This is a genomic window from Micromonospora sp. NPDC049171, from assembly GCF_040648275.1.
Lineage (GTDB): Bacteria > Actinomycetota > Actinomycetes > Mycobacteriales > Micromonosporaceae > Micromonospora.
In genome coordinates this window covers 1-57671 of sequence record NZ_JBEZDJ010000020.1, presented here as the reverse complement: position 1 = coordinate 57671, position 57671 = coordinate 1, and the positions used below count along the sequence as shown (strand labels likewise).

51 protein-coding genes (1 of these 51 running past the window's edge) are annotated in these 57671 nt (G+C 70.0%); 32 read left to right on the top strand and 19 right to left on the bottom strand.

Annotated features, from left to right (window positions below; all coding sequences use genetic code 11):
* Positions 1-1039, top strand: partial view of an NAD(+)/NADH kinase gene (locus AB0B14_RS24240; protein ID WP_357524299.1) — the 3' portion only. 23 nt of this gene lie to the left of the window's left edge; 1039 of the gene's 1062 nt are visible here — the last part of the coding sequence; its start codon lies off the left edge, out of view; its stop codon occupies positions 1037-1039.
* Between the two features lie 45 nt (positions 1040-1084).
* Here AB0B14_RS24240 and AB0B14_RS24235 read toward each other — a convergent pair whose 3' ends face one another.
* Together AB0B14_RS24235 and AB0B14_RS24230 are read right to left on the bottom strand one after the other, a co-directional pair.
* Entirely contained in the window at positions 1085-1615 is a 531-nt protein-coding gene (locus AB0B14_RS24235; RefSeq protein ID WP_357524297.1) for a hypothetical protein, read from the bottom strand.
* A gap of 209 nt (positions 1616-1824) precedes the next feature.
* Positions 1825-3261: an MFS transporter gene (locus AB0B14_RS24230; protein ID WP_357524295.1), complete on the bottom strand. Its 1437-nt coding sequence runs from the start codon at positions 3259-3261 to the stop codon at positions 1825-1827.
* Positions 3262-3497: 236 nt separating this feature from the next.
* Here AB0B14_RS24230 and AB0B14_RS24225 point away from each other — a divergent pair, with 236 nt between their 5' ends.
* On the top strand, positions 3498-4067 hold the full coding sequence (locus AB0B14_RS24225; protein ID WP_357080064.1) for a TetR family transcriptional regulator: 570 nt from the start codon (positions 3498-3500) through the stop codon (positions 4065-4067).
* Between the two features lie 42 nt (positions 4068-4109).
* Here AB0B14_RS24225 and AB0B14_RS24220 read toward each other — a convergent pair whose 3' ends face one another.
* From AB0B14_RS24220 to AB0B14_RS24185, 8 genes are all read right to left on the bottom strand, one after another.
* Positions 4110-4754 carry a hemerythrin domain-containing protein gene (locus tag AB0B14_RS24220; RefSeq protein WP_357080067.1) on the bottom strand — a complete coding sequence of 215 codons (645 nt, stop codon included), beginning with the start codon at positions 4752-4754 and terminating at the stop codon, positions 4110-4112.
* A 62-nt stretch (positions 4755-4816) separates the two neighbouring features.
* Positions 4817-6439, bottom strand: coding sequence for an AMP-binding protein (locus tag AB0B14_RS24215; RefSeq protein WP_357524293.1), 1623 nt, complete (start codon positions 6437-6439; stop codon positions 4817-4819).
* Positions 6440-6452: 13 nt separating this feature from the next.
* Complete coding sequence (locus tag AB0B14_RS24210) at positions 6453-7451, bottom strand: acyl-CoA desaturase (RefSeq protein ID WP_357524290.1); 999 nt, start codon at positions 7449-7451, stop codon at positions 6453-6455.
* Positions 7448-8383 carry an SDR family NAD(P)-dependent oxidoreductase gene (locus AB0B14_RS24205; protein WP_357524288.1) on the bottom strand — a complete coding sequence of 312 codons (936 nt, stop codon included), beginning with the start codon at positions 8381-8383 and terminating at the stop codon, positions 7448-7450. The genes AB0B14_RS24210 and AB0B14_RS24205 overlap by 4 nt, the downstream gene beginning before the upstream one ends.
* A gap of 11 nt (positions 8384-8394) precedes the next feature.
* Positions 8395-9387 (bottom strand): SDR family oxidoreductase, encoded by a 993-nt coding sequence (locus AB0B14_RS24200; RefSeq protein WP_357080079.1) that lies wholly within the window; start codon positions 9385-9387, stop codon positions 8395-8397.
* A complete protein-coding gene (locus AB0B14_RS24195; protein WP_357080082.1) occupies positions 9384-10715 on the bottom strand; it encodes an FAD-binding oxidoreductase in 1332 nt (443 codons plus the stop codon). Before AB0B14_RS24195 ends, AB0B14_RS24200 begins: the two co-directional genes overlap by 4 nt.
* Positions 10715-11584: a cyclopropane-fatty-acyl-phospholipid synthase family protein gene (locus AB0B14_RS24190; RefSeq protein WP_357080085.1), complete on the bottom strand. Its 870-nt coding sequence runs from the start codon at positions 11582-11584 to the stop codon at positions 10715-10717. The genes AB0B14_RS24195 and AB0B14_RS24190 overlap by 1 nt, the downstream gene beginning before the upstream one ends.
* A complete protein-coding gene (locus AB0B14_RS24185; RefSeq protein WP_357080088.1) occupies positions 11581-11808 on the bottom strand; it encodes an acyl carrier protein in 228 nt (75 codons plus the stop codon). The genes AB0B14_RS24190 and AB0B14_RS24185 overlap by 4 nt, the downstream gene beginning before the upstream one ends.
* A gap of 358 nt (positions 11809-12166) precedes the next feature.
* Between AB0B14_RS24185 and AB0B14_RS24180 the strand changes: the two genes are divergently transcribed.
* From AB0B14_RS24180 to AB0B14_RS24150, 7 genes are all read left to right on the top strand, one after another.
* On the top strand, positions 12167-12706 hold the full coding sequence (locus tag AB0B14_RS24180; RefSeq protein ID WP_357080091.1) for an SRPBCC family protein: 540 nt from the start codon (positions 12167-12169) through the stop codon (positions 12704-12706).
* Positions 12703-13728, top strand: coding sequence for a 3-oxoacyl-[acyl-carrier-protein] synthase III C-terminal domain-containing protein (locus tag AB0B14_RS24175; RefSeq protein ID WP_357524285.1), 1026 nt, complete (start codon positions 12703-12705; stop codon positions 13726-13728). Before AB0B14_RS24180 ends, AB0B14_RS24175 begins: the two co-directional genes overlap by 4 nt.
* Complete coding sequence (locus tag AB0B14_RS24170) at positions 13725-15476, top strand: thiamine pyrophosphate-binding protein (protein WP_357524283.1); 1752 nt, start codon at positions 13725-13727, stop codon at positions 15474-15476. Before AB0B14_RS24175 ends, AB0B14_RS24170 begins: the two co-directional genes overlap by 4 nt.
* Positions 15473-16858 carry an NAD(P)/FAD-dependent oxidoreductase gene (locus tag AB0B14_RS24165; RefSeq protein WP_357080100.1) on the top strand — a complete coding sequence of 462 codons (1386 nt, stop codon included), beginning with the start codon at positions 15473-15475 and terminating at the stop codon, positions 16856-16858. Before AB0B14_RS24170 ends, AB0B14_RS24165 begins: the two co-directional genes overlap by 4 nt.
* Before the next feature lie 337 nt (positions 16859-17195).
* Positions 17196-18245, top strand: a complete 1050-nt coding sequence (locus tag AB0B14_RS24160) for a transposase (RefSeq protein ID WP_357080103.1) — start codon at positions 17196-17198, stop codon at positions 18243-18245.
* A 1-nt stretch (position 18246) separates the two neighbouring features.
* Positions 18247-18909 (top strand): TylF/MycF/NovP-related O-methyltransferase, encoded by a 663-nt coding sequence (locus AB0B14_RS24155; RefSeq protein WP_357080106.1) that lies wholly within the window; start codon positions 18247-18249, stop codon positions 18907-18909.
* Positions 18910-18946: 37 nt separating this feature from the next.
* Positions 18947-20779 carry an acyl-CoA dehydrogenase gene (locus tag AB0B14_RS24150; RefSeq protein WP_357524281.1) on the top strand — a complete coding sequence of 611 codons (1833 nt, stop codon included), beginning with the start codon at positions 18947-18949 and terminating at the stop codon, positions 20777-20779.
* Positions 20780-20891: 112 nt separating this feature from the next.
* Here AB0B14_RS24150 and AB0B14_RS24145 read toward each other — a convergent pair whose 3' ends face one another.
* Positions 20892-22361: an NAD(P)/FAD-dependent oxidoreductase gene (locus AB0B14_RS24145; RefSeq protein WP_357080112.1), complete on the bottom strand. Its 1470-nt coding sequence runs from the start codon at positions 22359-22361 to the stop codon at positions 20892-20894.
* Between the two features lie 1012 nt (positions 22362-23373).
* Between AB0B14_RS24145 and AB0B14_RS24140 the strand changes: the two genes are divergently transcribed.
* A complete protein-coding gene (locus AB0B14_RS24140; RefSeq protein ID WP_357524279.1) occupies positions 23374-26463 on the top strand; it encodes an NACHT domain-containing protein in 3090 nt (1029 codons plus the stop codon).
* A 315-nt stretch (positions 26464-26778) separates the two neighbouring features.
* On the opposite strand, the gene AB0B14_RS24135 is transcribed toward AB0B14_RS24140, so the two are convergent.
* Together AB0B14_RS24135 and AB0B14_RS24130 are read right to left on the bottom strand one after the other, a co-directional pair.
* Entirely contained in the window at positions 26779-27261 is a 483-nt protein-coding gene (locus AB0B14_RS24135) for a helix-turn-helix domain-containing protein (protein ID WP_357524277.1), read from the bottom strand.
* Positions 27262-27379: 118 nt separating this feature from the next.
* Positions 27380-27757, bottom strand: coding sequence for a metalloregulator ArsR/SmtB family transcription factor (locus AB0B14_RS24130; RefSeq protein ID WP_357080120.1), 378 nt, complete (start codon positions 27755-27757; stop codon positions 27380-27382).
* Positions 27758-27841: 84 nt separating this feature from the next.
* Between AB0B14_RS24130 and AB0B14_RS24125 the strand changes: the two genes are divergently transcribed.
* The 13 genes from AB0B14_RS24125 to AB0B14_RS24065 all read left to right on the top strand — a co-directional run bounded on the left by AB0B14_RS24125 (position 27842) and on the right by AB0B14_RS24065 (position 40818).
* On the top strand, positions 27842-27991 hold the full coding sequence (locus AB0B14_RS24125) for a hypothetical protein (protein ID WP_357080123.1): 150 nt from the start codon (positions 27842-27844) through the stop codon (positions 27989-27991).
* Between the two features lie 23 nt (positions 27992-28014).
* A complete protein-coding gene (locus AB0B14_RS24120) occupies positions 28015-28275 on the top strand; it encodes a hypothetical protein (protein ID WP_357524275.1) in 261 nt (86 codons plus the stop codon).
* Positions 28272-29513: a M28 family peptidase gene (locus tag AB0B14_RS24115; RefSeq protein WP_357524274.1), complete on the top strand. Its 1242-nt coding sequence runs from the start codon at positions 28272-28274 to the stop codon at positions 29511-29513. The genes AB0B14_RS24120 and AB0B14_RS24115 overlap by 4 nt, the downstream gene beginning before the upstream one ends.
* Positions 29514-29588: 75 nt before the next feature.
* Complete coding sequence (locus AB0B14_RS24110) at positions 29589-31007, top strand: FAD-dependent oxidoreductase (RefSeq protein WP_357524272.1); 1419 nt, start codon at positions 29589-29591, stop codon at positions 31005-31007.
* Positions 31007-32260, top strand: coding sequence for an MFS transporter (locus AB0B14_RS24105; RefSeq protein ID WP_357524270.1), 1254 nt, complete (start codon positions 31007-31009; stop codon positions 32258-32260). The genes AB0B14_RS24110 and AB0B14_RS24105 overlap by 1 nt, the downstream gene beginning before the upstream one ends.
* Positions 32261-32356: 96 nt before the next feature.
* Entirely contained in the window at positions 32357-32689 is a 333-nt protein-coding gene (locus tag AB0B14_RS24100; RefSeq protein ID WP_357080138.1) for a hypothetical protein, read from the top strand.
* The gene (locus AB0B14_RS24095) at positions 32686-33129 is read left to right on the top strand and encodes a MerR family transcriptional regulator (protein ID WP_357524268.1); all 444 of its coding nucleotides are present in this window, start codon (positions 32686-32688) and stop codon (positions 33127-33129) included. The genes AB0B14_RS24100 and AB0B14_RS24095 overlap by 4 nt, the downstream gene beginning before the upstream one ends.
* A gap of 81 nt (positions 33130-33210) precedes the next feature.
* Entirely contained in the window at positions 33211-35337 is a 2127-nt protein-coding gene (locus AB0B14_RS24090; RefSeq protein ID WP_357080206.1) for a molybdopterin oxidoreductase family protein, read from the top strand.
* A gap of 16 nt (positions 35338-35353) precedes the next feature.
* Positions 35354-35701 carry a molybdopterin oxidoreductase gene (locus tag AB0B14_RS24085; RefSeq protein WP_357080144.1) on the top strand — a complete coding sequence of 116 codons (348 nt, stop codon included), beginning with the start codon at positions 35354-35356 and terminating at the stop codon, positions 35699-35701.
* Positions 35701-38358: a nitrite reductase large subunit NirB gene (gene nirB, locus AB0B14_RS24080; RefSeq protein WP_357524266.1), complete on the top strand. Its 2658-nt coding sequence runs from the start codon at positions 35701-35703 to the stop codon at positions 38356-38358. Before AB0B14_RS24085 ends, nirB begins: the two co-directional genes overlap by 1 nt.
* Positions 38358-38687 (top strand): Rieske (2Fe-2S) protein, encoded by a 330-nt coding sequence (locus AB0B14_RS24075; protein WP_357080150.1) that lies wholly within the window; start codon positions 38358-38360, stop codon positions 38685-38687. The genes nirB and AB0B14_RS24075 overlap by 1 nt, the downstream gene beginning before the upstream one ends.
* Before the next feature lie 53 nt (positions 38688-38740).
* Positions 38741-40132, top strand: a complete 1392-nt coding sequence (locus AB0B14_RS24070; protein WP_357524264.1) for a nitrate/nitrite transporter — start codon at positions 38741-38743, stop codon at positions 40130-40132.
* A gap of 206 nt (positions 40133-40338) precedes the next feature.
* The gene (locus tag AB0B14_RS24065) at positions 40339-40818 is read left to right on the top strand and encodes a nuclear transport factor 2 family protein (RefSeq protein WP_357080156.1); all 480 of its coding nucleotides are present in this window, start codon (positions 40339-40341) and stop codon (positions 40816-40818) included.
* Positions 40819-40962: 144 nt separating this feature from the next.
* On the opposite strand, the gene AB0B14_RS24060 is transcribed toward AB0B14_RS24065, so the two are convergent.
* Positions 40963-41394 (bottom strand): nuclear transport factor 2 family protein, encoded by a 432-nt coding sequence (locus tag AB0B14_RS24060; protein ID WP_357080160.1) that lies wholly within the window; start codon positions 41392-41394, stop codon positions 40963-40965.
* Positions 41395-41567: 173 nt separating this feature from the next.
* Here AB0B14_RS24060 and AB0B14_RS24055 point away from each other — a divergent pair, with 173 nt between their 5' ends.
* Together AB0B14_RS24055 and AB0B14_RS24050 are read left to right on the top strand one after the other, a co-directional pair.
* Complete coding sequence (locus tag AB0B14_RS24055; RefSeq protein WP_357080163.1) at positions 41568-42350, top strand: SDR family NAD(P)-dependent oxidoreductase; 783 nt, start codon at positions 41568-41570, stop codon at positions 42348-42350.
* A 78-nt stretch (positions 42351-42428) separates the two neighbouring features.
* Positions 42429-42965: an acetyl-CoA carboxylase biotin carboxyl carrier protein subunit gene (locus AB0B14_RS24050; RefSeq protein ID WP_357524261.1), complete on the top strand. Its 537-nt coding sequence runs from the start codon at positions 42429-42431 to the stop codon at positions 42963-42965.
* 54 nt (positions 42966-43019) lie between these two features.
* Here the strand turns inward: AB0B14_RS24050 and AB0B14_RS24045 are convergent, their stop codons facing one another.
* A complete protein-coding gene (locus tag AB0B14_RS24045) occupies positions 43020-43805 on the bottom strand; it encodes an AfsR/SARP family transcriptional regulator (RefSeq protein ID WP_357080170.1) in 786 nt (261 codons plus the stop codon).
* Positions 43806-44697: 892 nt separating this feature from the next.
* Between AB0B14_RS24045 and AB0B14_RS24040 the strand changes: the two genes are divergently transcribed.
* Entirely contained in the window at positions 44698-46260 is a 1563-nt protein-coding gene (locus tag AB0B14_RS24040) for an FAD-binding protein (RefSeq protein ID WP_357080173.1), read from the top strand.
* A gap of 47 nt (positions 46261-46307) precedes the next feature.
* Here the strand turns inward: AB0B14_RS24040 and AB0B14_RS24035 are convergent, their stop codons facing one another.
* The 4 genes from AB0B14_RS24035 to AB0B14_RS24020 form a co-directional block, all read right to left on the bottom strand.
* Positions 46308-47663, bottom strand: a complete 1356-nt coding sequence (locus AB0B14_RS24035) for an acetyl-CoA carboxylase biotin carboxylase subunit (RefSeq protein WP_357524259.1) — start codon at positions 47661-47663, stop codon at positions 46308-46310.
* A 1-nt stretch (position 47664) separates the two neighbouring features.
* Positions 47665-49368, bottom strand: a complete 1704-nt coding sequence (locus tag AB0B14_RS24030; protein ID WP_357080179.1) for an acetyl-CoA carboxylase carboxyltransferase subunit alpha — start codon at positions 49366-49368, stop codon at positions 47665-47667.
* 27 nt (positions 49369-49395) lie between these two features.
* Complete coding sequence (locus AB0B14_RS24025) at positions 49396-50538, bottom strand: hydrolase (RefSeq protein WP_357080182.1); 1143 nt, start codon at positions 50536-50538, stop codon at positions 49396-49398.
* Between the two features lie 166 nt (positions 50539-50704).
* Entirely contained in the window at positions 50705-51331 is a 627-nt protein-coding gene (locus tag AB0B14_RS24020; protein WP_357080185.1) for a TetR/AcrR family transcriptional regulator, read from the bottom strand.
* 217 nt (positions 51332-51548) lie between these two features.
* On the opposite strand from AB0B14_RS24020, the gene wrbA reads away from it, so the two are divergent.
* The 6 genes from wrbA to AB0B14_RS23990 all read left to right on the top strand — a co-directional run bounded on the left by wrbA (position 51549) and on the right by AB0B14_RS23990 (position 57629).
* Positions 51549-52160, top strand: coding sequence for an NAD(P)H:quinone oxidoreductase (gene wrbA / locus AB0B14_RS24015; protein WP_357080188.1), 612 nt, complete (start codon positions 51549-51551; stop codon positions 52158-52160).
* A 27-nt stretch (positions 52161-52187) separates the two neighbouring features.
* Entirely contained in the window at positions 52188-53180 is a 993-nt protein-coding gene (locus AB0B14_RS24010; protein ID WP_357524257.1) for a DUF6081 family protein, read from the top strand.
* Positions 53177-54541 carry a lipocalin-like domain-containing protein gene (locus AB0B14_RS24005; RefSeq protein ID WP_357080195.1) on the top strand — a complete coding sequence of 455 codons (1365 nt, stop codon included), beginning with the start codon at positions 53177-53179 and terminating at the stop codon, positions 54539-54541. The genes AB0B14_RS24010 and AB0B14_RS24005 overlap by 4 nt, the downstream gene beginning before the upstream one ends.
* A 41-nt stretch (positions 54542-54582) precedes the next feature.
* Positions 54583-55563: an alpha/beta hydrolase gene (locus AB0B14_RS24000; protein WP_357524255.1), complete on the top strand. Its 981-nt coding sequence runs from the start codon at positions 54583-54585 to the stop codon at positions 55561-55563.
* Positions 55564-55566: 3 nt separating this feature from the next.
* On the top strand, positions 55567-56535 hold the full coding sequence (locus AB0B14_RS23995; protein ID WP_357080201.1) for a DUF6081 family protein: 969 nt from the start codon (positions 55567-55569) through the stop codon (positions 56533-56535).
* Positions 56536-56648: 113 nt separating this feature from the next.
* Positions 56649-57629 (top strand): aldo/keto reductase, encoded by a 981-nt coding sequence (locus tag AB0B14_RS23990; RefSeq protein WP_357080203.1) that lies wholly within the window; start codon positions 56649-56651, stop codon positions 57627-57629.
* Positions 57630-57671 lie beyond the last annotated feature (42 nt).

Below are 57671 nucleotides of genomic sequence, written 5' to 3'. Positions count from 1 at the left end.
CCCGACCAGGCCGCAGGCCGCTGAGACGGCGGAGCTGGTGTCGCGGATCTGCGCCGAGCACGGTGCCGCGGCACAGGCCCTGGACGTCTGGCAGGACGAGCAGAGCCCCGCCGACGTGCTGGCCGAGATGACGCAGCGCCCGCAGCTCGTCGTCACCATCGGCGGCGACGGAACCCTCCTGCGCGGACTGGCCGTCGCCGTCGAGGCCGACGCACCCGTTCTCGGCGTGAAGGCCGGCCGAGTCGGCTTCCTCACCCCGTTCGCCGCGACGGACCTGCCGAGGGTGCTCGGCGCCGCCCTGACCGGCCGCGCACCCATCCAGCAACGCATGCTCCTCACCCTGCGGGCGTCGCGCCCGCTGCAGGTCCCGCCGGAGCTGCGAACCCTGCTGCGCTACGGCCGCGGTCCCGCACCCGCCCAGCCCATCCCCCGACCGGGCGCGTCCGACCAGGTGGGTTGGGGTGTCCCGCTGGGCCTCAGCGCCCTCAACGACGTCGTGTTCGAGAAGCTTGGCCGGGACCGGCAGACGAGCGTGGCGGTGTACCTGTCCGGGCGGCTGTTCGCCACCTACTCCGCCGACGGCGTCCTGGTGGCCTCGCCGACGGGCTCCACCGCGTACTCGTTCGCCGCCGGCGGACCGGTCCTGTCGCCGCGCCTCAACGCCCTCGTCTTCACCCCGGTCGCCCCGCACATGGCGTTCAACCGCAGCATGGTCACCGCTCCGGACGAACCCGTGGGTGTCCAGGTGCTTCCGCGATCGGGTCAGGTCGCCGTCGTCGTCGACGGGCGCGTACACGGAATCCTCGACCCCGGCGACTGGGTCGCCGTCTACCCCGCCCGACGCCGCGCGAAGCTCATCGTCGCCGACGTCGACGACTTCTTCGGCCGGCTCCGCGACCAGTTCTCGCTGGCCGATGCTCCCGCGGCCCGCGCCGACACCGACAGCCAGCCCCCGCTGCTGGTCTACCGGCCGGACCTACCGGTACCGGAGGACCTACAACACCTGCACCTGCCGGCAGAGGAGTCCGATCCGGCCTGAGCCGCACGCCTCCAGCGTCGCGTCGGGGGCTGCCCCGCAGGGTCATCAGTCTGTCGTCGTACCCGCGGCGTTCCACACGAGTACGGCCTCGCAGGAGCCGCGATCGGTGCGCCGCGCGGCGAGGGTCACGGCCTGGTCGCCCGGCAGCAGCCGGGCCTCGCCGAGGAACTGCTCGTCCACCAGCCGGACCCGCGTTCTGGCCCCGGCGATCGTCCGACCCTGTGCGGTGATCGTCCAATCGACCACCGGCGAGCAGCCGCCCCGCACCTCGAACGACCCGGTCACCCGGGTGTCCTCGGCATCGTCGAGCGCAAACCGAGTGGTGACCGAGCCGCCGCCCGGAACCGTCCACATCATCTGCCGGGGCGGGCACTGAGCCACGCCCTGCTGGACGCAGATGGGGCGGTTGTGTTCGCGGGGTCGGTCACCGGACTGGTAGGTCAGCCCCGGCGTGGGATCCGTGCTCTCGTCGTACCAGTACACCAAACCGCCCCACACCACGACGCACGGCGCGAACACTACGCACACCGCGAGCGCCTGGAGCATCTTTGCCCCGGCCGCCTTGCCAACGGACATATCCACCACCCCCGGGAGCCTGCACCACCGCATTCATTGAACCATCTCGATATCACCATCCGGCCCTCGCCGGCGCGCTCGCGATGGTCGAGGTGGCCGCACGGGAGCGCGCCGCCAGAAACGGGGGTTCTGGCGGCGCGCTCGTTCAGGGTGGCGGGTCAGCCGGAGGAGATGGGTGGCGGGGTGGCCACGGTCGGACCATGGGTCCGTCACACCATCGCTTCCAGATCAACCTCCTTGCGCAGCGCGGGCAGGGCGAACGCGAGCAGGGCGGCGGCCAGGGTGAGGCAGGCACCGACGGTGAAGGCGGTGTGGAAGCCGTCGAGCATCGCGGCCGGTGGTGTGGAACCGGCGAGACTCTTTTCGAACTGGTTGGTGGCGACGGCGGCCAGGACCGCCACTCCGATCGCGCCTCCGGCCTGCTGGGAGACGTTGATCAAGCCCGATCCGGCGCCGGTCTCGTCACGGCGCAGTCCGCTGACGGCGGCATTGATCACCGGCACCAGGGACAGCCCGAATCCGCAACCGGACAGCACCAGGGCAGGCAGCATCTGGCCGACGTAGCTGCCCTCCGTGGTCGTCCGCAGCAGCAGAAGTTGCCCTCCGGCGGCGGCGGTCAGGCCCAGCACCAGGAGCGCACGGGCGCCGATCCGGGGCATCAGCTGGATGGCCACGCCGCTGAGCACGGCGATGCTGACGCCGATCGGGATGAAGGCCAGGCCGGCCTGCAAGGGCTCCCAGCCCAGGACCAGTTGCAGGTACAGGGTCGTGAAGAAGAACATCCCGTACAGCCCGGCCGCGGCGAGCAGCATCAGCCCGTTGGCGACCGACACGGCGCGGTGCCGGAAGATGCCGAGCCGGAGCAGGGGATCGGCGGTGCGACGCTCATGGAGAACGAATGCGAGCAGAAGGAGGGCCGCTCCGACGAGCCCGCCGATGGTCAGCGAGTCGCCCCAGGAGCGATGTTCGGTGTTGATGACCGTGTACAGCAGCAGGACCAGACCGCCGCTGATGAGAACGCCGCCGAGCCAGTCGAGTTTCGTGCCGCTCGTACCGGATCCGCGGAGGCCGGGATCCCTGGGGAGCTGGGTCAGGGTGGCGGCGGCCAGGACGATGCCGATCGGCACGTTGACCCAGAAGACCCACCGCCAGCTCACCGACTCGGTGAGCAGGCCGCCGAGGACGACGCCGGAGACCCCGGCGATGCCGGACAGGCCGCCCCACAATCCGAGTGCCTGGCGGCGTCTGGCCGGGTCCGTCATGGTGGCGACCAGAAGGCTGAGTGCCGCGGGACTCATCAGTGCCGCACCCAGACCCTGGGCGGCCCGGGCGACGATGAGCTGGGTCGAGGTGTCCGCCAGACCCGCGCCGAGAGACGAGCCGACGAACAGCAGCAGCCCGGTGACGAACACGTTGCGGCGACCGAAGAGGTCCGCCCCGCGTCCGCCGAGCATGAGAAAACCACCGAACAGCACCATGTAGGCGCCGACAACCCAGGCCAACGCGGACGGGTTGGCGAAATGGAGGTCGCCGCTGATCGACGGCAACGCGACGTTGACCACCGTCTCGTCGACGATCACCAGGAACTGCGCGGTGCAGGTGATGCCGAGCACCAGTCCGGGGCGCAGGGTGCGGGTGGCTGACACCCTGGGCTTTGTCACCGACATGGAGGGCCTTCCTTGGCTGACGTGTCCCGTGCTGAGCGCACTCTCCCCGCTCTTCTCCAAATGGAGTATTACTCCAACTGGAGAAGAGATTAGGACGCACGGTATGAGCCGTCAACCCATCCGGGCACTCGTGCCACGTTTGTGGTGTTCCGGCGGTGTACCTTGATCCGCACTGGATGAATGGAGCCGGACTTGTGTCATCGACTCGCACCCGCATGCTCGACGCGGCGATCGAGATCATCGCGCGTGACGGCCTCCGTGCGCTGACCTTCCGCGCGATCGAAGAGGCAGCCTCGGCCTCGCACGGCTCGACGATCTACTACTTCAAGCATCAGGACGGGCTCATCGCCGCCGTCCTGCAACATCTCGCCGAGCGCGATCAGGCCGCGCTGGCGCAGTCCCCCATCCTGGAGCTGCTCCGCGAGGCGGCCACGGAGCAGGAGGTCGGCCGCCTCCTGGCCGGCCTGGTCGAGGAGTTCGTGGGCCGCAGCAGGGCCCTCTCCCTGGCGCGGTACGAGATCTTCCTCTACACCGCCCGGCGGCCGGAGCATGCCGGAGCTGCCGTGGCGCACTGGCGTGGAAACTTCATTCAGCTCCTGGAGCCGATGATGGCTCAGATGGGAGCCGTCGATCCCGTCGGCGCGGCCAGGTTCTTCATGTCCGCGTTCGACGGTGTCCTGCTGGGCCTGCTGATCAATCCGAGCGGTATGGACGGCGGTGAACTGGCCACATTCCTGACCCGCCTCCTGCGGGCGGTGACCGGAGATGCCTCGGCCACTCACTGATCGAACAGGTGAGTGGCCGAGGGGAGGTGACTCGCCGCCGGCTCACGCCGAGGCGCCAAACGCCGCCTCTCGCTGCCGCTGGAGCCAGCCGCGCATCAGCCAGGCGACCGGCGCGGCGGGCAGCGCCTTGCGCTCCACCGGAGTCGTGGCGGCCGATGCCATCCACGGCGGCATGAACCTCAGCGTCCACTTCGGCGCCGACTTGACCATCTGGCGCTCGAAGACGTCCCATTCCTTCTTGCCCAGAGCGGGCTTCAGCCGGCCGTTGAGCTCACGCTCCTCGTCGGCGGTGTGCACCACCAACAACTGCCGCAACGTCGCCGTCTTGTCGGCGATCTCGGCGAGCACCGCCGGGTCGTCACCCGCCGAGCCGATGGTCTTCTGTAGCTGATGGAGCAGTTCGGCCAGCTCGTGGTGCTCGGAGGTCATCAGCTCCAGTGCCTCGGCCGGGGCTCCGCGGTCGCGCAGCATCGGCCACAGGACGTCGTCCTCGCCCTCGTGATGGTGATCGATGAGTTGGAAGACCCGGTCCGCGTACTGGATGAGGGCCGCCGTCCGCCGATCGTCCGGTCTCTGCGACAACTCCCGCGCGGCGTCGCTGATCTGTTGCAGGTCGCGCGCCATCGCCCGGTGGACGACGACCATCACGAGATAGCCGTTTGCCACCGGTTCGGTTGTCGTGCCCAATGGTCTGCCTCCTTCGATTGGTTGGGGAAATTCTAACTGCGCTGGTGAGCTGCTCGGGGGCCCTAGAAGTCCACCGTGGCGGTGACCGGCAGGCGTTGCTGCTCCAGCAGCCACCGGGTCTGGAACCGCTGGATCTTCCCGCTCGGCGTCCGGGGCAGTCCGTTCCTGTTGACGAAGAGGCAACGAGTCAGGGCGATCCCGCACTTAACCCGAATGGCGGCCGCGGCCTCCGCGGCCACCAGTCCCGCGTCGCTCGACGTGCGCTTCAGCTCCGCCAGCAGGACCAGGCCCGGGCTGACACCCGGCTCGTCCAGCACCACGGAGCAACCCTCCCGCACCGTGCCGAGACTCTCCACCGTGGCCTCCAACTCCCTGGCGTACACCTTGCGACCGCCGACGGAGAGCATGTCGTCGGTCCGGCCCACCATGTACAGCTCGCCGTCGGCGAGGAACCCGAGATCTCCGGTACGGAGGCGACCGCCGGTGAACACTCTCGCGGTCCGCTCCGGATCGTTGTGGTAGCCCTCGGCCAGACTCGGTGACCTGACGATGATCTCCGCGAGCCGGCCAGGCGCCGCCGTTTCCACAGTCACCCCCGTACACGGCCGGCCCACGGACACCACGACTGTGGCGTGCTCGTGCTCCGCGGACGTCTCGACGATCCGCCCGTCGGCCAGCTCGACCGCGTCCAGGACAATCGTCCGCGGCTTCTCGCGGTGGTCGCAGGCGGTGACCGCCAACGTCGCCTCGGCGAGGCCGTATGCCGGCATGAAGTGTTCCATCCGCAGCCCGGACGATCCGAAGGTCGCCACCGCGGCGGCCAGCACCGCGTGGTCAACGCGTTCGGCACCGAGTACGCACACCCGCAGCGCCAGTTGCTTCGACAGCGGATGCCTGCCCTGTGCCCTGGTCGCCAGATGCAGCCCGGTGCTCGTGCCCGCGGTCATCGTGATGCCGTGCTCGGCGAGGTCGCGGAACCAGCTCCGGGGTGACGAGAACAGCCGTTCCGGCGAGGAGAGCCAGATGTCGCTGTCGAAGCCGAAGGTGTACAGCAGGCAGCCGAAGATGCCCATGTCGTGGGAGAGCGGAAGCCAGGACGCCACCCGTTCCGTGCGATGCTCCGCCCCCAGCATCGAGTGGATCATGGAAAGCTGGCGTGACACCGCGTCGGCCGTCAGCGCGCAACCCTTCGGCCGTCCGGTGCTTCCCGAGGAGAACTGGATGAAACAGATCTCGTTGCCGGCGGGCAGCGCCGGGTCGATGCGCTCGCCGGGGCCCGCGAGCGAGGCCCAGGACCGCGTGGTGACCGCGTCCGGTGGTTTGTCACCCAGTTTCGCGCGCACGTCGTCGTCGAGCAGCAACAGATCGGCGTCCAACTCGTCGATGATCCGGTTCACCAGCCCGGCGTACTCCTCCCCGCTCATCCCGCGGCTCGGCAGCGGCAGCGAGGCGACCACTCCCCCGGCCAGCCACACGGCGAGCAGTCCGGCGACGGCATCCGCCGTGTTGGTGAGTACGCAGGCAACCCGGCTACCCGGGCGTACACCCTGCTCGCGCAGGTGGGTCGCGGCCCGGTACGCACGGTCGATGACCTCGGCCCAGGGCAGCTCGGCCCACTGCCCGTCCACCCAGGTGCGCAGTGAACGGCGGGGCCGACCGCTGGTCAGCATGTCCCAGATCAGCACGATGACACCACTGTCACTCCACGTCCGTGACGGCCATGACGTGCGTCCGGTCACGATTGGCGAGCGGAATGTCCGGGGCGACCGGGAACGACACCCCGCGGTCCGCGGCGGCCGCGACGAGGCTGCCACCGGCCGCCTTGATCGCCATTCGTTCCGGGTCGATCCGGATCACCTTTGTCACGAGGTGCACCCGCTCCAGGGCCCAGACGACTGACGCGGTCAGGTCGATCTGCCACCAGAGCAGACCGTGCCGGGCGGAGCGGGGGAAGGCGTGGTGGTTGTTGTGCCAGGCCTCGCCGAACGAGGGCAGGGCGAGCCAGGCCACGTTGCGCGACTCGTCCTCTGTCGGGTACGCCCGCTTGCCGAAGTAGTGACCGACGGAGTTCACGGCGTACGTGATGTGATTGACCAGGAAGATCCGGACGAGCCCGCCCCACAGCATGCCGGTGAGGAACGCCGTCACGCTCTGCCCGATGGCCGCGCCGATGATTCCCGGCAGCACGATGCCGGCCAGCACGATGCCGACGAAGTGCTCGCTGATCCACCGCATCGGCTTCTCCCGCACCAGGTCGGGGCAGTACCGCATCGGACTGGATTCCAGGTTCTCGTTGAACAGCCAGCCCAGATGCGCGTGCCAGAGGCCGGCCATCATGCCGCGGAAGCCGGGCTCGAAATCGAGATGCGGACTGTGCGGGTCACCGGGCCGGTCGGCCACCCGGTGGTGGTGCCGGTGGTGCGACACCCAGATCAGGGGCGGTCCCTGCCCGGCCATCGAGCCGACCGTGGCCAGCGAGTACCGGATCACCTTGGTCGTCTCGAAGGCGCGGTGCGCGAAGAGCCGGTGATAGCCCATCGAGATACCGAGCCCGCAGAGGACGTACATGGTGGCGAGGGCGGCCACGTCCGACCAGCCGAACATGCGGTTCCACAGCAGCGCCATCGCGGCGGCGATGCCGAACAGCGGGATGACCGACGCGGCCAGGATGAACCAACGGTGTTCTCTGCCGTTCATGCGGCGTCTTCCTTTCTGGTTCGGGCGTCCGCGGCGGCGACCACCCGGTTGAGTCGATCCATGCGGGTGGCCAGGGACATCAGCCCTTCCAACCGGAACGCCGGAGGCTGCCGGCCGTCGACGTCCGTGAAGCCGTACTCCGCCGCCAGGTCACCGACCGCGAGGGTGCTGCCGGAGTGGCGGACCAGGTCCGGATCGGCCATCAGGGCGGCGACGGCGCGGCCGACGTACTGCGGCGTGTGCATCACCGCGGCGGGCCCCTCGCCCAGCGCCGACCAGGCGGCCTCCACGCGTTCGGTACGCACGAAGCCGGGCAGCAGGCTGACCGCTGCCACCCCGTGCCGGGCCAGTTCCCGTGCCATCCCGAAGGTCTGCCGGGTGGCCGCGAACTTGCACGTGTCGTAGGCGACCTGGCCGAGGTAGGTGTCGCCGTCCTGGTAGCTCATCGACACGATCAGGCCGCGCTTCGCGGCGACCATCAGCCGGGCGGCGTGCTGACTGGTGACGTACTGGCCGCGCAGCGAGGCCGCGAACAGGTCGTACCGCCAGGCCGGTTGCTTCCAGAACGGGGCGTCGAACTTCGCGTCGGTGGACCGTTCGTACCCGGCCCAGGCGTTGTTGACCAGCAGGTCGACCCGCCCGTGCCCGTCCTCGACCCGATCGAACAGTGCGGCGATCTCGCCCTCGTCGGTGTGGTCACAGCGCACCGCGACACCGGTTCCGCCGGCCTGGGACACGGCGGCGGCGGTGTCGTCGACCGTGCCGGGAAGGTCCTCGGTGGTCGGTTTGCCCTTGGTGCTGCGTCCGGTCACGTACACGGTCGCACCGGCCGATCCCAGCGCGATGGCCACGCCCTTGCCCACCCCGCGGCTGGCGCCGGTGACCACGGCCACCACGGACCGCAGATCGGGTGCTTGCCAAACGTCCTGCACATTCTCCTCCGTCAGTTGGCCGCGGCCAGCAGGCTGCGCCGGAACGCGTCCTTGTCGCCGATCTCGGGCAGTCCGTACTCCTCGACGAGCTCGCTCATGGAGCTCGGCAGGATGCCGCCGCTGGCCGCGGTCACCTCGCTGACATCGCCGAGGACCTGCACGAACCGCCGTGAGGACGGCGGCAGCGCGTTCAGTTCCGCGTCGTCGAGGTCGGCGGGATGAACGATGCGGGGGATCCGGATCCGGCGGCCCGTCGACCGGGCGTGCTCGATGAGGAGATCGACGGCCTCGTCGACGGTCATCGCCGCCTTGCCGTAGGTCAGCCAGAACTGGCGCCCCACGTCATCCCGGCGGATCGCCTCGGCCACCGCCTTGGCGCACAGATCCTGTGCGACGACGTCGATGAGGTTGCCCGGGTGCGCCGGGAAGACATCGGCGCGACCCCGGCCCACCCAGTCGGCGACCAGTTGGACGATCTGTGGCTTGCTGGTCCAGCCGGTCGTCGAGTGGCCGATCAGATTGGTCGGCCGGTACACGCTGTGCGGTACACCGGACTCCGCGAGCAGCAGCTCGGATGCCCGCTTCGACAGTACGTAGTTCGTGGTCACGTTGTCGGGGCGCAGCCGCACGGGCGACTCGCCGGCCAGCGCGGCGACGAACGCCGTACTGATGTAGTGGACGGAGGCCCCGGCGGCCCGCGCGAAGTCGATGACGTGCCTGGTGCCGGCGATGTTGACGCCCTCGTAGTCCTCGGCCGGCCGTCCCCACTCGGTGAGCGCGGCGGAGTGGATGACGGTGCCCACGCGGCGCGTCAGGGACTCGTACACCTCCGGTGGGAGGCCGAAGCTCGGACGGGAGATGTCACCGGTCACCACCTCCGGCCCGGCGGCGGGCAGCCTGCCGCGCCGCAGCAGGCAGATCACCGGTTGACCGGTCAGTTCGGCCAGCAGGGCCTGCCCGACCACCCCGGCGGCTCCCGTGAGCAGGATGGCTCGCGCGGTCATCTGTTCGCTTCCCTCCACTCGATCAGCCGGCTCATCGCCCGTACCCCGACGAAGGCGAGCGGCTCCGGCGGGAAGCGAGGCTCCCGGCCGTTGACGAAGAACAGGTTGGTGAAGTCGGAGTCCTTCTCCAGTACGAGGTCGCGCAGCACCTTGCCGCCGAGGTGACTGGCGGCGATGCCGTTACCGCAGTAGCCGTAGCCGTGGTAGAGGCCCGGCTGGCGGCTGCCGAAGTGCGGGACGAGGTCCCGGGTGATGTCGACACAGCCGCCGTACGTGTGGCTGAACCGCACGTCGGACCACATCGGGAAGTAGCGCGCGAAGGACGCCCGCAGATCGGCGAAGACCGCTGCGTCGCTTGCCCGCTGAGCACCCATGTCGCGGCGGAGGTGGTACCGGGCCGGGCCACCGGCCCACATGACGCGGTTGTCGGCGGTGAACCGACCACAGTTGAGGAAGGTCCGGGCCTCCACCAGGCCTTCGCGCCGGGGCCAGTGCACCCTGGCCCGTTGCTCGTCGGTCAACGGCTCGCTGACCATGGCGTAGCTCCACACCGGGAGGACCTGACGGCCGTACCCGGGGAGCCGGTGCTGTGCCGCGCTGGTGGCGAGCACGACCTTCGGGGCGTCGACCCGGCCGTGCGGTGTGCGGACCCGCCAGCCGCCGGCTGCGGGCTCGACCGCGTCGGCCGGCGTCTGTTCGTACACGGCGACGCCCATGGCGCGTACCGTCGCGTACAGACCACGGGCCAGTTTGAACGGGTTGACGATCGCGCCTCCGGTGAGCACGGCGGCCTGGATCGCCGGCGACCCGATGTGTTCCCGCGCCGCCGCGGCGTCGAGCACTGTCATCTCGAACCGGGGGCCGATCCGCGCGGCCAGGGCCTGGCCCTGCTTGAGCCGGTCGACCTGGGCCCGGTTCACGGCCACCATGAGGTAGTTGTTGGCCTCGTAGTCGGCGTTGACGCTGTGGCGGCGCAGGAACCGCCCGATGTCGAGGATCGACCGGCCGATGGCGTCGCACGCCGCGGCGGCCCGCTCCGTGCCGTGCAGGCGGACGATCTGTTCGAGGTCCTTGCCGATCGTCGGCGTGACGAAGCCGTCGGCCGTGCCCGATGCGGCACCGCCCACCAGGTCGCGTTCGACCACGCAGACGTTCAGTGCCGGAGCCTCCTGTTTGAGGAGGTAGGCCGTCCACAACCCGGTGAAGCCGCCGCCGACGATGCACACATCCGCGGTCGTCGTGCCCGCCAGCGGCGCGGCGGGGGCGTCCGTGGTGCCGTCCTGCCAGAAGATCGGGCTGCGGCGCGGCGTCGAAGTCCGCGTGGCCATCACACCGCCTCGTAGATCACTCGGGCCAGGCCCAGGTGCCGGCGCTGGAACTGTTCGGCGGCCGCGCTCAGGTAGCGCTCGTAGTCCGCCACCACCTCGGGCCCGACGATCGCGATCGCCTCGCTACGGTTGCGCTTCAGCCGGCGCAGCCATTCCTGAAGGGTCGACACGTAGTGATCCGGATCGTTGCGCACGGAGACCACCTCGAACAGGTTCTCGCTGGCCTCCACGAGTTCCGTCATGGTCGGCAGGACCGACTCCGGGAAGATCGTCTCGATGATGAACATCATGTCCCGGACCGTCTGCCGGTCCATCCGGTTGTTGTTGCCCTTGACGTTGGTTTGCAGGGCCAGCCGATTGCCGGGCTGGCGCATCGACTCGCGGCAGAACTCGAAGAACGAACGGTAGGCGCGCATCCGCTCGACCCGGGGCAGGTCGAACCGCGCGAAGTGCTCGAACGCGCCGATGGACACAATGGCGTCGTACGGCGCGTCCGGACGGTGATCGATCCAGTTCTCGACGCGGACATCGAGGCCCGGCGGCTGCGCCTGGTCGCGTACCCACTCGGCCTGGGAGGGACTCAACGTCAGGCCGATCGGCTGCCGCACGCCGTATCCGTACCCCGCCCGGCGTAGCGCACTGCCCCAGCCGCAGCCCACGTCCAGCAGCCGCTCCGCGATGCTGGCCCTGGCGCCGTTCAGCAGGTAGTCCAGCTTGCGCTGCTGGGCGCGCTCAAGGGTGTCGCCGGGTTCCCACAGGGCGCAGGTGTAGGTGCGGCTTTCGTCCAGCCACAGCCCGAAGAACTCGTTGGAGACGTCGTAGTGGTGGGTGATGGCCTTGGCGGTTGCTCCGAGGTACGCCGTCGTCATGACTGGGTTTCGGTCAGGGCGGTGCTGTTCGCCAGTTCGACGAGGTCGCCGATGGTAACGATGTCGGCTGCCCGGCCGGCGTCGAACTCGATTCCCAGGCGGTCCTCGATGGTGAATACGATGTCCGCCGTCTGCAGACTTGAAAGGCCGATGTCGCGAAGTGAGGAATTAGCGTCGAGGCCGTGGTCGGCGTGGCTGCCGAGCTTCGCGTTGATCAGATCCACGACATCCTGAACCGTAACCGACACAGTGGTCTCCCCAAATTTTGGTTTCTAACTGAATTAACTCAGTCGATCCTGTGGTCAGAGCCTGACACGGAGGGCCGGGCGCGGGCAAGGCCGTATAGCTGCGGTTGCGGGAGTGCCCAGCCGCTAATTACGCGCTTGTCGCCATTCCCTTGTTTAGCCACCGTAAGCCGTTGCCTGATCTCGCCGCCCTGTGGTTACGTGAGCCGTTCAGCGAGCGTCGGGCTCAGGTGAGGGGTTTGTAATGGCATATCAGAAAATTGAATTAGCGGAGATCCCGGGCCTTATCCGGTGCGAGACGACGACCCGGGACGAGGGATTCGCCCTGGCCGCCGACATGACGCGTGCCGTCTATTCGCATGAGCAGATCTACGGCCAGTTCTGCACGCTCCAGGACTACATCGACGCGCCGATCGACGAGGTCTACGACTACCTGGCCGACATCCAGAACCTCAACGAGTGGACGTACAGCACCCGGGGGTTCGACGAGACGGACGAGGCCGGGTTGTTCGTGGGAGTGGACACCCTGGTCGACGACACGAAGATCTACATGCGAGTCCAGGCTGACCCGCAGGCCCGCACGCTCGACTACCACTGCGCCTGGGACCAGGGCAAAGACCTCTGGATGGTCTATCTGATCAGGCTCATCGACGCGAATGTCGTTCTCAACCGGCCGGGAACGGTCCTGGTGTGGACGAACTGCCACCACCCCAACTACGACAAGAACCCGTACCCCGAACTCTCGCCGAGCCCCAACCGGACCTGGGTCGGTGACATGTGGGGTCTCTTCTACGCCGGCCACGCGGTGGAGCTGGCCAATCTCAAGGCGATTCTGGAGCGGCGGCACGGGAGCGGGGCACGGCAGGTCGCCCAGTGACCACCACGCCGGTCAGTATCGTCGACATCGCCCGGTATCTCCCCGGCGAGCCGGTCGGCACGGAGTACTTCGCCGAGCGAATCGCTCCGGACAGCAGGCTGAACTGGGAAAATCCCATGTTCGTGCCGCCGAAGTCGCGACATCTCGTCGATCGGGACACCACCGCCGCGGACATGATCGAACGGGCTGCGGACACGCTCTTCGCCAGGTTGGGCGGGCAGGCCCGCCGGGACGTGGACATCGTCCTCACCAACGTGCTGTTGCCGGACATGCCGCACGCCGGTGCCGGTGCGACGGTGGCACACCGGCTCGGTGCGAGCCCCAGTTGGGTCCTGGACATCCACAACGCGGGCTGCGCCTCGTTCGTCGTGATGCTGCGGCTCGCCAAGATGCTCATCGAAACGACGCCGGCGCGCTCGGCCCTGCTCTGCAACGTGCAGAACTCTGCCGGACTGGTCTTCACCCAGCCGAACAACCTGCGCAATCCGCCGTCGGCCATCCCCGGCGACGGCGCCGCGGTGGCCTACGTGACCGCCTCTGCCGAGTCGCCGGTCCTCGATGTCGAGGTGGTGAACCGGCCGGAGGCGGCGCCGGACATGCAGATCGAGCGCGAGGACGGCAGCCTGTACTGGGAGCCGGGCGAGGCCGAACTGAACGTGAAGTTCACCGAGGCCAGCGTTGCGAAGATCATTTCGCGGGGCAACCGCCTCGTCCCCGAGGTCGTCGAAACGGTCTGCCAGCGGATCGGCGCCAAGACCAGCGAGATCGACGTCCTCGTCACCAACCAGCCGAACCGGATGTTCCTCCGCAACTGGTCCGAGGCGCTGCAACTGCCACCGGGCCGGCACCTGGACACCTTCGACCGGTACGGCAACCTGTTCGGTGCCGGAGCGCCGATCACGTTGTCCCACGCGATCGAGGAGGACACGATCCCGGCCGGCGCGCTGGTCGTCGTGGCGGGCTTCGCCCATGCCGGAGACCTGGCGGCAGCCGCGGCCCTGCGGTGGAGGGCCGCGGCATGAGGACGATCGCCGGCGCGCTCATCGACGCCCTCGACGACCTGGGCGTACGGCACGTGTTCGGGGTAGGCGGGGCCAACATCGAGCACGTGTTCGACGCACTGCACCAGCGGGGTGCCGGCCGGATCAGCTCGTTTCTGGCCAAGCGGGAGGACGGCGCGGCGTTCATGGCCGACGGCATCGCCCGGGCCTACGGCACGCTTGGTGTGTGCTGTTGCACGTCCGGTGGCGGCATGATGAATCTGGCTGTCGGGCTGGCCGAGGCGCACAACGACGGGATCCCGGTGCTCGCCCTGGTGGGTCAGTCGCCCGCCGTCTCCGACGGGCTCGGCGCCTTCCAGGAGTCCACCGGCCGGCCCGGCACGGTCGACGCGCACGGCCTGCTGCGGTCGATCACCAAATACACGGGCCGGATCACCGGCAGCGACGACTGCTGGGTGCAGTTGCGGGCGGCGCTGACGGCGGCCCTGTCCGGCCGGCCCGGCCCGGCGGCGCTCCTGGTGCCGCGGGACGTGTTCGCGGCGCCGGCCGGCCCGGCACCGGCGGACTGGCCGGCCGGGTTGTCGGAGTTCGCCGCGCGCCAGGAGGTGCCCCCGGAGCCGTTGCGGGAGATCTTCGATGCCTTGAGCCGGGCCGTCGCGCCGGTGCTGCTCCTCGGCCCGGAACTGCGCTCGTCGCCGGACGGGGACGCGGTGGTCGCCTTCGCTCGCCGGGCCCGCATTCCGGTGGCGACCTCGATGTCCAACCGCGGCGACGTCGACGAGGACGATCCGCTGTACCTCGGCGTCGTCGGCGTCGCCGGCCACCCGTCGGTGCACCGGTATCTGCTCGAACAGGCCGATCTCGTGGTGGCGGCCGGCTCCGACCTGGGTTTCCTGACCCGGGGCCCGATCCTCGACCTGAAGCCCGACCGCGTGGTCGTGATCGCTCACGACGGGTCGGTCGCCCGCCGGTCCGCCTCGGCGGACCTGGTTCTCGAGGCCGATGCCGGTCGGATGTTCCGGGCCCTCGGCGACCTGCTCACCGCTGAGCCCTTTCAAGCCCCACCATTCGAGTACGAGCTGCGCCACTACACGCCGGAGCTGGAGGTGGAGAGCGTCGTGCCGGCGGAGGACTCCCTGCTGGCCAGCGAGGCGATCGACCTGCTGGGCGAGTACCTGCGGCCGGGTGACCGGGTGCTCACCGACGCGGGCAACTGCGGGGCGGCAGCCGCCCACCTGATCACGCTCCCGCCGGGAGGGCGGGCGTTCACGGCCTTCGGCATGGGCGGGATGGGGTACACGGTGCCCGCCGCGATCGGCATGCAACTGGGAGCCCCCTCCGGGCGCACCGTGGTCATGCTCGGTGACGGCGCCTTCCTCATGAACGGCCTGGAGATCCACACGGCGGTCGAGTTGGGCCTGCCGATCCTGTACGTCGTCTTCAACAACGCGGGACACGCCATGTGCGCGTCCCGGCAACGGCAGATGTTCGGTGGCCGGATCGAAGGCTCTCTCTACCACCCGGTGGACGTCGTCTCGGTGGCGCGAGGACTGGGGCGGCCTGACGATCTCTGGGTAGGTTCCGCCGGGGCGCTGCCCGAGCTGCGCGCACTGCTGGCGGATTACCACGCGGGCCACGACGATCGGCCCGGGGTGCTGGAGCTGCGGCTACTTCGCGACGAGATTCCGCCCATGATGCCGTTCGTGGCCGCGGACGCACCCACCCATGCGCTGACCGGGCGGCGGGTGCGTCCGGGAGACCGATCATGACAGCCGGCCGAGTGGTGATCGTCGGTGCGGGCCTCACCGGTCCGCTGCTCGGCATGCTCCTGGCGCGTCGTGGCTACGAGGTGGACATCATCGAGGGCCGGCCCGACCTGCGGCTCGGCGGCGAGCGGACGCTGCGGTCGGTCAACCTGACCCTGTCGGAACGTGGCCTGCGCGCGCTGCGCGAGGTGGGGCTTGAGCAGGAGGTGATCACCAAACTTGGGCAACCGTTGCGCGCTCGTGCCGTACACCTGGCGAGTGGCGCGGTCAATCTGCTGCCGTACGGGCACAACGGAGAGCAGGTGCTCTACGCGGTGTCCCGTGCCGGGTTGTCCTCCCTGCTCGTCGACGCGGCGGAGAACTGCCACGGCGTACGGTTTCATTTCGGGGTGAAATGCCTGGAGGTGGACCGGACGGCGCCCGCAGTGGTCGGGCTGGAGACGGCCACCGGCCGGCGTCGGCGCTTCACCGGTGATCTCGTTGTCGGCGCCGACGGCACCCATTCGACGGTCCGCCGGTACGTCCAGCACGGCGCGTTCGCCGACCTCCAGATGCACTACGTGCCCTGGCGGTACAAGGAGATCGTCATCAAGGGGGAACTCGACCCGACCGTGCTGCACGCGTGGCCCCGCGGGGACCGGATGATGTTCGCCCTGCCCAACGTGGACGGCACGTTCAACGGTGTGTGCGTGTTGCCGGCCGGCGGAGCGGACGGCTTCGACGCGCTGGACACGCCGGAACGGATCCGTCGCTGCTTCGACGAGACCTTCGGTGACGTCTCCAGGCTCATTCCCGACCTGGAGGAACAGGTATCCAGAAGCCCTGTCTCCGCGTTTCCGACCATGCTCACGTCGCAGTGGTACCACGGCGACACGGTGGTGCTGGTGGGCGATGCCTGCCACAGTGTCGTGCCGTTCTTCGGGCAGGGAATGAACGCCGGGTTCGAGGATTGCCTGGAGCTCAGCCGGTGCGTCGCGGAAACCCCCGACCGGGCGACCGCGTTCGCCACGTACCAGCGACGCAGGGAGCCGCAGAGCGCGATTCTGGCGAAGCTGTCCCTCGACAACTTCGCGGAGATGCGCGAGTCCGGTCCGCAGCACCGGGTGGCGGCCCGCAAGTATCTGCTGCATTGGCTGTATAGGCGGTCAGGTGGCCGGATTGTGCCCATATACACGATGATCGCTCACTCTGCCGTGCCGTATATGGATTGCGTGGCGCGGGCCGAGCGGCAGGACCGCCTGTTGCGCCGCTGTGGCGCGGATATCGCCGTTTCCCTGATAACGATGGCGGCGATGGCGCGTCGAGTGTGGCAACGTGCCTGGCAAGGCGGTCGGGCCGAGAGAGCGGCCGCTCGCGCGGGCCGATGGTCGAGGGTTCCGCTCTGAGGCCGAGCCTGCCATATCCGCGCTTTCGGCTTGGTATCACTGCGGGAAGTCGTTACCGTGCCACCATTCAGGGTGGATTGATCGTTTCACGTTCCATCCGGAGGGGGCCCCGGGGGAGCCGACACTCTTGATCAAGAGAGATGGGGGGCGCAACCCGGGGTGACTGGAACACGAAGTTGATCAATTCCAGTGCAGGTCGCGGAATTCTCAACGCGTAGAAGATAGCTCCAATCGGGGATGGGGATATCCATTGCAGATGGTTCGGGAACTCGACAAATTGGACCGTGATCCGAGGCTGGGGAACGTCTATCCCAACCTGGCTTTGAATGTGGAGACGATGCTGCGGCGACTGCACGGCCGGATCTCCGGCTGCTTCGCCCGAGCGGAACCGCGGGAACGAGCGTTGCAGTACCTCCTCGGCCTCGCCGGGGGATCCGGCGTCGATGCGGCCGGCCGACGGAATGTCGCCAGCTACTCACGCGAGGCACGCGCGGACGGCGCACAGCGACTGCTCACCACCGCGCAGTGGGACGACGCCGACGCGCGACGCAAGCTGCGCGAGGTCGTCCGGTCCAGCGTCGGAGCGGCGGGCTGCCTCTACGTCGTCGAGGCGACGTTTCCCAAGAAGGGCAACGCCCCGGCCGGAGTGGATTATCAGTACCGGCCCGAGAGCGGGCGGGCGCAGAATTGCCAGTGTGCGCTGTTCCTGCTGCACGTCACGCCGGATATCCGATTGTTCATGCTGGACCTCGACCTCTACCTGCCACCCGCCTGGATCACCGACCGCGACCGGCGGGCGCGCGGACGGATCCCGGACGGCCTGACCTACCGGTCGAAATCAGCGATAGCTCGGGACCTGATCCTCTCTGCCATCGACAGCGGTTTCCGACCCGACCGGGTCTACCTGTCCTTGCACTGCAGGGACAACCCGGGCGTGCTGGAAGCGTTGCAGCAGCGTCAGATCCCGCAGCTGGCCGGCCTCAGCCTCGACGACCTGAGCAGGGTGGCCCGGATCGACGCGGCGGTGCCGGCGATGCGCGACGACGCACGGCGTTCGGGTGAGACCGCACAGCGCGGCCGTGAAGCTCTCCCGCGCGGCCCCGTCACCGTGCGGTTCGCCCCGGCGAGCAGCCGGGATGGCCGCGGTGCCAGCCCTTACCAGGCCAGAGCGGGCTACTCGATGTTCACCAACGACGTGGTCCGCAGCATCGCCGAGCGTCGCTACGTCGAGCGGCGCTGGAAGGACATCCGGAGCGACATCCGGATGGACCGGTACGAGGTGCGCAGCTGGCGTGGCTGGTACCGGCACATGACTTTCGCCATGACTGTGCAGCTGGCCAACGAGCTGACCCTGACCGGTCCGGCTGACGGAGAACTCGGAGCCTGACGTGGACAACGACATGATCCTCAAGCTGGCGGCCGACAACGTCGAGTACGGCGATGTCGACCGCCTGGTGAACATCTACTGGGCACTGTCCAGCACCCTGGTGCAGGGGGTAGCGGGGGACGTGGTGGAGGCCGGCTGCCATGCCGGCAACACGAGTGTCTTCCTGCAACGGCTCATCGAGGAGTTCGCACCCGAGCGCGAGTTACACCTCTACGACTCTTTCGAGGGCCTGCCGAAGCCGAGCGAACACGACACGTTCCTCACCGAGGGCGCGCTCAAGGTGGATCTCACCGACCTGAAGGCCACGTTCGAGAAGTGGGAGCTGCCGCTCCCGAACGTCCACGCCGGGTGGTTCGACGAGACACTGCCCACCCAGCTGCCCGACCGGGTCTGCTTCGCCTATCTCGACGGCGACTACTACGAATCGATCCAGGTCAGCCTCGAGCACATCTACCCGCGACTCAGCGACGGCGGCATCCTCATCGTCGACGACTACTGCGACAGCGGGCGCAATCCGCAGGCGTTCGACCGGTTCTCCGGCCCGAAGCGAGCGTGCGACGAGTTCTTCGCCGACAAGCCGGAGAAGGTGTCCGTGCTGGTCGGGTCGGGCGACCTCGCTTTCGGCTACATCCGTAAGGGCTGGGTGGCGCCCCCGGGGCACTGATCAGCCGACGCCATGCACAGAAACGGGGACGAGAGTCTTGGGGCACTACCGCAGCAACGTACGGGACCTGGAGTTCAACCTCTTCGAGGTCTTCGACACCGGAACCGGCCGGGGGCCGTTCGCGCAGACGGACGCCGACACCGCGCGGCGTCTCCTACGGGAGACAGCGGCGCTGGCCTCCGGGGCAGTGGCCGACTGCTTCGCGGACGCCGACCGCAACCCACCGGTGTTCGACCCGCAGTCACACAGTGTGACGGTCACGCCCTCGCTGGCCCGGATGTACCGCCAACTGTGGGCCGATGACTGGCACCGTCTCATGCTCCCCACCGAGCTGGGCGGGTTCGGCGTGCCCCCCAGCGTCCAGTGGGCTGCGGTCGAGCTGCTGGTCAGCGCCAACCCGGCACTGCACCTGTATTTCAGCGCCGCGCCGAACTGCGCCGCCATCATCGACCGTACCGGCACCGAGGAGCAGCGGCGATGGGCGCGGTTCATGGTGGAGCGGGGCTGGAGCGCCACGATGGTGATCACCGAGCCCGACGCGGGGTCCGAGGTCGGTGCTGCCCGGACCCGGGCGGTCCGGCAACCCGACGGCTCCTGGCACCTCGACGGGGTGAAGCGGTTCATCACCGGCGGTGACCACGACATCACCGAGAACATCCTGCACCTCGTCCTGGCCCGCCCGGAGGGCCCCGGCATCACGTCACGGCCGGGCACGAAAGGGCTGAGCCTCTTCCTCGTGCCCAAGTTCCTCTTCGACCCGGAATCCGGCGCTCCCGGGGCACGCAACGGTGTGTACGCGACAAACCTGGAGTCGAAGATGGGCATTCGCGGGTCCGCCACCTGCGAGTTGTCCTTCGGTCAACACGATGTGCCGGCCCAGGGCTGGCTCCTCGGCGACGTGCACGAGGGCATCGCCCAGATGTTCCAGGTCATCTCGTGGGCCCGGATGACGGTCGGCATCAAGGCCATCGGCACGCTCTCCACCGGCCACCTGAACGCCGTCGAATACGCCAAGCAACGGGTGCAGGGCTCGGACCTGCGGCGGATCTTCGAGAAGGGGGCGCCGCGCATTCCCATCGTCGACCACCCCGAGGTACGACGTTCGTTGCTGCTGCAGAAGGCGTACGCGGAAGGTCTGCGGGCGCTGTACCTCTACGCCGCCACACTCCTGGACCAGGTGGAGGCGAACGAGGGTGACGTGCGGCTCGCCAGCAGCCTCAACGATCTGCTGCTGCCGCTGGTGAAGGGTGTGGGCGCGGAACGGGCCGCAGAGCAACTGCAACACGCCCTGCAGATCTTCGGCGGCTCCGGCTTTCTGCAGGACTATCCGCTCGAACAGTACGTGCGGGACCAGCGGATCGACTCGCTCTACGAGGGCACGACCGCGATCCAGTCCATGGATCTGCTGTTCCGCAAGATCGTCCGGGACAACGCGCAGACGCTGAACGCGCTGATCAGCGACATCCGCGCCTTCAGCAGCGGCGAGGCCGGCAACGGCAGGCTCAAGGAGGGACGGGGCTTTCTGGGCGAGGCGGCCGACGACATCGAGGCCATGCTCGCCAAGCTGGCCGAGCGTCTCTTCGCCGTGCAGAGCGACCCGGACCAGATGCTGGCCGTCGGAGAGCACACCGTCCGGTTCATGATGAGCATCGGTGACCTGGTCATCGGCTGGTTGCTGCTGCGCCAGGCGGATGTCGCCATCGTCGCGCTGGACGCCGGGGCGTCGGGGCCGGACGCCGACTTCTATCGGGGAAAGGTCGCGGTGGCGACGTACTTCGCGACAACGGTGCTGCCCGAGCTGTCCGTGCGGCGCCGGCTGGTGGAGAACAGCGGCGGCACCCTGATGGCGATGAGTGCCGCGGAACTCTGACGACCGTTCGCGACCGATCCGGCCCCGCCGCACCCACCGGTACGGCGGGGCTTTCGCCGAACCGCACCCGGCAAGCTCCATCAACCGCGGCGGGGACCGGGATCGAGGACGTTCACCGGAGTGCCGTGCTGCTCCGGTGCTCGGCGACCACGGCGGGGAACCGGTCGATCTGTTGTACCGCGGTCAGTGCGGTCTCGATGCCGGCCTGGATCCAGGCCGGTGTCACGGAGCAGTGCTCGCCGGCGAAGAACAGACCGCCCTGCGCGCGGATGGCCTGAGCGGCGTCCTGCTCGAGCTCGGCGCCGGTGAGCCCCTGCCGGACCGCCGCGCACCCTCGGCTCCAGCGCCGTTCTCCCCAGGCGATGCTGACGACGTCCTGGATCATTCCCGCGGCCCGCAGCTCGGGGTGCATCGCCGTCAACTCGTCCACGACGATCCGGTGCCGCTCCTCGACCGAGAGCCGACCGAGTTGGTCGGCGTCCTCGGCGATGGTGTAGCTGCCGAGAAGTGCCGCCCCACCGGCCGGATCGGTGATCGGAGCCGGGTAGTAGGTCTGCCGGATGCTGCCGCCCGATGCTGATCCGCCGCCGACGGTGCGGTGCCGGTTCCAGAAGGCCTCCGCGCAGAGCAGCCCCACCTTGGTGGCGGACCCGTAGTCCAGCCGCTTGATGGTCTCCACCTTGTCGGCGTCGAATCCCCGCAGCGGGAGGTTCCGCAGAACGGAGAAGGGGAGGGTGCAGAGGACGACGGGGTAGGTCACCGCCGTCCGCCCCCGCTCGGTGGCCAGCCCGACCGTCACACCCTCCGGACGTACGTCGATGGCGGTCACCTCGTGACGCAGGTGTATCCGGCCCGGCAGTCGGCTCGCCAGACCGTTGGGTAGCTGATCCATGCCGTGGGGAAGGCACACCATCCCGGTGCTGAACCTGCGCAGAATGTCGTCGAGGAAGCCCTTCAGGGCACCGCTGCAGGCGGCGCGAAGCTCTGGGTGCCGGCGGAACGCCGCGCTGAGGTCGGCGCGTCCGTCCCGGAGAAACGGTGTCACGTCCAGGCCGCCCACCACGTCGAGCAGACCCGCCAGATCGGCGCGCATGATGTCGCGCTGTTCGCGTGGCGCCAGCGCCCGCACCATGGCGTGCATCCAGCCCACGAAGAGCAGTGCGTCGGACCGGTGGGCCGCTCCCGGGCAGGATCGTGCCGTCTCGCGGACGAGTGCGTCCGCGGCATCGCGTGCCCGCACGAACCGCGTGCCGATACGAAGCAGATTGTCGGGATCGGTGAGAACGTTCGTGAACGGACGCAGTTGGTCGCTCAGGCCCAACTCGTCGATGTAGCGCAGAGTCAGCTCGTGGTCGCCGGGGATCCGCATCGCGCCGAGTTCGACCACCGGTCCGGCGCCCTCGCCGAACCGGTGGGTGAATATCCGGCCACCCACCCGTGAGTCGGCCTCCAGTACCACGACGCGGTGCCCACGGCGGGCGAGTTCGTACGCCGCGACCAGCCCGGCCACACCGGCGCCGAGCACGGCGATCGTGGCATCGGCGACGTCGCCCCGGCCCGGTCCTGCGGTGAACCTCTCCATGCGCGTGAACCCCGATCGCACGTCGGTGATGAGGAAGGGTGAATCTGCGGCGCGGGCGCGGCTGTCCACAGTCGGTCACGCCGCGGCGCCGGGCACGCGGATGGTGGGAGAACAGCTGAATGCCGAGCTCGTTCCCGAGACCTGATCTGACAACTGATCGCCGGCGGGGAATAGCCGAGCGCGGTGGCGGCAGGGTCCATCCGGCTGGCCTCCACTTTTGCGACGAATGCCCTCAGCTCGCGTTTGTGCACAGCACTCCCCGGGTCGTCGCTGCGCCATCCGCGATGGAACCGCCCTGGGCAGTCTAACGTGGTCGCGCGGGAATCGGTGGACCCGTCATCGTCAATTCTCGAAGTGCGTAAATGGTGGACTCGTACGCACTTGGAGAGTCCGTTCGATGTCGGTCCGACAGCGGCCCGGCGCCTGCCGACGTGCCCGCGTTCCGCGCCGGAGCAGAATAGGGGAACATCGCCGTTGACCGGCGCATCTGCTTGCACCGCAACCTTGTCGCCCAGCCGCGGGCCGACCGCGCAGGGTGGAGCTCCGGGAGCCGTTTTGGCCCTGCGCCGCCACCGGGCTTCACGCGGGGAGGGCCTGCCGATGACCGGCCACCCATTCATCCTTGGCCCGCAACACGATTAGCACCCGGGATGCGCGATGACCGTATTCGTTTCGCGCATCCTTCCTCAGTTGTGGCTCCTATGGGATCGGTTAACAATTTCGGATCGGACGTACTCGGAACGCAAGGCGGTGTTCCTGGTGAGAGGTCAACGACGTGCAGTAAACCTGCCCGGCGACTTACCGTTTTGTCGGCGGCCTGCGCAGCACCGACGTGTCGGGCGGCGACTGCGGGCAGCTGCCGCTGTCGTTGAGGGAAAGCGCCCCGGCCACGGCGACTTCGTCAACTCCCCGACAGATGACACCGGACGGTTGGGCCGGGATGGGAGATTGGGGGCCGGCGAGCAGTCCAGAGGGGAAACGGTTGCGCCCTCGATACCGCGCGGTCGTCATTGTGCTGGTGATACCGCTGATCACCGCGGTTGTCGGTGTGCTCATCAACGTCGCGACGGCCGGCGTCGAAGTGAAAGGCGCATTCGGCCGCATCGCGATCTGGATGGCGCTGCTCCTTGTCAGCATCGTGGGTGGCGCGACGGCTTGGCGGCTCGGGCGCCCGGCGGAGAAGGACCCGGTGGGTCGGGCCGCCACGTCGCTTCGGCGGGATCTGCAGCGGCGGTGGATGACCGATCCGGTGTGGCGGAGCGTGCGCGACGGCGACCGGTTGCCCGTCCGCTGGGACGCCGCCCCCACCGCGCTCTTCCCGGCCAACAATCGGGCCTGGCAGGAGCGCAAGCACCCTGGGGACGGCGCCCGCCTCGCCGCGTTGGTGACCGCCACCGGCGCACCGTCGCGTCTGGTGGTCCTCGGCGAAGCGGGCAGCGGCAAGACCGAGCTGCTCGTCGGCGCCTTCCAGGCGCTGCTGGAAAGGTCCGGCGACGACCGGCGGGTCCCGGTCTTCGTCCCGATGACCGCGTGGCGATCGGCGGACGACCCACGGCGCTGGCTCGTGGACTGGCTGACCACCAACCACGGCTTCCTCAGACAACCCGTTTCCGGCGAGGACGGACGGACGCTTGCGCACGCGCTCGCGGAGGACAACCGGCTGATCTTCATCCTGGACGGGTTCGACGAGATCGCGCCGGAGCACCGGGCCGACGTGTTGCGCAGCCTCAACACCCTCCCCTCGGCCTGGTCGGTCATGTTGAGCTGCCGGACCTCGGAATACCAGGCGCTGCGCAACGTCGGCAGAGTGCTCACCGACGCTCGTGGCATCGTGATCAAACCTCAACGGCGAGAGCAGGTGATGCGCTACCTGAAGAACCGCAGCGAGTCGCCCGAGCGGTGGGCCGACGTGGAGAATCGCATTCCACGGGCCACCGTCCTGACGAAGGCGTTCGAGACGCCGCTGATGGTCACGCTCGCCGACGCCATCTACAACGCCGAGCCGAGCCGCAAGGACGGCAGCAACGTCCCCGAGCCGAGCGACCTTCTCGCCTACCAGGACGGCGCCGCGCTGGCGCACCACCTCCTCGGTGACGTCGTGACGGCACGGTATCCGACGGACCGCTCCAGCGGATGGCCCCGGGTCGGGCAGGCCCGTCGGTGGCTTGGATACCTGGCCGCCGCGACCGACTCGGACGACATACGCTGGTGGGACCTGCCGGTGCCAGCGGCGGCAACCCAGGGCGTGTGGGTCCGCAACGTGGCAACGGCGTTCGTCGTCGTCGCCTGGACGGCCCTGTCGGCCGGCCTCCTCAACGAATGGATCTTCACCGAGCCATACACCGGCGTGACCCACGCGCTGCGGATCTCCGCGGCGGCACTGCTCGTGTACCTCGCCATCCTCTATCTGACCGGCGCCTACAGCGACGCGGTCCTGGCGTCTGTCGGTGCCTACATCGCCGGCTGCCTGAGTGGCACGTACGACCTGGCGGTCGTCATCGGGCTCGTCGTCGGCTTCTCGTGGCGCTTCTCCTGGCATGACGAGCTTCCGCGGGTGCGTCGCGGCAGACTACGGAACGCGGTGCTCGTCGGAGTGGCGGCGGCGGTCGCCGCCGCGGCGATCCGGGGCGCCGGCGGGCTGTTCCCGTTGACACCCTCACTGACCACGGGCTTCGCCAGCGGCTCGGTCGACGGCTTCACCAGCCGCTGGGACGAGGAGGTCAACGGTTTCCTGGCGACCGGACTGGTCGTGACACTGACCGCCTGGGCAGGCCTGATCGTCGACCGTGGGCGGGTCGCCCTTCGGGTACGGGGTTGGCTCGCTCGTCCGTTGGTGCACGGGTTGGCGGTCGGTGTCGTGGTCACCGCGGTCAACTCCTGGGCAGACCGCTTCGGCAAGGTGGAGCATGCCTGGCTGATCGCCCCCGCCGACGGCTTCGCCGCCGGACTCGCCGTGTGGTGGGTGTCGCACTGGATCCACCTGTGGTCCGAGCCCACCAGGACACGTCGGCTGCCCCGGCCGCCATTGGCCAGCGTGGTTGTCGGAGTCGTGGCCTGCATCCTCCACACCGTCGGCTACTCCACCCGCACCGACATCCACTTCGGCTGGTCCCGCGCCCTGTCCGAAGCGATCTGCAGCGCCGCGCTCGTCTGGCTCGCTCTCGACCTGGCCCGGAGGACACCCGGCCGCGGAGTCGACGGGACTCCCCCGCCGCCGCGTCACCTTCTGCGCTTCGCTCCCGCCGTCGCGATCGCACTCCTTGCCGGTGCGCTCGACGCGGTCTCCGCGGGCGTCGCGCGGGGCGTCGCGACCGCGGTCGGCATCGGGCTGGTGCTGGTCTTCCTGACCGCGCGGCGGGCACAGCGCCACGTCGAGACCAGTGCCGCAGGTGCGTCCCCGGTCGAGGTGGGCATCTTCGCGCTGTCGCTCGTCGGGATCCTCGCGGGGTTCGCGTACGGCGTGCTGGTCGGCGTCGTCGCCGCGCTTGGCTGCCGGGTGGCGCGGGACATCGCCCGTCGCCGACAGCCCTCCGGCGCCTCGCCCCGGCCGTCGTTGCGCGGCGCGGGAGCCGGCATCCTGCTCGGCAGCGTGCCGCTCATGGGCGCCGCCTACAACGGCACCGCGCCGGTGTGGCTGCTGGCCATCGGTGTCACCAGCGGTGTGGCCGGCGCATTCACCTTCGGCGTCGACGCGCGCGACCCGGAGCGGACGGCACCCGTGTCCCCGCTGGGCTCGTACCGGCAGGACCGGGCCGCGTCGCTGTTCCTCACCGCGGTGGTGGCGCTGGTCATCGGCCTGGCCGTGGTGGCGCGCGCCATGTCGGTCGTCGGCTCCGTCCCCGTCGCGCTCCTCGCCGGGCTGGGCACGATCCTCACGTACGGAGTGTCTGCCGGACTGGTGATCGCCGAGACGTCGACGCGGTTCCCGACCTTCCTCGTGGCCCGCATCCGGTTGGCCTACCACGGGCTCCTGCCGTGGCGGTCCATGACGTTCCTCGATGACGCGCACCGCGCGAAACAGATGCTGCGCAGCTCGGGCGCCGCCTACCAGTTCCGCCATCGGGAGTTGAAGGAGCGGCTTGCCGAGGATTCCCCAGGGTGAGTAGGCGCTGCGGGACGTCGAATCTCTTTGCTGCGACTGGCGGGAATCTTGGCATCCCGCGAATATCCGCTACCGGACAAGATCACTATTTGTGACGACGCCGCCCCCGTCATGTCGCGGTCACATACTTCCCTCGCCACGACAATCGATGCAGGGGAAATCATGAATGCATCTGGAAGGAGGCGCGTCGCCTGGGCTTTGGCTCTACTGGTGTCGCTGCTGTCGAGTGCGATCGGGACGACACCAGCCCACCAGGCGAAGTCCCCGACCAATATCAGGGGCCGGGAGGCGCCACCATCCTCCGCAACTACTTCATCAACGGATACGTCCTGTACAAGACCGCGACCGGTGTGGGCGAGGGACGCCGGTGGGGCAACAACCAGATCGTCTGCTGAGACATCGGGTCAACCCCCGCGCGGACGCGGCCGGGGTGTGGGTGCGCTCGGACCACAGGGCGGCGGCGAGTTGCGAGCGGGCGGAGTTGCGGGTGCACACGAACACCACCCGCCCCACGCCGGTCAGGGGCGCGGGGTGCAGTGCGGTGCGGGCTTCGGGGCGCAGCCGCAGGTAGGTGCGGCGCCGGTCGCCCTCGGAGCGCCCGCGGACGACGAGGCCTGCCTCGGTGAGGACTTTGACGTGGTGGGCAACCAGGTTCGTCGGCATCTGCAGGTCGTGGGCGATTTCTCCGGGCGAGGCGTCGCCGAGGGTGAGCGCGTCCACGATCGTCAGGCGCGCCGGGTCGCCGAGCGCGGCGTGGATCCGGGCACGCCCCTGCAAGGAAGCAAGCTCAGTAGTCATTGACTCTACAATTACTGAGCTATCGTGCAAGTGTCAACGGACGGCCGGGTGGCCGGGGGTCGCCGCGACGCCACCGCGCTGGCCGAGCGCCTAACCGGCGCGGGTCGCCGGTCAGGCCTCAGGCCACGGGGGCCGGTTCGACGCTGAGCAGTCCGGCGAGCTGGCGCAGGATGGCCGGCCGGGCCCGGTAGTACACCCAGGTGCCGCGGCGTTCGGCGTCGACGAGGCCGGCCTCGCGCAGCGTCTTGAGATGGTGCGAGATCGTCGGCCCGGTCAGGCCGAAGGCCGGGGTCAGGTCGCAGACGCACGCCTCCCCGCCCTCCGCGGAAGCGATCATCGACATCAGCTGCAGCCGCACCGGGTCGCCGAGCGCCTTGAACGCCGGCGCGAGCACCGCGGCGGTCTGCGCCGGCACCCGGCTCTGCGCCAGCGGCGGGCAGCACGGCGTGTCGGCGGTGAGGTCGATGACGGGTAGCAACCCGGCCTGCTTTGACATGCCTCTAGGTTGACAGGTGTCTAAGCAGCGTGCAACTCTCTGATTCGACGAACGTCAAGACAGACGTCGTGGGAAGGGGTCGTCATGTTCGGCACGGCACGGCGTTCAGCCCAGGCCCAGGCGGGAGCGCGGTTCTGTGACTCCTGCGCCCGGGTGTCCACCGCGGCGCAGCGGGCGCAGCGGCGCTACGACCAGGTCCGTGACACCGCCTACGCCCTGATCGGCGTCCGGTAACCCCCTGATCGAAAGGTTGTGTGATGAGCGAGAACACCCAGACCAGCCCCGCGACGGCGGGCGGGTTCGCCGGTGATCCGGGCGCCGCCCTGGAGGTGACCGGCTCCGGTTCCTGCTGTGGCAGCCCCGCGCAGGCGGTCGGCTCGATCCTCCCGCCCGCCGGGCAGTCGCCGACGGCGGGACCGTGCTGCGGCAGCCAGCAGGCCGCCGAAGCGGCTGACTCCTGCTGCGGCACCGAGGCGAAGAGCGCAGCCGTCACGACGGGTCAGGGGTGCTGCGGATGACCGCCCCGTCGGAATCGGCCGCCCACCTGGACGCGATACTGCCGCTGGTGTCGGCCGAGCGGATGGCCTGCACAGTCACTGCACTCGCCTCGGCTGAATTCACTGGCCGGCGGGTCGGCACGGCCGGCGGTGCCGCCGCCCGCGCCTGGCTCGTCGCGCACCTTGCCGACCTCGGCGCGATGGTCGACACCGACGACTTCCCGGTCCGCGCCGTACCCGAGCTGTACGCGGCGCCGACGGTTGTCTGGGGCGAAGGTGCGACCTCGACGCGGCTGACCTTCGGCCGCGAGGTCGCGGTCCACTGCGCCTCAGCCGACACTTCTGAGGTCAGGCGTGGCCCGTTGGGTGTGGCCGACAGCGGCGACCCGACCGGCCGATGGCTGGTGGTGCCCACGGGTATGCACCTCTCCGACGCCGCCCACGCTGCCTCGGGCGCGGCGGGTCTGCTGGTGAGCCGGGCTGTCGACGCCGACGGCTGGCAGTACACGCTCCTCGCCGGCCCGGACCCGGGACCGCTGCCCATCCTGACCCTCGACGCCAGCACCCACCGCGCCGCCCTGGCCGCCGCCACCGGTGCCGGCTGGTGGAGCGCCAACACCCCGCTGCACCGCCGCGACGTGACAGGCGCCAACATCCACGCGAGGTTCCCGGCGGCTGAGCCGGGTGGGATCGAGGTGTTGCTGACCGCGCACTACGACGGCGTCGGCGACCATCCCGGCCTGCGTCAGCCCGGCGCGTCGGACAACGCCAGCGGCGTCGCGGTGGTCCTGGAAGCCGCTCGAATCCTAACCGCCGCCCGTCCTGCAGGGCTCGGGCTGGCGGTCGCGCTGCTCGACGCCGAGGAGGTCGGTGCGTTGGGCTCGGCCCACCACAGCCAGCAGCTGCACGTCGGCGACGTTCGGCCGCTGATCATCAACGTCGACGGCGCCGGGCTGCTCGACCAGGCCGCCGCGGTCGAGGCCGGCGGTCCGGCCCACGCGCTACTCGCCCTGCTCGACCAGGCCGGGCGGCACACCGGCCTTCCGCTCGCCGCCGGGCCGGTCGCCTCCGACAACCGCCGCTACGCCGCCGTCGGTCTCGCGGCGGTGGGCATCGGCGCCGGCATGGCCGGCTACCACAGCCCCGCCGACACCCCGGACCGCGTCGACCCGCACACCCTCGACGCAATCGCCCGCCTCGTTGTCGCCACCGTCCGCCTGGCCGCTTCCGCCCCCGCCACAGATTCATCGTCGACCTGACCAACCCCCGACGCTGATGCTCGGCCGCCGCCTACCCGTTTGCTTCGACAACTCTCCAGACAGAGGAGACACCTGATGAACGCCCCGGACGACCTGCCCGTCGTGGTGATCGGCGCCGGCCCGGTCGGCCTGGCCGCCGCCGCGCACCTACACGAGCGTGGCCTACCGTTCCTCGTTCTGGAAGCCGGCGACACCCCCGCCGCCGCAGTACGGCAGTGGGGACACGTCCGGGTCTTCTCCCCCTGGCGCTACAACATCGACCCCGCCGCCCGCCGCCTGCTCGACGACGCCGGGTGGGTCGCCCCCGACCTGGAGGGCCTGCCCACCGGCGCCGAGCTGGCCGACGACTACCTCCAGCCCCTGGCGGAGCTGCCGCAGCTCAAGCCGCACCTGCGCTACGGCGCCCGCGTCGGGGCGATCAGCCGCCTCGGCCTGGACCGCCTGCGCACCACCGGCCGCGACACCACGCCGTTCCTCGTTCGCCTCGCCGACGGCGAGGGGATCCACGCCCGCGCCGTCATCGACGCCTCCGGCACCTGGGGTACCCCGAACGTCCTCGGCTCCTCCGGGCTGCCCGCCCGAGGCGAGGCCGATGTCGCGGCGCACCTCGACCACGCGTTGCCCGACGTCCTCGGCGCCGACCGGGACCGCTTCGCCGACCGGCACACCCTCGTCGTCGGCGCCGGCCACTCCGCCGCCAACACCCTGCTCTCCCTCGCCGAACTGGCCGAATCCGCCCCGGGCACCGAGGTGACCTGGGCGATCCGCACCACCTCACCGGCGCGCACCTTCGGCGGCGGCGACGCCGACGCGCTACCCGCCCGCGGCGCGCTCGGCTCCCGGCTACGCGCGCACGTCGACGCCGGCCGGATCCGCCTGCTCACCGGGTTCGCCGTGTACGCCCTCACCCCCACCGACGGCCGGGTCAGCGTGGTCGTGCGCCACGCCGACGGCAGCGAAGAGCAGACCACCGTGGACCGCATCGTCGCGGCCACCGGCTTCCGCCCCGACCACTCGATCGCCGCCGAGCTGCGCCTCGACCTTGACCCGGTCCTGGGTGCCACCCGCGCCCTGGCCCCGCTGATCGACCCGAACGAGCACTCCTGCGGCACCGTGCCCCCACACGGTGTCACCGAGCTCACCCACCCTGAGGTGGGTTACTACGCCGTCGGCATGAAGTCCTACGGGCGGGCGCCGACCTTCCTGATGGCCACCGGCTACGAGCAGGTCCGCTCCGTCGCCGCCGCCCTGGCCGGCGACTGGAGCGCCGCCCGCGACGTCCAACTCGACCTACCCGAGACCGGCGTGTGCAACAGCAACCCGGACGAGTCGGCGACCGGCGACAGCTGCTGCGGGCCCGCGCCATCCGTCGAGCCGGCGGGACGCGGACTGGCCACCGGCATCTCCGGTGGTCTGCTGGCCGCGCCGCTCACCCTGGTCCGCCTCAACGCCGCACCCGCCGACACGCAGGCCGGCAGCTGCTGCGCCAGCTGATGCCCACCACCACGACGGCGCCCGCCGACCCCACCGTCGGTGGGCACCACCGCTGGCGCATCGTCGCCGCACTCGCCGTCACCTCCACCATCGGCTACGGCACCCTCTACTACGCCTACGCCGTCCTGCTCACCCCGATGGCCGCCACCCTCGACACCTCCACCACCGCCGTCACCGGCGCGCTCACCGCCTCCGTCCTGGCCGGCGCCCTCGCGGCGATCCCCGTCGGCCGGTGGCTGGACCACCACGGTGGACGGGCGCTGATGACGGCCGGCTCGATCACCGCCACGGGCCTGTTGGTGGCCTGGTCCCAGGTCCACACCATCGAACAGCTCTACGCCGTCATGATCGGCATCGGGATCACTGGCGCGATGGTCCTCTACGAACCCGCGTTCGCCGTCATCGTCGCCTGGTTCACCCCTGACCGGCGCGCCACCGCCCTGCTGGTCGTCACGATCGTGGCCGGGTTCGCCAGCACCATCTTCATGCCCCTGACCGGGCTCCTGGCCGACCACCTCGGCTGGCGCGGCGCGCTGCTCGTCCTCGCCGCCATCCACGGCACGGTCACCGTGCCCCTGCACGCCCTCACCATCCGCCGGCCCCGGCCGGCAACGACCACGGCACCCGCCGGCACCGAGCGGTCCGGGCACGCCCAACGACGCGCCGTCGCCCAGACCGCGATGCGCGATGCCCGGTTCTGGATCCTCGCCGCCACCCTGATCGCCCACGGCGCGGCAACCAGCACCATGACCGTGCACCTCATCGGCTACCTCACCAGCCGCGGCCACCCGGCCACCATCGCCGCCACCATGGCCGGACTGCTCGGCGTCCTCTCGGTCACCGGACGACTCGTCCTCACCGCCGCCCGCCGACACCTGCGCGTCACCACCATCGTCGCCGCGGTGTTCGCCACCCAGGCCGCCGCCGTGCTCACCATGCCCCTGCTCGCCGGCACCCGCACTGGCGCGATCATCACCGTCATCGGCTTCGGACTCGGCTTCGGCATCACCAGCCTCGCCACCCCCGCCCTGCTCACCGCCCGGTACGGCACCACCGCCTACGCCACCATCGCCGGCCGACTCGCCGCCCCCGTCACCATCGCCAAAGCCGCCGCGCCCCTCGCCGCCGCCACCCTCCTGCACACCACCGCCGGATACACACCACTACTCGCCGCCGTCGCCGCATGCTGCGCCCTCGCCGCCACCGGCATGCTCACCCGCGCCACCACCACGGCGCCGAACCCCAGCGTCTGATCTCGCCGGCCACGGCGGCCGGGGGCCGCCACGGCGGCCTTCGTCGATCAATTGGGCTTGCATCCGATACCCGGGTACCGGCTTACCGTCATCGGTATGACCGCTGACGACCAGACATGGGTGCCCGAGGCGTGCACCCTGCCGAGCGGGCAACAACCGCTGCGGCTGGCCGAGTTCGACGACCTGTTCACCACCGCCCTGCGAGGGCAGCAGCGCCTGTCCCCCACCCACCTGCGGTGGCGCCTCGACCCGGCCGCCGAGACGACCGCCCGGGACCTGACCGGCCGGGAAAGCTCCTGCTGCTCGTTCTTCACCTTCACGATCACCGCCGACACCGGTGTGCTGCGCCTCGACGTGCAGGTGCCGGCCACGCACGTCGACGTCCTCGACGCGCTCGCCCAGCGGGCCACCGCCGGGATGACGGCGTGAGCGGGCTGCGCAGCGGCCAGGTCGCCGCAGCGGCCGGGGTGAACCCGCAGACGCTGCGCTACTACGAACGCCGGGGCCTGCTCGCCGAACCAGAGCGCACCCTGGGCGGGCACCGCCTCTACCCCGCCGAAGCGGTCACCGTGCTGCGGGTGATCAAGGCGGCGCAGGCGCTCGGGTTCACCCTCGACGAGGTCGCCGACCTGCTCGACGCGGGCCGACATCGCCACGGCCGCCACCCCGACACCGGTCTGCGGCTCCGCGCCCGCACCAAACTCGCCGAGATCGAGGCGAAGATCGCCGACCTGCACGTCATCGCCGACACCCTGCGCGCCGCGGTGGACGCCGGCTGCGACGACCTCGTCACGTGCGCCGGCCAGCCGTGCTGCCCCATCCCGTTCGCCACCATCGCGGGGGGAGCCTCCGATGCCGAAGCCCGTTGACCGCGGGTCGCAGAGCGTTACGACCTTGGTATGGATCGGAAACAGTGCCCGGCAAGCATCGGACGGGTGAGCGCATCGTCTATGATCGATACGCACTGTCCCTACTGCGCCATGCAGTGCGGAATATCCCTGACGACCGGCGACGGGCCGCCTCGACTGGCGCCCACCGAATTCCCGGTCAACAGGGGCGGTCTGTGCGCCAAGGGATGGACGGCTGCCGACCTTCTCGACCACGGTGACCGGCTGCTGAGCCCGCTCGTCCGTAAGGATCCCGCCGACCGCACCAGCCCGTTGCGACCGGCAGGCTGGGACGAGGCCCTGGACCGCATCGTCGACGCCATCCGCGCCAGCCAACACCGGTACGGCCCGGACAGCGTCGGGGCCTTCGGTGGCGGCGGGCTGACCAACGAGAAGGCGTACGCGCTGGGCAAGTTCGTCCGGGTGGCGCTGCGGTCGGCGTCGATCGACTACAACGGCCGGTTCTGCATGTCGTCCGCGGCGACCGCCTCGAACCGCTCCCTCGGGATCGACCGTGGCCTGCCGTTCCCCCTGGCCGACATCGCCCAGGCGCAGGCCGTGCTGCTGGTCGGCGCGAATCCGGCTGACGCGCTGCCGCCGTCCATGCAGTACTTCGACGCCGGACGGGCCGCCGGTGCGCGGCACATCGTCGTCGACCCCCGCCGTACGACCACCGCCGGGGGCGCTCACCTCCACCTGCAGCCACTGCCGGGCACGGACCTCGCACTGGCGAACGGGCTGCTGCACATCGCGATCCGCGAGGGCCTGGTCGACGAGACGTACGTGCGTGACCGCACGAGCGGTTTCGACGCGGTCCGGGCCACCGTGGCGGCGTACTGGCCGGACCGGGTGGAGCGGATGACCGGCGTACCGGAACGGGACCTGCGGGAGACGGTACGGCTGCTGGCGACCGCGACGTCGGCGATGGTGCTCACCGCTCGCGGCGCCGAGCAGCACAGCAACGGCACGGACACCGCGCAGGCGTACCTCAATCTGGCCCTCGCCCTGGGCCTTCCCGGACGGCCCTTCTCCGGCTACGGCACGATCACCGGGCAGGGCAACGGGCAGGGTGGCCGCGAGCATGGGCAGAAGGCCGATCAACTGCCCGGCTACCGACGCCTGGACGACCCCGCGGCGCGCGCACACGTCGCGGCCGTCTGGGGCATCGACCCGGACGAGTTGCCCCGGCCCGGCCGGTCGGCCTGGGAGATGCTCGACCGGCTCGGGACCGACGACGGAGTACGCGTGCTGCTCGTGCTGGCCAGCAACATCGCCGTGTCGGCCCCGCACGCCAACCGGGTGATGGACCGGCTGCAGGCGCTGGACCTGCTGGTCGTCTCCGACATCTTCCTCTCCGAGACCGCAGCCGTGGCCGACGTGGTGCTGCCCACGGCCCAGTGGGCGGAGGAGGAGGGCACGATGACGAATCTGGAGGGGCGCGTCATCCGCCGTAAGCGGGCCCTGTCGCCGCCGCCGCAGGTCCGCACCGACCTACGGATGCTCGCCGACCTCGCCGGCCGGCTCGGGCGCGGCCGCTACTTCGACGACGATCCGCGCCGTGTCTTCGACGAGTTGCGCCGGGCCAGCGCCGGCGGGACAGCCGACTACGCCGGAATCACGTACGAGCGCATCGAGGCGGAGCAGGGGGTCTTCTGGCCGTGCCCGAGCGAGGACCATCCCGGCACGCCACGGCTGTTCATCGACCGGTTCCCGACCGCCGACGGGCGGGCGAGGTTCTTCCGGGTGGAGCACCGCGATCCGGCGGAAGTGCCCGACGCCGACTATCCGTACGTGCTGACCACCGGCCGCAACATGCAGCAGTACCAGAGCGGCAACCAGACCCGCCGGGTCGGCGCCCTGACCATGGCACTGCCGGACGCCCGGGCGGAGCTGCACCCGGATCTCGCCCGCCGACACGGCATCGCCGACAACGACGTGGTGGAACTGCGCAGCCGACGCGGGCGGGCGCTCTTTCGGGCGCGCCTCACCAACGGCATCCGCCGGGACACCATCTTCGCACCGTTCCACTGGGCCGGCAGCTCCGCCGTGAACGCGCTGACCGACCCGACGCTGGACCGCCACTCGCGGATGCCGGCCTTCAAGGCCTGCGCGGTGTCGATCGCCCGCGCGGGCGGGCCGGACGACACCGACCTGTTGACCAACCCACCGCCCAATCCAACATCTCAATGAGCAAGGGAGCGTCGCTGTGCACACCACTCCCCGTTTCTTGCAAGGCGTCTACAACTTTGAGGGCAAGGGCCTCGACCGGCCCGGCCTCGTCGACGGCTCGCTCAGCTACGTGGTGCCGGGCGGCGTCGTCGCCCAGCCGGTCTACTTCCGCGGCGGCAACGCCAGTGACGAGTTGATCTGTGTCCTGCTCGTGCGCGACGGCCAGCCGATGCGGTACTTCCCGATCGGCGCCAAGTCCGACGTCCACGTGCCGCTGCGGGTGGTCGAGGACCTCGACTCCGGCACCGGTCTCGAGCTGCACGTGGCGGCGCCCGCCGGGGTGTCCGGCACCGTGATCGTCGACCTGGGGCTGGTCGAGGTCTGATGGACGCCGTCGACAAGCGCCGGCGCCTCGTCGTGGTGGGCAACGGGATGGCCGGCGCCCGCACGGTCGAGGAGATCCTCGAACGCGGCGGGGGTGACCAGTTCGCCATCACGATGTTCGGCGAGGAGCCGTACGGCAACTACAACCGCATCCTGCTCTCCAACGTGCTCTCCGGGGTCGACGACGAGTCGGGCATCTTCCTCAACGACATGTCGTGGTATGCGGAGAACGGCATCACCCTGCACGCCGGCACCCGGGTCACCCGCATCGACCGCTTCGCGCGACGGATCTACGCGGACGACGGCACCGAGACGCCGTACGACAAGCTGATCATCGCCACCGGCAGCCGGGCGTTCGTCCCGCCGATTCCCGGCCTCCACCGCCCTGGGCGCGGCTACCACCAGGGAGTGTTCGCGTTCCGCACCATCGACGACACCCGCAACATGATCCGGTACGCCCGCGAGCACGAGCGCGCGGTGGTGATCGGCGGCGGCCTGCTGGGTCTGGAGGCCGCCCGCGGCCTGCAGAATCACCTGGCCCACGTGACCCTGGTGCACGCCGCCGGCCATCTGATGAACGCTCAGTTGGACGCTCAGGCGGGCGCGATCCTGCGGCGCAGCATCGAGCGACTCGGCATCGAGGTCGTTCTCGGCGCGCACACCACCGAGGTGCTCGGCAAGCACGCCGTGACCGGGGTCAAGCTCAAGGACGGTCGGACCATCGCCTGCGACGTCGTCGTCGTGGCCGCCGGCATCCGGGCGAACGCCGAGATGGCCGCGACCAGCGGGCTGCCGGTGGAGCGGGGCATCGTCGTGGACGACCAGATGCGCGTGCAGGACGAGGTCGACATCTACTCGGTCGGCGAGTGCGCCCAGCACCGCGGCGAGACGTACGGCCTGGTGGCTCCGCTGTGGGAGCAGGCGCGGGTGCTCGCCGACCACATCACCGGGACGAACCCGAAAGCGGCGTACCACGGCTCTCGGCTGGCCACGAAGCTCAAGGTGGCGGGCGTGGACGTCGCCTCGATGGGCCTGAAGGAGGCGGAACGCGACGACGACGAGACGATCGTCTTCGCCGAGCCGCGCAAGGGCGTCTACAAGAGCATCGTCATCCGCGACGACCGGCTCGTCGGCGCGACTCTCCTCGGCGACGTGCGGAAGGTCGCGTTCCTCATGCAGGCCTTCGACCATGGGCTCGCCCTGCCGAAGGAGCGGGTCGAGATGCTGTTCGACCTCGGCGCGCCGTCGGCAGACGTGAGTGCCGCGGAGCTCGGCGACGACGTGCAGGTGTGCAACTGCAACGGCGTCACCAAGCGGGCGCTGGTCGGCACCGTGCGGGGCGGCGTGAAGACGCTCACCGGTGTCATGGACGCCACCCGCGCCGGCAAGGGCTGCGGGTCGTGCAAGGGCCTCGTCGCCCAGATCGTCGAGTGGGCCGCTGACGGCAGGGTCGAGGACGACCCGGCCGCGAGCTGGTACGTCCCCGGTGTGCCGATGCCCAAGGCGGAGCTGATGGCGGTGATCCGCGAACACGGCCTGAAATCCGTCTCGGCGGTGTTCGACACCCTGGTGCCCGGCGGCGAGGAGGACGCGAAGAGCAAGATGGGCCTGGCCTCGCTGCTGCGGATGATGTGGGGCGACGAGTACGTCGACGAACGCGACGCCCGCTTCATCAACGACCGGGTGCACGCCAACATCCAGCGCGACGGCACCTTCTCGGTCGTCCCCCAGATCAAGGGCGGCGTGACCACACCGGCCCAGCTCAAGCGGATCGCCGAGGTCGCCGAGAAATACTCCGTACCACTGGTGAAGATCACCGGCGGCCAGCGCATCGATCTGCTCGGCATCCGCAAGGAAGACCTGCCGAGGGTGTGGGCGGACCTCGACATGCCGTCCGGGTACGCGTACGGCAAGAGCTTCCGGACGGTCAAGACCTGCGTCGGCTCCGACTTCTGCCGCTTCGGCGTCGGCGACTCCACAGCTCTCGGCATCGCGATCGAGGACCGGTTCAAGGCCATCGAGGGCCCCGGCAAGATGAAGCTCGCCGTCACCGGCTGCCCCCGTAACTGCGCCGAGGCGTACGTGAAGGATCTTGGTGTGGTGGCCATCGAGGGCGGCAGGTGGGAGATCTACGTCGGCGGGGCCGCCGGCGCCCACGTACGCAAGGGGGACCTCCTCGCCGTCGTCGACTCGCCCGACGAGGTCATCACGCTGACCGGCCGGTTCCTGCAGTACTACCGGGAGAGCGCGAACTGGTTGGAACGCACGTACGCGTGGGTGCCCCGGCTCGGCATCGACCACATCCGGGCGGTGGTCGTCGACGACAGCGACGGCATCGCGGCGCGGCTCGACGCGGCCATGGCTGCCTCCGTCGCCGCGTACCGGGACCCGTGGCTGGAACGGCGGGACCCGGTCACTCCGGGGCAGTTCCGCACCTCCCTGCCGTTGACGGTCCTGCCTCAGGTGCCGGTCCGCGAAGCCGTGCCGGTCTCGGTCCCGGGACCGGTGGTGCCGTCGATCGGCTCCGCCGTGCCGGGGGGCGGCTCGGCCGGCAACGGGCACGGTGGCAACAGCCACGAGGCGCGCGGTGGCAACGGCCACGAGGGGCGCGGCGACAACGGGACCGGTGCCGGTCCGGCGTCCCCGAGGCGGGCGTGATGGCCAGGCTCGTCGCCGTGGAACACCGGCTCGGGCCGGTCGACGAGATCCCCCTCGGGGAGGGGCGTGCCTACGCCGTGGGTGACGAGATGATCGCCATCTTCCGGCTGCGTGACGGCAGCCTGCGCGCGCTGTCGGCGGTCTGCCCGCACGCCGGCGGGCCGCTCGCGGACGGCCTGGTGGACATGCGGGTCGTCGTCTGCCCTCTGCACCAGAACACCTTCGAGTTGGCGACCGGCTGTTCGACCACCGGACAGCCCCCACTCACCGTGTATCCGGTCCGCGCCGACGCCGACGGACGCCTGGTGGTGGGTCTGCCGCCGGCCTGAGGAGCGAACCACTCACGGTGTCGAGCGGACCGAGGACTCACCTGGGAGGAACCATGACCACGGCCGTGCCCGACAGCATCGAGCAGGACCGGCGCAGCCGGACCCTTCGCGGACACTGGATCGACGACTGGCGGCCCGAGGACCCCGTCTTCTGGCAACGCCGGGGATCCCGCATCGCCCGACGCAACCTGATCTTCTCCATCTTCTCCGAACACATCGGCTTCTCCATCTGGACGATGTGGTCGGTCCTCGTGCTGTTCCTCGGGCCGCAGTACGGCATCGACCCGGCCGGGAAATTCCTGCTCACCGCCGTGCCCGCACTTGTCGGGTCGGTGCTGCGGATCCCGTACACCCTTGCCGTGGCCCGGTTCGGCGGCCGCAACTGGACGATCATCAGCGCGTCGCTGCTGCTGATCCCATGCCTGTTCGGCGCCTTCCTGATCCGACCCGGCGTCTCGTACTCGACGCTGGTGCTCATCGCCGCGCTGGCCGGGGTCGGCGGCGGGAACTTCGCCTCCTCGATGGCGAACATCAACGCGTTCTACCCCGACCGGCTCAAGGGCTGGGCGCTCGGCATCAACGCCGGCGGCGGCAACCTCGGCGTCGCCGCGGTCCAACTCGTCGGCCTGTTCGTGCTGGCGGTCCTGGGGGCGGCCAGTCCCGGCATCGTCGCCGGCATCTACCTGCCGGCGATCGTGCTGGCCGCACTCGGGTCCGCGATGTTCATGGACAACCTCAGCCAGGCCCGCAACGAGAAACGGGCCATGCGGGACGTCACCCGCGAACCGCACACCTGGATCATGTCGCTGCTCTACATCGGCACGTTCGGGTCGTTCATCGGCTTCGGGTTCGCCTTCGGCCAGGTGCTTCAGGTGCAGTTCGCCGACACCTTCAACACTCCGGTGAAGGCCGCGTACCTGACGTTCCTCGGACCGCTGCTCGGCTCGCTCATCCGTCCCGTGGGCGGTGTCCTGGCCGACCGGCTCGGCGGGGCCCGGGTCACCTTCGTGAACTTCGTGGCGATGGCGGCCGGCGCGTCCATCGTCCTGCTCGCCTCCCAGCAACGTTCGCTGCCGTTGTACCTGGTCGGCTTCATCGCGTTGTTCGTGTTCAGCGGCATCGGCAACGGCTCGACGTACAAGATGATCCCGGCGATCTTCCGGGCCAGGTGCGGTGTGCGGTCGACCGCCGGCGGCCCGGACGACCCGCACGACCGGGCGGCGGAGCACGAGGCCCGGCGCCTCTCCGGCGCGCTCATCGGCGTCGCCGGTGCCATCGGCGCGTTCGGCGGGGTCCTCGTCAATCTTGCCTTCCGGCAGTCGTTCCTGGCCTACCGGACAGCGGACGCGGCCTACATCGCCTTCATCGCCTTCTACGCGATCTGCTTCGTCATCACCTGGTTCGTGTACCTGCGCCCGGCACCCGGGAGACTTGAGGGCGTCTGAGGCCCGGTGTCCAGCCCAGGGCCCCGCAGCGGGGACGAGGAGGCCCGGCCGACGCGTCAGCCGAGACCGGAACCAGTTCGCCACCGCAGCTCGTTCGAGCGTCTTTCGAGCGCGGTGTGGCAGCATCGGGCTCGTCCGTGCCCGGACCACCGGCGCGTCGGCGTCAAGGGATTGCCGTGTCACGAGACAGCCGAGGAGTGATGAGCATGGCGCTCGACGAGAGCGAGTTCGACGGTCTGCGTCGCCAGCTGCGCGAGCTGAGCGATCGGTCCGAGATCACCGACCTGATCACCCGCCTGGGTGTGTGGCTGGACGGGCACTGCCTGGAGGATCCCGGTGAACTGTTCGCCGCCGATGTGGTGGCGGAGACCCCAGTCGGCCGGCAGGAGGGCTTCGACGTCGTCGTCGACGGCGCCCGGCGTGCGCACGCCGACTATGCACGGCTGCAACACTTCGTCTCGAACGTGCTGGTGGACATCGACGGCGACCAGGCCAGCGCGCGGGCGCATCTGGTGGCCGTCTTCATCTCCGCAGGAGAGCAGGCCGCTACCCGGGTGCTGGTCGGCCACTACCGCTTCGGGATCGTCCGCACCACGGTCGGCTGGCGGATCTCTCTCCTCGCCATCCTGCCGTCGTGGAGCTCGCCGGTGAGCGAGGCTGCCCTGATCCCCTCGCCCGGCGCGTAGTCGGTGTTGGTCGAACGCCAGGCCCGCTGAGGGCGGTCACTGTTCGGGGCGGCCGGGCACAGGGCCTGTGTCGAAGTCCTCGGTCGAGCCGAGGCGGAGTCCGGGCGGCGGACCGACACAGGCCCTCGCGCTCGGCGGCCCTCGTCAGAACAGCTGGTCGTGATCCACCCGGCGGTACTTGGTGAGCAGCGCGTCGTCGGCGCCGCGCACCAGAATGTCACTGACCACGCAGCTGGGCGCGATCGTCGGCGTGCCGTTCGGCCGGGTGGTGACCACCAGCGCGTAGCAGGTCGAGCGGATCGACCCGTCGTCCTGCGGCTCAACGTCGATCATGTTGAACCAGTGCCTGCGCTGCACCGGGTCGTTCTCGAACTTCTTGTGGAAATCGAACAGGTCGGCGACGATTCCGGCGCGGGTCCGCGCCGGTTCCCGACCGGGAGTGTGCCCGAACTCCGCGTCTTCGGTAAATGTCTCCGCGTACGCCTCCAGCTTGCGGTCGTCGAGCTGGCGCATCTGGCGGGCGTAGAACTGCTGCACCTCCACGTAGAGGTCGGTGAATGTGCGGGTCGGCGCCATGCGGTCCTCCGGTGCGATCGGCTCAGGAACTGCGTCCACTTCACGGTGCGGCATCCGGCTCGAAGGTCGCTCGAACGACGCCCGGCGCCCGGTCCAAGACAACCTCGATCGCCGTTCGAGCCGCACGGCCGACTCTGGGCGACGTCCGACACGTCAGCATGAATGGGGAGACCATGACGGAGAACCGGCGGGTGGCCATCGTCTCGGGAGCCACCAGCGGGATGGGCCTGGAGATCGCACGCTCACTCGCCGAGAAGGGCACCCAGGTCTATCTCTGCTCCCGACGCGACGCGGCGGTCGCCGCCACGGTCAAGGAGTTGCAGGACCAGGGGTACGACGTGGACGGCCGCAGCTGCGACGTGCGCTCCGCCGAGGACGTGGACCGGTTCGTCCGCGCGGCGGTCGACCGGTACGGATCGGTCGACATTCTGGTCAACAACGCGGGCCGCCCCGGCGGCGGAGCGACCGCGGAGATCGACGACGAGCTTTGGCTGGACGTCATCAACACCAACCTCAACAGCGTCTTCCTGATGACCAAGCGGGTGCTCAACACGGGCGGCATGCTCGACAAGGGGTGGGGTCGGATCGTCAACATCGCGTCCACCGGCGGCAAGCAGGGTGTGGTGCACGCGGCGCCGTACTCGGCGTCCAAACACGGCGTGGTCGGCTTCAGCAAGGCGCTCGGCCTGGAGTTGGCCAAGACGGGGATCACCGTCAACGCCGTCTGCCCGGGCTTCGTGGAGACACCGATGGCCGAGCGCGTTCGGGAGCACTACGCCGCGATCTGGGGCGTGGACGAAGCCGAGACGCACGCCCGTATCACCGCCCGGGTGCCGATCGGCCGCTACGTCGAGGTCCAGGAGGTGGCCGCGATGGTTAACTACCTGATCAGCGATGGGGCGGGGGCGGTCACCGCGCAGGCTCTCAACGTCTGCGGCGGGCTCGGCAACTACTAGGGCCTGCGCGAGCCATCGCCGGTATGCCGACAGCATCGTCCATCCGCACGTGATCAGAATCTCGAGAGAGGCACAGCCATGTCCCAGGACACCGCGGACCCGACCCGGATGCCCGCCGGCGAGGACGCCAACGGGCCGGAGTCCCCGGCCGTCTCGGACATCGAGGCTTCGTTGGAACTGGTCCGGACCAACGCCTTGCAGCTACTGAAGGGCTTCAGCCACGCGCCCAGCGTGTTGCGGATCCGGGCCGGCGGGGTGACCGTCGAGGCGGAGTGGCCCACCGGGCAACCGCTGCCGGCCCATCCGATCACGCTGCCGACCGCCACGGCGCCGTCCGTAGCGACGCTGGACGGTCCGGTGGTGCCGGCGGGCGTCGAGGTGCGCGCGCCTGCGGTCGGCGTGCTGTTTCATTGCCCGTCGCCGGGTGCCGCGCCGTTCGTCAAGGTCGGTGACCGGGTGGAGGCTGGCCAACAGATCGGGATCGTCGAGGTGATGAAGCTGATGATCCCGGTGAACTCGGCCTGCGCCGGCACCGTGACCGCGGTTCTCAAGGGCGACGGTGACGCCGTGGAGTTCGACGAGCCGCTGTTCCGGATCGACCCGACCGGGTCCTGAATCCGGTGACGCGGGCGACCGGCACGGCAGCGCGCCGGCGGCCGCCCGCGCGGTTCAGGCGACGGCGGGGTACCGGCGGGCGCTGCTGCTCTCGCCCTGCAGGACCGCGAGTTGCAACCGCTGCATCTCGATGGTCGGCTCGACACCGAGCTCCCGATCCAGGATCCGGCGTAGGTCCTGATAGGCCTGCAGGGCCTCGGCCCGCCGGCCGGACTCGAAGAGCACCTCGATCAAATGAGCATGGAACGACTCGTTCAGGGGGTGCGCGGAGACCAGGGAGCGCAGTTGCGGCACGAGCTCGAGGTGGCGCCCGAGACTCCTCTCGGCCGTAATCCGTAGGCCGACCGCCTGGATCCGCAACTCGTCGAGGTGAGCCACTCGCCCGCCCAACACCTCGCCGATAACCAGGCCGGCGAACGCCGGCCCTCGCCACAGCGCCAATCCGGCGTTGAGATAGTCGACCGCCTGCTGGGGGTGGCCCTTTTCGAGCAGTTCACGCCCGCGGCGCACGGACTGAATGAAGACGTTGACGTCAATGTCGTCAGGGTGCACCTGAACGCCGTATCCAGGTGGCCGGGTGACGACGATGTTCCTATTGCCGTCGACCATTTCCCGGGTCAACATGCGGCGCGCGTGATAGATGTAGGTCTGCAAAGTCGTCACGGCACTCCGTGGCGGCTTCTCGCCCCACAGCTCGGCGATGATCGTGTCGACGCCAACATTCTCCGGGCACTGCACCAGCAACAGCGCAAGCACCTGGCTGGTCTTCGAAGCATTGACCGAGAAAGACGATCTTTCGCCGGTGACGATCTCCATCGGTCCCAGAATCTTGAACTGCACGTCACACTCCCCGTGTGTGTCATGTAGGCGACTATGCGGAGGGCCGCAGGCAAGTGATCTGCCACAGAGCCGCTACGGACAGATACATCGATGTGTTCGTATTCCCTGGATGGGCCCTGACGAGCCTCTAACCAAACCCGGCGTCGCTGATCAAAACTCCCGCGTGCCCCCCGCGTCGGGCCATGCCCCCTGCCCGCGCCTGGCGATCCGCCCTGGCCGCGTAGCGGAAATCATTCCGCTTACAGCTACGAGGGGTAATTTTACACAGCCGCTCCGTCATCGCAATGGGGCATCCGCATCCGCCCCAGCGGGCGTCGGAAATTTCCGGTTAACAGATTGTTTCAGCCGCGCAGCCGCGCTGGACACACCGGTCAATTCACCCTTTCGTACTCAGCGCTGTGATGAAGTGCACATCGACTTGAGGCCCTTCTAATGCGGATATTCGACATGGGGAATAACTGCCGAGCCGCGCGGACCGCGGCCGAAGCCTGGCGCGAAAGTCGCATATCCAACAGTCAACCGACGGGATCCCTCAGGATCCGACCGGACCAACGCCGATCCCCGCACGAATCCGCCATTCGGCCGACCCTTTGACAGCTGAGTGACGATGCCCGGCCTTGATCGAATTTATTACACTGGCGGATGCACGGGGGGATTCGTCCGCAGCCGTGGAGTGCGCTCGTTCCGGCCGCGGGGTTCTTTTGTTTTGAAATCTTTCTGATCTGTTTCTTTGCGGTGCGGATCGGACTGCTTCCCGTGCGTACCAGCGCCCTCGGCGCTCCGCACATCCGCCGGCGCAGTGTGGCGCCGGCTCAGCTGTCCAGGAAGGACTGGAATGGCAACAATCAGTAGAAGAGGACTCCTTGTCGGCGCAGCCGCGGCGACAGGTGCAATGACGGCCGGAGTGGGTGCCGCGGCGGCCCTGGCGGATGAGCAGACCGACCCCGCAGTCCCGGCGGCCCGCGTCGTGACCCCGGGCGACGCCCGCTACCCCGACGTGGTGGTCGGCAACAACCAGCGCTTCGTCGCGGCACCCGAGGCGGTCTTCCTCGCCGGCTCCACGCAGCAGGTGCTCGACGCCGTCCAGAAGGCCGTGCGGGCCGGCAAGCGGATCTCCGTACGCAGCGGAGGCCACTGCTACGCCGACTTCGTCTACCACTCGTCCACCAAGGTCATCATCGACATGTCGGCGATGAACGCCATCGGCTACGACCAGACCCGCAACGCCTTCGCCATCCAGCCGGGCGCCCTGTTGGGCCAGGTCTACGAGACGCTCAAGAAAGGTTGGAACGTCACTCTGCCCGGCGGGGTGTGCCCGACCGTGGGCATTGGGGGGCATGTCGCCGGCGGCGGCTACGGCCTTCTCTCCCGGCGCTACGGAGTGGTCGCCGATCACCTGGAAGCCGTCGAAATGGTGGTGGTCGACAGGCTCGGTGTCGCCCGGGTCGTGGTTGCCTCGCGCAACTCGGCCGACGTCAACAGGGACCTCTGGTGGGCTGCCGCAGGCGGGGGCGGCGGCAACTTCGGCATCGTGACCAAGTACTGGTTCCGCTCGGTCGGCGCCAGCGGGACCACTCCGGGCCAGCAACTGCCGCAACCCCCGGCCGAGGTGCTGGTCAGTTCGCTGCCGGTCGGCTGGCCCACGCTGACCCAGGAGGCTTTCACCACACTGGTCCGCAACTTCGGCACCTGGTACGAGCGCAATGCCGACCCGTCCTCGCCGTACACGGCACTGTCCGGTGCAGCGTTCATCACCCACCGGTCGGCCGGCGGCTTCGGCCTGGTGACTCAGATCGACGCGGCGGTGCCGGACGCCGCCCGGATGCTCGACGAATACCTCGCCGCCATCACCCAGGGCACCGGCATCGTCGCGCCGTACCCACCCCGCAGGCTGCGCTGGCTGGCTGCCACCCGCTTGATCGGCACCAGCAACCCGGCGACCATGCTGGATCCCACGATGCGCAGCACGGTGAAGTCGGCGTACATGAGGAAGGGCTTCACCGACTCGCAGATCGCGGCGCTGTGGCGCGGCCTGACCCGCACGGACTACGCGAACCCCAACGCCACGGTGCAACTGACCGGCGTGGCTGGCGGCAGGGTGAACTCACTGTCCGAGACGGCCACGGCCTACCCGCACCGCAACGCGAGCTTCCTGACGCTGTTCGAGAACTTCTGGATGGATCCCTCGCAGGATGCCGCGCACGTCGGTTGGCTGCGCGACATCTATCACCAGACGTTCGCGGAGACCGGTGGCTACCCGGTGCCGAATCTGCAGACCGACGGTTGTTACATCAACTCACCGGACATGGACATTCGTGACCCGGCCATCAACCGCTCCGGGCTGCCCTGGTCGACGCTGTACTACAAGGGCAACTACGCGGGCCTGCAGCGGGCGAAGGCGCGCTGGGATCCGCTGAACACCTTCCGTCACTCGCAGTCGATCGAACTGCCGTGAGCAACGGCCGGCCGGCGCACCGAGGCGCCGGCCGGCCGACGCGGTGGCTACGGGTGCTCCTCGCCGAGCAGTTCGTCGACCAGGGAGGTGGTGTGTCCCGCGGAACGGAACCGAGGGTCGTTCAGAACGGCGGCGAGGAACTCCTGGGTGGTGCTGACTCGCGGGCCGCGTACCCGGAACTCGGCGAGCGCACGACGCATCCGCTCAATGGCCTCATCCCGGTGCGGCGCCCAGATCACCAGCTTGGCCAAGAGGGAATCGTAGTTGGGCGGGATCCGGTAACCCGGGTACACGTGGGTGTCGACCCGGACGAAGGCGCCGCCGGCCGGCACGAACTCGTCGACAGTTCCCGGGGTGGGCGCGAAGTTCTGCGCCGGGTCCTCGGCGTTGATCCGGCACTCGATCGACACGCCGCGGCGGTGCACGTCGTCCTGAGTCATCCTCAGCCGCTGGCCCGCCGCGATCAGGATCTGCTCACGGACCAGATCCACGCCGGTGACCATCTCGGTCACCGGATGCTCGACCTGGATCCGGCAGTTGACCTCCATGAAATAGAAGGAGCCATCCGGGTCGACCAGGAACTCGAAGGTCCCCGCGCCGACGTAGCCGGCCGCCAGAGCACCCTGCACCGCAGCCTGCCCCATCCGCTCGGCCAGGCCGTCCGGCAGGTTGGGCGCCGGCGTCTCCTCGATCAGCTTCTGGTGACGTCGCTGCACCGTGCAGTCCCGCTCCCCCAGGTGTACGGCGTTGCCGTGGCCGTCGCAGAGGACCTGTATCTCGACATGACGTGCCTTGGCGAGATAGCGCTCCACGTAGACCCGGCCGTCCCCGAACAGCATCTGTGCGGTGGCCTGGGTGCGCCGGAAGGCGTCGACGAACTCGGCCGCACCGTGCACCACCTGCATGCCGCGTCCGCCGCCGCCCGCCGCCGCCTTGATGATGACCGGAAAGCCGATCGTCGAGGCCAGGTCCCGCGCGGCCTCCGCGTCGAGCGGGTCGAGGCTTCCCGGCAGCAGCGGCAGGCCGGCACGGGACATCAGGGCTCGCGCCGAGGTCTTGTCACCGAGGACCGCCATGACCGACGCCGGCGGCCCGATAAGGGTGATGCCAAGCGCCTCGCACGCGTCGGCGAAGTCCGGTGACTCGGACAGGAACCCGTAGCCGGGATGGATGGCGTCGGCTCCGGTCTGGTCCGCCGCCTGCAGCACAGCAGCCGCGTTGAGATAGCTCTGGGACGGTGGCGGCGGGCCGATTTGCACGGCTTCGTCGGCAAACCGGACCACTGTCGACTCGCGGTCGGCGGTGGAGTGCACCGCCACCGTGGGAATGCCCATCTCCCGGCAGGTTCGAGCGACCCGAACGGCGATCTCGCCCCGATTCGCGATCAGAATTCTGCGGAACATATCAGTGCGCCTCTTCGCTCATCGTCCGCAGCTCGGCCTCGATCGTCACGGCCGAACCGAACTGGCGGAACCGGGCCCGGCGGTCGATGCCCAACTCCCGACGGCTCAGTTGGCTGAGCCCGTACAGGCTGTGCCGCAACGCGGCGCCCAGCCGGTCGGCGGCGAGCAGCCGATCGGCCCCGGTGCCACCGGCGGGTTCCGGGATCACGCCGTCGACGACGCCCAGCCGCAGCAACGTTCGGGCGTCGAGGCCCAGCGCGCGAGCGGCCTCCGGTGCTCTGGCGGGGTCCTTCCAGACGATCGCCGCGCACCCCTCCGGGCTGATCACGGAGTAGACGCCGCTGGCGAAGATCAGCACCCGGTTCGCCACCGCCAGCCCGAGGGCGCCACCGCTGCCACCCTCACCTATGACGACGCTGACCACCGGAATGGTCAGCGCGGCCATCAGGCGCAGGTTTTCCGCGATCGCCACCGCCTGCCCCTGCTCCTCGGCGTCCGCGCCGGGGTAGGCACCGGGCGTGTCCACAAGCGTTACCACGGGCACGCCGAGCTTCTCGGCGAGGCGCATCAACCGCGCCGCCTTGCGGTATCCGGCCGGCCGGGGCATCCCGAAGTTCCGCCGAATCAGTTCGGTGGAATCGTGGCCCTTCTGCTGACCGATCACCATGACCGGTCGGCCGTCGAGCCAGGCGAGCCCACCGACGACCGCCGGGCACTCGCCGGAGATCCGGTCGCCGTGCAGCTCCAGGAAATCCTCGAAGATCATCGAGAGGTAGTCCAGAGTGGTCGGCCGTTGGATGTCGCGCGCCTCGCCGACGCTGCGCCACGGGTCCTGCTCCGACAACTGCTGGTGGGAGCGGATCACCGGATCGGCCACCTCGGGCGCGGTCGGCTGCTGCGGGCCGGCACCGACCCGTAACAGGCGACCGAGTGCCAGCCGCAACCGACGACGCTCGACGATCATGTCGATGAAGCCTCGGTCGAGCAGGAACTCGGCCGTCTGGAACTCCGGCGGCAGCTGTTGGTGGATGGTCTGCTCGATCACCCGACGACCGGCGAATCCCAGCCGCGCGCGAGGCTCGGCGACGATCACGTCGGTCAGCGTGGCGAACGACGCGGCGACGCCGCCGAAGGTCGGGTCGGTGATGAGCGCGATGGTGAGGATCCCGGCCCGGTCCAGCTCACCGAGTGCCGCGCTGGTCTTGGCCATCTGCATCAGCGACAGCGCGCCCTCCTGCATCCGTGCCCCGCCCGAGGCGGTGACGATCAGCAGCGGCGTACGCTCCACCAGCGCGGTCTCGGCCGCCAGGGTGATCAGCTCGCCCACCGCGGTGCCCAGGCTGCCGCCGAGGAACCGGAAGTCCATCACCGCCATGACCACCGGGCTGCCGCCGATGAACGCCCGCGCGCAGAGCACCGCCTCGTTGAGACCGGTCCGCCGGCGTGCCTGGTCCAACCGAACCGAGTAGGGCACGGTGTCGGTGAAGCGCAGTGGATCGTTGCCTGTCACTTCGAGCGGCAGCAGTTCGTAACGGCCGTCGTCGGCCAACTGGGTGAGTCGTTGCTCGGCGGTGAGCGGCAGGTGCACCTGGCACTCGGGGCACACCCGGGCGTTGCGGTGCAGGCGCTTGCCATAGACCGGCACGTGGCAGCCAGGACAGAGCACCCAGTCCGCACTGCTCTCACGCGCGATGGTTCGGGTCATCGTCGTCCCCCTCTGCTTCGTCCAGCTTCAGATCTTGAAGACCTGGGTTGCGTACGCCGCGGCGGCGGGCTCGAACTGCACGGCGATGTGGCTGGCGGCGCTGTTGACGTCGCGCCACACCCGCTGCACGGGGCTACCGGTGGTGTGTCCGGAGGTGCCCGCCGCGCGGAACAACCGGTTCACCGCCGTGACCGTGGTCTCCATCGCCAGCGAGCAGTCCCGCAGGTTGCGGCTGACCTCGAACGGCGTGATGCCGGCGCCCTGGTCGGCGACCTGCGCGGCCCGCCGTACCAGTAGCTCGGCGGCATCGATCTCGCCGCTGGCCCGCGCCAGGACCAGGTCGTACGGGCCGCGCTCGATGGCCGGCGCGCCGGGCCGGGCGGCCGCGCCGCGGATCTTGTCGCCCACATATGCGGTCCACGCCCGCTGGGCGCCGCGGGCGGCGCCCAGCACGGGTGCCACGAACGACAGTCCGTTGACCGCCAGCAGCGGAACCACGTGGCAGGCGGCGGTGGAAGCCGCGGGCGTACCGGTGAAGAGGTTCTGCCTTTCGAAGGAGCGCGCCTCGGGCACCACTGTCGCCTCGAGGGTCACCGTGTTGCTACCGGTACCGCTCATTCCGACGTTGGACCAGGTGTCGGCGATCTGGTAAGCCGAGCGCGGGACCGCGAACATCCGAGCCGCCTCCGGCCCGTCGGCCGGTACCCGGGCGCAGAGCAGGGCCCAGTCGGAGAAGTCGACGGCGCTGATGTACGGCCAGGCGCCGGAGACCTGCCAGCCGCCACTCACCCGCTGCGCCGTACCGGTCGGCGCCAGCGACCCGACGACCACCGCGCCGGGACCGGTGGCCCAGACCTCGGCCTGCCCAGCGGCGGGCAGCAGGCCGGCCATCCGGCCGAGGTTGGCCACCAGGGACGCACACCAGGCGGTCGCCGCGCACGACTGCCCGACCCGGGCGACGGCCTCGCTCAGCTCGGTGAAGGTTCCTTCCTTGCCGCCGTGCGCGGCGGGCACGAAGTGCGCCGCGAAGCCGCCGGCGCGCAACGCTTCCACGACGTCGCCGGACAGCCGGCGCTCCGCCTCGGACTGCGACGCGCAGCGAGCCGCGACCACGGCGAGATCCTCGGCGTCGGCGATGAGATCGGTGGGGCTGGGCGATGGAACGAGCATCCTGTTGGCCTCCTCGTCGGTGCGGACCGCGGTCGGCAGGCGGATGCGGCGACGTGGCCGACCGGGCCCGCGCCCGCCCGACGACCATGGCGCGGCGCGGTCGAAGACCGCTCGACCAAGGCTGGAGGGTGGCTCGACGCGGGAGCGGGACGGCCGGCGGAGACGCTCAGAGGTTGAGGCGCAGCAGGTCGTCGAGACCGCTCTTGAGCACGTCGGTGCCGAGGCCGCGCTCGCGCAGCTGGTAACTGATCAGGGTGGCCGAGACCGGCGCGAGCAGCGCGGCCGCGACGTAGTGCGGGTCGACGTCGGGGCGAGCCTCGCCGAGCAGACTGGCCAGGTGGGTGTGGTAGACCATGTACGGCCCGCTGCGATATCGCGCCACCGGCGAGCTGGTCTCGGTGACCAGCAGCATTTCCAGCTGCGCCTCCACCCGGTCCACCAGGGCGTGCAGGAAGGCGTGGATCCGCTCCCCCGCCGACGCGCCGGGGCCCAGCGGCGGCGGGCCCTGCAGGAAGGCGGCCTGGAAACTGGCCTCCTCCTCGTCGAGCAACGCGAAGATCAGTCCGGCGCGGTCGCCGAAGCGGCGGTAGGCGGTGCCGGTGCCCACTCCCGCGGCCCGGGCCACCTCGTCGAGGGCCAGCGCCTTGACGCCCTCGGTGGCGACGATGCGCGTGGCGGCGTCGAGCATCTTGCGGCGGTTGCGGGCGGCGTCGGCGCGTTCGATTCCCGGTTGTCCCGCGATCGACAGTGTCGCGGGGACCGGCGCCGATGCCGCCTCCGACTCTCCAACCACCTGACGTCCTCTCTCCCGCGGCCACACCCCCGGCAGCCGGTTGCGCCCGTCCGCCCATTCTGCCGTGACTGCGCCGTCGCGGCAGTGTACGCAGCCCTTTTGCGGGTGGAGGCCAGCGGCGCTGCGGTCGTTGCAATCGGAAACCTTTCCGGATAGCCTCCTGGCTAAGTGGAAGAGCTTCCGCTTAGCTCGTCTTTCGCGAAGGGTCCCATCACCCATGACTGCCAAGGTCGCCGTCATCTACTACTCCTCAACCGGCAACGTCCACGCGCTCGCCGAGGCCGCCGCCGAAGGTGCCGCCAAGGCCGGCGCCGAGGTGCGCCTGCGTCGGGTCACCGAGCTCGCCCCCGAGGCGGCCATCGACCACAACCCCGCCTGGCGCGCCCACCTGGAGGCCACGGCCGACGTGCCCGTCGCCACCCTCGACGACCTGGAGTGGGCCGACGCGTACGCGTTCGGCACGCCGACCCGCTACGGCAACGTGTCCGCTCAGCTCAAGCAGTTCCTGGACAGCACCGGGCCGCTGTGGGCGACCGGGAAGCTCTCCGGCAAGGCGGCCACCGGCTTCACCAGCGCCGGCAACATCCAGGGCGGCAACGAGTCCACACTCCTCGCGCTCTACAACACGATGCACCACTGGGGGTGCATCATCGTTCCACCCGGCTACACCGACCCGAGTGTCTATGCCGCACACGGCAACCCGTACGGCACCGGCAACGCCGCGTCCGACGACGGCCCCAGCGAGCAGGTCCTGGCCGCCGCCAGCTACCAGGGCAACCGGCTCGCCACGATCAGCGCGCAACTGCTGCGCGGCGCCGTCCCCGCCTGACCGTCCCATCGGGGAGGAGACCCGGCGATGACCGACGTGACTCAGCACGAACAGGTGTGGGACGACTTCCGCAACGGCTTCGACAGCACCGGGCCCGGCAGCCGGTGGTTCCACACCACGGCCGGCCCGCACGTCGCCGACGACGGGGTGGTCACCACCTCCGCCGACGGACTGCAGGTGGTTTCCGGTGGGCGGCACCCGGGCACCGCGGAGCCCGCCTTCACCCGCACGGTGCCGCCCGAGCCCGCCGACGGCGCCGGCCTGCCCGGCGTCCTCGACCACGTGAAGTGGCTGGTCTACGCCCAGCACCAGGCGAGCACCGGGCTTCCCGGCTTCGACGCGACGCCGGGGCGGGTGCTCTCCTGCTCGGCGACCTTCGGCGGGCGCACCTACGGCACCGGCGGTCACCCGTTCGGCGCCGAGGTGGCCGACCCGGACGACGATCTGCGTCTGGCCACCGCCGCGATCAACGCGTTCGACGCGGAGACCTACGTTGTCTTCGACTTCTTCCTGACCAACAAGCGGGTGTACGCGTTCTACGAGCGGTTGCCGTTCGCCCGGGACACCCTCGGGGACTACGCGGCGTTCTCCTACGGCGTCCCGGTCGCCGATCGGACGCCGGACGACGAGCACCGCGTCGAGATCGGCTACGACCGGTTGGCCGGCACCGCCCACTGGCTGCTCGACGGGCACGAGGTGTTCCGAGTCGACCGGATCGGACACCATCTGCCCGGCCGGCGGCACCTGGTGCTGGACCACGGTGGCACCGAGACGACCGCCCAACCGCGTCAGCTGAACTTCGGCATGGGGCTGTTGAGCCTGCTCGACGGCACGGCACCCGGCCATTCTCCGCACGGGCTGGCCCGGCTCTCCGGCGTGCCCGGCTTCTATCTCGACCCCATCTCGGGCGGGCCACAGAAGTTCGCCGACGAGCACAGCCACGCCGAGAGCCGCCTCTTCGGCCAGGGGGCCGAGCTGCGGGTGCGGCGGTTCACCATCACCGAGGCGACGCCCCGGTGAACTCACGGGACGTGCTCGGCACCTGGGAGCTGCTCTCCTATGTCGACGTCGTGGGCGACGACGTCCGGCCAGGGCCGCTCGGTGATCATCCTCGCGGGCTGCTGGTCTACACCGCCGACGGCCACATGTCGGTCAGCATGATGCGCACCGGCCCGGCGCCCGAGAGCACCGGGCCGGACGACCAGGTCGAGACGTTCATGGGCTACGCCGGCACCTGGCGCGCCAGCGGCTCGGAGATCCGCCACACGGTTCTGGTCAGCGCCCACTCCCGAATGGTCGGCTCGGAACTCGTCCGGCATGCCGCGCTCGATGGCGACGTCCTCACCCTGCACGGCACCTCGCCGGTCAACGGCCGGCCCCGCCGCCGCCGGCTCGTCTGGCGCCGCACCACACCGACTCTCTCCAATACCGTAGAAAGGCACGTCACCATGAAGGCACTCGTCGCACCCTCGTACGGCCCGATCGACCAGCTCACCCTCGCCGAGCTGGCCAAGCCGGCACCCGGGCCGGGCCAGATCCTGATCAAGCTGCGGGCGGCAGCGCTCAACCCGCTCGACGTCAAACTCGCCACCGGAGTGATGCGCGAGATGATGCCGGTGTCGCATCCCTTCGTGCTGGGTCTGGACGCGGCCGGCACGGTCGAAGCGGTCGGCGAGGGCGTCACCCGGTTCTCCCCCGGTGACGAGGTGGTGGCGTTCACCCACCCGGTCGCCGGCGCGGTCGCGGAGTACACGTTGGCGCTGGACGGCCCCGAGGTGGTGGCCCGACCGGAGACGCTGGACCCGGTGGACGCCGCCGCTCTGCCGGTGGCCGCGATGACCGCGGCCGGCATCGTCGAGCAGGCCGGCCTGAACAGCGGTGACTCGCTCCTGGTGGTCGGCGCGACTGGTGGTGTCGGCTCGTTCGTGGTTCAGCTCGCCGCCCAGGCCGGTGTCCGCGTGGTGGCGACCGCGCCGCCGTCGGACGCCGACTACGTGCGTGGCCTCGGTGCCACGGCGACCATCGACTACACCTCCGCCGACACGACCGAGGAGGCGCTGCGCCACGTTCCCGGCGGCGTCGACGTCGCCGTCGACCTGATCAATGCCGGTCCCGGGCTTGCCGGCACCGCGGCCGCCGTCAAGCCCGGAGGGCTGCTCATCTCTCCGGCCGGTGGTCCGCCGGTCTTCGACCGTGAGGTGCGCGCCACGTACGCGCACATCGAGGCCACCGACGGCCGGCTGCAGCGGATCGTCGAGGCGACGGCGTCGGGTGAGCTGCGGGTCGAGGTGAGTGCCCAGTTCCCGTTCGCCGAGGCGCAGCGCGGTGTCGCCGAGTTCGCCGGCAAGCACACCCGGGGCAAGGTCGTCATCACCTTCTGACAGTTTCCCACCACGGCGCCCGAGAGGCGAGGAGACCCACGGTGTACGACTTCGCCACCGACCTGGCCGACCGGCTGTCCGCGTTGCCCCGGGTTGACTACGCCGATCTGCCCGCCACCCGGGCGGCGTTGCGTGCGGCGGTGGCCCATCACCGGCCGTACCAGCCGTCTCGGCCGGTCGAGGTCGGCGACCGGCTGGTTCCCGGGCCGCCGGGCGCCCCGCCGGTCGCCGTCCGGGTCTACCGGCCGGATGCCGACCGGCCGCAGCCCGCGCTGATCTATCTGCACTGGGGCGGCTTCGTCACCGGAGACCTGGAAACCGTGCACCAGACGTGCCTACGGCTGGCCGACCGGATCGACGCCGTGGTGGTCAACGTCGGCTACCGCCTGGCCCCCGAGCATCCGTTTCCGGCGGGGCTCGAGGACTGTTACGCGGCGCTGGAATGGCTTGCCAAGGAAGGCGCGGGCCTTGGCGTCGACACCGGGCGCATCGCGGTCGGCGGGGAGAGCGCCGGTGGTGGCCTCGCCGCGGCGCTCGCCCTCGCCGTACGCGATCGTGGCGGCCCGGCGCTGCGGCTGCAGTGCCTGCTCTTCCCCGCGCTTGATGACCGGCTGGAAACGGTGTCCGCACGCGCGTTCACCGACACCCCGATGTGGGATCGGCACAACGCGCAGGTGAGCTGGCGGTATTACCTGGGCGACGCGGCCGGGGGCGACGCGGTCGACCCGCTGGCGGCGCCCGCTCGCGCCGACGACCTCAGCGGGCTACCCCCGGCGTACGTGCTGGCCTGCGAGTACGACCCGCTCCGCGACGAGGCGCTGACCTACGCACACCGGCTCATCCAGGCGGGCGTGAAGTCCCGGATCGGCTACCACCCGGGCACCTTTCACGCGTGCATCGCGCTCGGCGACACCGCCACCGCTCAGCAGATCCTCACCGAGCAGGAATCGTGGCTGCGCGACGGCCTGCACTCCCGACCGGCTCCGCACCCGCGACCGGGCGTGCCCGGCGGAAAGGCATGACCGATGACCGTGTGGGACGACTTCAACGACGGCTTCCGGACCGAGGGTGCCGACGCGCGCTGGGCCTACTACCGCCTCGGCGACTACGTCGGTGACGACGCCGAGGTGTCCACCTCGGCGGAGGGTCTGCGGGCGGTGTCGCCCGGTCGGCACCCGAGCACCGGCGAACCGGCGTTCACCCGGACTCTTCCGCAGGAACAGGGACCGGAGGCGGTGCCGGGCGCCCTCGATCACGTGAAGTGGCTCGCCTACCCCAACCATCTGGCGTCCAGCGGCCACCTCGGCTTCGACGCCGATCCTGGCACCGTGCTCTCCTTCGAGGCGTGGCTGTCCGGGCGCACCTACGGCACCGCGGGTCACCCGTTCGGCGCGGCGGTCGCCGACCCGGACGACGATCTGCGCCTGGCCTCGGTGGCCATGCCGGTCCTGGACACCGAGACCGCCATGGTCTTCGACTTCTTCCTGACCAACAAGCGGGTGTACGTCTTCTACGAACGCCTGCCGCACGCCCGACACGAGCTCGGTGACTACGCCGCGTTCCTCTACACGGTGCCGGTGGCGTCACGCCAGCCCGACGACGAACATCATCTGGTCATCTCCTATGACCGGGCGGCCGGCACGGTCCGGTGGCAGCTCGACGGCCGCGAGGTCTTCGCCGTCGACCGTCTCGGCTACCACCTGCCCTCGCGTGAGCACCTGATGCTCGATCACGGAGGCAAGGAGACTCGCACCGAACCTCGGCAGCTCGCCGGCGGCCTGGGGCTGTTCACCATCCTCGACGGCGCACTGCCCGGGCACGACGCGGCCGGCCTGGTTCGGCTCACGCCCGCCGCCGGGCACTACCTCGACCCGGTCGGCGGCGGCGCGCAGCGCTTCACCGACGAGCAGAGCCAGCCGGAGAGCCGCCTTTTCGGCCAGGGCGCCGAGCTACGTGCCCGCCGCTATCTCGTGTCACAGACACCGTCCGCCTGAACTCGGCCCCCCGTATGGTCGAGACGGGGCCCCCGGGACGACATCGCCAGGCGACACCGGCGCGTCCCGAGGGCCCCAGTCCGTTGTCATCTCCTTATTGGAAGGAATCGCGGATGCATAACCGCGTGCTCGGCCAGAACCTGACCACCTCCGCTCTCGGCCTCGGCTGTATGGGCATGAGCGAGTTCTACGGTGACCGCAACGACGTCGAGTCGGTCGCCACGATTCACCGGGCGCTGGAGCTCGGCGTCACCCTGCTCGACACCTCCGACATGTACGGCCCGTTCACCAATGAGGAGTTGATCGGCAAGGCCATCGCCGGCCGCCGGGATCACGCGGTGGTCGCCACGAAGTTCGGCGTGGAACGGCGCCCCGAGGATGGCTATTTCGGCATCAACGGCCGCCCTGACTACGTGCACCGGGCCTGCGACGCGTCGCTGCGCCGGCTCGGGGTGGACCACATCGACCTGTACTACCAGCACCGCGTCGATCCACAGGTGCCGATTGAGGAGACCTGGGGCGCGCTGGCCGAGCTCGTCGCGGCGGGCAAGGTGCGCCACCTCGGTATTTCCGAGGCCTCGGCGGACCTGGTGCGGCGGGCGCACGCCGTACACCCGGTGACCGCCGGACAGTATGAGTACTCGCTGTTCAGCAGGGAGCCGGAGACCGAACTGCTGCCCACCCTGCGCGAGCTGGGCATCGGGCTGGTGGCGTACTGCCCGCTCGGGCGAGGGCTGCTGACCGGCGCGATCACCGACCTCACCCAGCTGGAGGCCGACGACTACCGGCGCGGTACGCCCCGCTTCCAGGGCGACAACCTGCGGCACAACATGGAGCTGGTGGCCCGGGTGCGCGAACTGGCCACCGCCAAGGGCGTCACCGCCGCCCAGCTGGCACTCGCCTGGGTGCTCAGCCGCGGCCCTGACGTGGTGCCGATCCCCGGCACCAAGCGACGTCGCTACCTGGCGGAGAATGTTCAGGCGCTCGACGTCGAGCTGACCGAGGCCGAGCTGAACGCGATCGACGCGGCCACGCCGCCCGGCGCGGCGGCCGGCGGCCGCTACCCGGAGCAGCCGCCGCTGGCGCGCCGCTGACCACGAACGTCGGCCGGGTACGGGGGCTGCCCCCGTACCCGG

What these genes read in the sequence shown, in the direction of transcription:
- AB0B14_RS24070 (WP_357524264.1), top strand. Translation starts at nt 38,741, where the DNA reads ATGACCACGGCCGTGCCCGACAGCATCGAGCAGGACCGGCGCAGCCGG.
- AB0B14_RS24210 (WP_357524290.1), bottom strand. Translation starts at nt 7,451, where the DNA reads ATGAACGGCAGAGAACACCGTTGGTTCATCCTGGCCGCGTCGGTCATC.
- AB0B14_RS24040 (WP_357080173.1), top strand. Translation starts at nt 44,698, where the DNA reads ATGACGGCCGGAGTGGGTGCCGCGGCGGCCCTGGCGGATGAGCAGACC.
- nirB (WP_357524266.1), top strand. Translation starts at nt 35,701, where the DNA reads ATGGACGCCGTCGACAAGCGCCGGCGCCTCGTCGTGGTGGGCAACGGG.
- AB0B14_RS24190 (WP_357080085.1), bottom strand. Translation starts at nt 11,584, where the DNA reads ATGACGACGGCGTACCTCGGAGCAACCGCCAAGGCCATCACCCACCAC.
- AB0B14_RS24145 (WP_357080112.1), bottom strand. Translation starts at nt 22,361, where the DNA reads ATGGAGAGGTTCACCGCAGGACCGGGCCGGGGCGACGTCGCCGATGCC.
- AB0B14_RS24160 (WP_357080103.1), top strand. Translation starts at nt 17,196, where the DNA reads ATGCTGCGGCGACTGCACGGCCGGATCTCCGGCTGCTTCGCCCGAGCG.
- AB0B14_RS23990 (WP_357080203.1), top strand. Translation starts at nt 56,649, where the DNA reads ATGCATAACCGCGTGCTCGGCCAGAACCTGACCACCTCCGCTCTCGGC.
- AB0B14_RS24195 (WP_357080082.1), bottom strand. Translation starts at nt 10,715, where the DNA reads ATGGCCACGCGGACTTCGACGCCGCGCCGCAGCCCGATCTTCTGGCAG.
- AB0B14_RS24065 (WP_357080156.1), top strand. Translation starts at nt 40,339, where the DNA reads ATGGCGCTCGACGAGAGCGAGTTCGACGGTCTGCGTCGCCAGCTGCGC.
- AB0B14_RS24035 (WP_357524259.1), bottom strand. Translation starts at nt 47,663, where the DNA reads ATGTTCCGCAGAATTCTGATCGCGAATCGGGGCGAGATCGCCGTTCGG.
- AB0B14_RS24060 (WP_357080160.1), bottom strand. Translation starts at nt 41,394, where the DNA reads ATGGCGCCGACCCGCACATTCACCGACCTCTACGTGGAGGTGCAGCAG.
- wrbA (WP_357080188.1), top strand. Translation starts at nt 51,549, where the DNA reads ATGACTGCCAAGGTCGCCGTCATCTACTACTCCTCAACCGGCAACGTC.
- AB0B14_RS24200 (WP_357080079.1), bottom strand. Translation starts at nt 9,387, where the DNA reads ATGACCGCGCGAGCCATCCTGCTCACGGGAGCCGCCGGGGTGGTCGGG.
- AB0B14_RS24055 (WP_357080163.1), top strand. Translation starts at nt 41,568, where the DNA reads ATGACGGAGAACCGGCGGGTGGCCATCGTCTCGGGAGCCACCAGCGGG.
- AB0B14_RS24225 (WP_357080064.1), top strand. Translation starts at nt 3,498, where the DNA reads ATGCTCGACGCGGCGATCGAGATCATCGCGCGTGACGGCCTCCGTGCG.
- AB0B14_RS24030 (WP_357080179.1), bottom strand. Translation starts at nt 49,368, where the DNA reads ATGACCCGAACCATCGCGCGTGAGAGCAGTGCGGACTGGGTGCTCTGT.
- AB0B14_RS24130 (WP_357080120.1), bottom strand. Translation starts at nt 27,757, where the DNA reads ATGTCAAAGCAGGCCGGGTTGCTACCCGTCATCGACCTCACCGCCGAC.
- AB0B14_RS24010 (WP_357524257.1), top strand. Translation starts at nt 52,188, where the DNA reads ATGACCGACGTGACTCAGCACGAACAGGTGTGGGACGACTTCCGCAAC.
- AB0B14_RS24025 (WP_357080182.1), bottom strand. Translation starts at nt 50,538, where the DNA reads ATGCTCGTTCCATCGCCCAGCCCCACCGATCTCATCGCCGACGCCGAG.
- AB0B14_RS24180 (WP_357080091.1), top strand. Translation starts at nt 12,167, where the DNA reads ATGACGCGTGCCGTCTATTCGCATGAGCAGATCTACGGCCAGTTCTGC.
- AB0B14_RS24115 (WP_357524274.1), top strand. Translation starts at nt 28,272, where the DNA reads ATGACCGCCCCGTCGGAATCGGCCGCCCACCTGGACGCGATACTGCCG.
- AB0B14_RS23995 (WP_357080201.1), top strand. Translation starts at nt 55,567, where the DNA reads ATGACCGTGTGGGACGACTTCAACGACGGCTTCCGGACCGAGGGTGCC.
- AB0B14_RS24135 (WP_357524277.1), bottom strand. Translation starts at nt 27,261, where the DNA reads ATGACTACTGAGCTTGCTTCCTTGCAGGGGCGTGCCCGGATCCACGCC.
- AB0B14_RS24090 (WP_357080206.1), top strand. Translation starts at nt 33,211, where the DNA reads ATGATCGATACGCACTGTCCCTACTGCGCCATGCAGTGCGGAATATCC.
- AB0B14_RS24105 (WP_357524270.1), top strand. Translation starts at nt 31,007, where the DNA reads ATGCCCACCACCACGACGGCGCCCGCCGACCCCACCGTCGGTGGGCAC.
- AB0B14_RS24165 (WP_357080100.1), top strand. Translation starts at nt 15,473, where the DNA reads ATGACAGCCGGCCGAGTGGTGATCGTCGGTGCGGGCCTCACCGGTCCG.
- AB0B14_RS24235 (WP_357524297.1), bottom strand. Translation starts at nt 1,615, where the DNA reads ATGTCCGTTGGCAAGGCGGCCGGGGCAAAGATGCTCCAGGCGCTCGCG.
- AB0B14_RS24120 (WP_357524275.1), top strand. Translation starts at nt 28,015, where the DNA reads ATGAGCGAGAACACCCAGACCAGCCCCGCGACGGCGGGCGGGTTCGCC.
- AB0B14_RS24170 (WP_357524283.1), top strand. Translation starts at nt 13,725, where the DNA reads ATGAGGACGATCGCCGGCGCGCTCATCGACGCCCTCGACGACCTGGGC.
- AB0B14_RS24100 (WP_357080138.1), top strand. Translation starts at nt 32,357, where the DNA reads ATGACCGCTGACGACCAGACATGGGTGCCCGAGGCGTGCACCCTGCCG.
- AB0B14_RS24075 (WP_357080150.1), top strand. Translation starts at nt 38,358, where the DNA reads ATGGCCAGGCTCGTCGCCGTGGAACACCGGCTCGGGCCGGTCGACGAG.
- AB0B14_RS24050 (WP_357524261.1), top strand. Translation starts at nt 42,429, where the DNA reads ATGTCCCAGGACACCGCGGACCCGACCCGGATGCCCGCCGGCGAGGAC.
- AB0B14_RS24125 (WP_357080123.1), top strand. Translation starts at nt 27,842, where the DNA reads ATGTTCGGCACGGCACGGCGTTCAGCCCAGGCCCAGGCGGGAGCGCGG.
- AB0B14_RS24110 (WP_357524272.1), top strand. Translation starts at nt 29,589, where the DNA reads ATGAACGCCCCGGACGACCTGCCCGTCGTGGTGATCGGCGCCGGCCCG.